We start from the raw sequence: 57671 nt of genomic DNA, 5'->3' as shown, positions 1-57671 counted from the left end.
GGTGTTCACCGACGACCTGCTGTCACGATGCGAATACATCATGATCAAGGTCGCCGCCTCCTGTGGCGGCGCCCGCCGAGACGGCAGACTCAGTCGGCTGCCGCTGTCGATCATCAGGGAGTACATCGAGAACCAGAAACGCCCGGACCAGCGTCCTGGTGGGGAGAGGGAAGCGATTCCTCCCGGGCGTGAACGCCCGGGGTTCCTCGCTATACCGCTGAACCAAGCCGAGTGCGAGGAAGCTGGCCCAAAGCACCAGACCGTTGTCGATTGACGCCCATAACAACGAGCCAGCCCAGGGGCACCCCTAGCACGAGGGGCCAGAGCACGACGCCGTCCTTCCCGGAGAGCAACGCGACAAGAACGGCAACGGCCACGGCGAGGAGGACAAAAGCGTAGATGAGCGTGACCAAGGCAGCTCTGCGCCCGAACAGGTATGACCTGATCACACTTCCCTCCGGTTAGCAGGATCGCCTTACCGTTTACCAAAGCGTGTTAGCAAGATCGGGATTTTGTCGTACCAAGCAAAAGACCCCCGACCGAGTTCTGCCAGGTCAGGGGTCTTACTTGATGGAGCCGCCTTGGGGAATCGAACCCCAGACCTACGCATTACGAGGAGTAATCGGGCTGTCCACAACCATCCACGACTGTTCTCCACGCTTTGATCGAAGCCGTCGTAGCTCCCTATGCAGTTCACGGCCGTCCACACTCGTCCGGGATCGTTGTTAGCAGAATCGTTAGCAAGATCCCGTAGAGCGAGGGGCAGAGGAGCTCAAGCGGACAGCAGCAGTTCGGCTCGATCGTCCTCGGATAGCCCCGCCTCGCACAGTCGAGCCCGCAACTCCCGGTGTGCCTGCCACACCTCGGCCGAGACACCGGGAAGATCATAGACATACTCGACGGTAATCGCCGTGTCCTCAGGAACGCCCAGAACAAAGTGCTTGACCGACTCGACCGCCGCCCGTAGCTCCGCAAGGGTCTCAGCAGACACCCCCGAGCGGATTGGAGCATCCACCGGGCCGGCGTACCAGACTTCGGTATCGAGATCGAGGGTGCGTTCCCGACTGACCCGGAAGGTCAGGCGGTGGACGATGGAGGTCACTGCAACCAGTCCTTCCCGAAGACATGCTCAAGATCGGCCTGCAGGTCGTTCAGCGCGCGAACGCTGATGCCCTTCACCGGTACGCTCGCACGAGCCACGACAACCTGACGATGGTCGTAGAGCAAGAGTAGGCGAAACAGCGGCGTCGTCTCGGCCCAATCGATCCGCAGGTCTCGTTCATAGGCCAGCGTGTAGATCCGACCCCGGACCTCCTGATACGTGGTCAACACACGGTAACGGTAGAGATACGGAAACGCTCTGGGATGGGGAATCCCGGAAGCGGAAGGTCTCGTTGGCCATCTCGGTTCCGACCACTACGACCTGTGAGTTCTCTTCGGCCGTCCGGGGGAGACGCTCAGCCGGGCATGATCAGCGGACCAAGCTGTGAAAGTGTTGCCACTATCGCACCCAGAAACGATCACAGGGCGCTCTCCTGAGGGAGAACGCCCTGATCATTGATGGAGCCGCCTTGGGGAATCGAACCCCAGACCTACGCATTACGAGTCCTCGAACCTCGTGCTGCGAGGTGTCCGCGCGTGTCCGACCATGACCGCCGGGGCGGTGATGACGTTTCGCCCTACGCAGCGCCGGCTCGTGCCACCGACCTGTCCGCCCTCCCACCGGCCTTCATGGACGTCGGCTCGGTGGAGTCCCTCCGCGACGAGGCTGTGCCGTTCGCCCTGGAGATGTGGCGGGTCGGCGGATCCGCCGAGCTGCACGTCTGGTCGGGCGCCTTCCACAGCTTCGACCAGTGGGTGCCGAACGCGATCGTCTCCCGGTCGGCCGCGGCGGCCCGGCTGGCCTGGGTGCGCCGGCTTCTCAAGAACGCCTGATCACTCTTGACCACCGGATGAGCACCAGGAGCAGACGGCCCACCCGGTAGTCGTTGAGGGCATCCGGCTCGATGCCCAGCACCTCGGGCACCGCCCAGCACCGCGCCCAGTTCTCCAGCCGCACCACCGACGCCGGGCTGGTGAGCCGGTTGGCGATCAATGCCTCCACGACCTGGCCGTGGCTGACCCGTGCCACCTCACGGATCGGCCACAACCCATCCACCACGCCGGCGATCCCCAGCCGGCCGCAGAAGTCCGCGATCATCGGCAGCGACCCCAACGCCTTCTCCACGCTCGGCGGCCCGTACATCACCCGCGTTTTCACCACGCACAACACCATCACGCATCACAGAATGTGACCGCACCCTGTTCAGCCAAGGATCCCGATATCACCCGATCAACAGGTGATCACAGAGAGATCCCACGACGTCCCACGACATTTGATCACTCGTCATGTGCGAAGGTCGGGCTAGCCCGCGGTGTACTGACGGTGCTCGGCGAGGATGTCCTCGATCACCTGGATGGCCCCGACACGCCACCCGAACTGCATGCCCGCGTTGTCGACCTGGTCAGGGGTCTCCTCGCGCGCGTCGCGGAGGGTGATGGCGGCCTTCCACAACATCCACCCCCGGGCGCGGGCCCAGGTGTCATCGCCCAGGGCCAACCCGCGCCGAAACTCCTCGCGGCTCTCGCCATGGAAGAACGACCAGGCGATGACTAGGTCACACGCCGGATCTCCGACTCCGCAGGTGCCGAAGTCGATGACCGCGCTCAGCTTCCCGTCTCGCACCAGCAGGTTCCCGGCGCTCATGTCCCCGTGGAACCACACCGGCGACCCATCCCGGCTACTGCTCAGGGCCGTCCTCCACACGGTCATGGCCAACGGCGCGTCAATGACATCGGCCAGCGCGGTGATCGCCGTGCGGGCCGACTCGTCCCAGTGCACCGGAGAGGCGCCCCGGTAGAAACTGTGCAGCCCCGCCTCCGGCCCGCCGGTGGCGTCGATCTGGTACAGGGCGGTGAGGAATCGGCTCAGGTCCCGGGCAAGCTCCGCCAGATCGGACACCCGGTCCACCGTCGCGTGGTGACCGGGCAGCCACTCGTAGACCGACCAGGGACGAGGGAAGCCACATCCCGGCACCCCCTTGCCCAGGGGATTCGGGATCGTCACCGGCAGGTGGTCCCGTAACACCGGCAGCCAGCGGTGCTCCTTCTCGACCTGGGACGCGTACATCTCCGCGCTGGGAAACCGGAGCGACATGGTGTCACCCAGGCGCATGGTCAGGTTGTCCCACCCGTCTCGCTCCACCGGCCGGATCGGCAGCGACGCCCACTGGGGGAACTGCTCCTCCAGAAGCTGCCTGATCAGCACCTGCGTGATCTCACTCTTGTGCATGCGCCTCTTCCTGCCCGTTGGTCTTTATGTCGTCGTGGGAGGGCCAGGGCAAGGTCAGCCCCCGAGGTCCTCGCGGTAGACCCTGTACGCGTCCTCGCGCGTGAGCACGCCCTGGTAGAGCCGGACCGGGCCGATCGAGCCGTGCCAGTTGTCGACCGGGTCGTCACGCCAATAGGCCTGCCCGATGTGGACCGGCGCATCGGCGTGCCAGAACGGCCAGTCATCGACTGGCTTCGCCGAGCCGGAGTCGTCCGTGCCGGGAATGTACAGGCGAATCTCGAAGTTCTCCGCGTCCATGACACCGACCAAGAGCACCCATTCGTCCAACACGGATGAGTCCAGGATCGTCCTGGAGAAGGCGTTCTCCCACACGTACGGCCACGGCGGGCCAGGGGGGTCTCCGTCGACGGGCGTGGCCTCCAGGCACCACTTCACCACGTCCGGAGTCTCCTCGTCGATGGCCCGGGCACCCAGGTAGAAGGGGGAATGCGTCAGCGCGTCAGCCACCGGCCCAGGCTGGCTGACCGCGGTCAGCGCGAACCAGCCCTCCGGCAGCCGGAACTCCTTCCCCAGAACAGCGCTGTCCAGCCGCACCCAGGCGGCCACGCTGAAACTGCGGTCCGTGCGGAGCACAGACTTCTCGGTCGAGAGAAACTGTGTCGCCCCGTCCAATGCGACAGCTCGGGGGTTCCCCCCCGAAACGTGGACACCGACTGTTATGCGGCGAGTAGCACCATATCTAGCTGCTTCTCGTAGTCGATCGGGCTGAGGTATCCACTCCGCAGAAGCGACCGTCGCCGAGGTCTTCGCCCAAGCACTCGAGAAAGCACCCTGAGGAATGCCCCTCAACAGCCCCTTCCACAACCGGAAGGGGCTTTCTGCACCCTTGATCAAGAACGCGCCTAAGGGGGCCGGTGATGATCAACGGCCGCTGTTAGCAAGGGTGTTAGCAAGAAGGCCCCTTCCTTGATTGGAAGAGGCCTCTGAGCTGGAGCCGCCTTGGGGAATCGAACCCCAGACCTACGCATTACGAGTGCGTCGCTCTGGCCGACTGAGCTAAGGCGGCGTTGCCGTACGGCAGCGTACAGAAGTCTACAGGCTCGCGCCCCCTTCTCGCGCCCTCCTCCGCGACGTCATGTGATCTTCGGGCACATGGTGCCGTGCTTGGGCGCCTTGAGTGAGATCAGGTAGTCGTCGACCACCTTGTCCACGCACTCCGAGCCTGTCCGGTAGGCGGTGTGGCCGTCACCGTCGAATCCGAGCAGGACACCCGAGCTGAGCTGCGAGGCCAGCCCCTCCGCCCACTCGTACGGCGTGGCCGGGTCGCGTGAGGTGCCGACGACGACGATCGGCGGGGCGCCCGCGGCGGTGAGCTTCTTGTCGGTCCCCTTGGGCGCCACCGGCCAGTACGCACAGGGCAGCGAGCCCCACATCACGAAATTTCCGAAATGCGGGGCGACCTTCCGCGCCTCGACGGCTCCCTCGGCGTACGCGGCGGCGTCCTTCGGGTAAGGGTGGTCCACACAGTTGATCGCCATGTTCGACTCGGTCTGGTTGGAATACGAGCCGTCGGACTTGCGGTCCAGCATCAGGTCGGCCATCCGCAGCAGGTCGGTGCCGTCGCCGTTGAAGGCGTGCCCGAGAGCCTCCCGCAACGCCGGCCACGAATCCCGGTTGTACAGCGGCGTGACGACGCCGAGGACCGTCCACGACTCGTTGATCTCGCGACCGTCGCCCAGCCCGTTCTTCAGCGGATGTTCGTCAGCCCTCGCGAGCAGGTCCGACAGCTCCTTCATGGCCCCCTCGACCGTACGGCTGGAGAAGGGGCAGGCGCCGTCCTCGAAGCAGTCCTGGAGGAAGGCGGTCATCGCCACCTCGAACCCCTTCGCCTGGGTCTCGTTGGACTTCAGCGCCGGGACCGAGGGGTCCACCGCGCCGTCGAGGACCAGAGCGCGGACCTTCTTCGGGAACAGGTCGGCGTAGACCGCGCCCAGGTAAGTGCCGTACGACTTGCCGAGGTAGCTCAGGCCGGAGTCGCCGAGAACGCCGCGCAGCACGTCCATGTCCCTGGCCGCGTCGGCCGTGCCGACGAAAGGAAGCAGCCGGCCCGCCTTGGCGCCGCAGGCGGTCGCGAACGCCTTGGACCCGTCTTCGAGCGCCTTGACCTCGGCGGGCGTGTCGGGACTGGCGTCCAGGCTCACGTAGGCGTCGAGATCGCCGCCGGACATGCAGCGGACGGGACTGGACTCGCCCACGCCCCTCGGGTCGAAGCCGATGACGTCGAACCGCGACCGGACCTTCTCGCTGAGCACCGAGCGCGCGGCCCGCGCGTACTCGACGCCGGATCCGCCCGGCCCGCCGGGGTTGATCAGCAAGGAGCCGATGCGCTTCCCGGTGGCGGGCAGCCGGATCAGGCTGATCCCGATCTTCTCGCCGGACGGCGCAGAGTAGTCGAGCGGCACTTCGGCGCGGGAGCACTGGAAGCCGTCGCCGCAGTCCTTCCAGTCGAGCGTCTGACTGTAGAACGGCTGGAGCGCCGGCGTCGGTGCCTCGGCCCGGGGCTTCTCCTGCTCGTCGGCGCATCCCGTGGCCACGAGTGCCAGCGCCAGGAAGGCCGCCGCCACCCTGCGGACCCGGCCGGACAACGCCGAAGGCCCTGCAGGCCCCGCTGATCGAACGATCTTCACGCTTGCGGCTCATACCTCTCGTCGTGGGCCTTACGCGGACCGCAGACCGAGGCGCGTGAGCACTGGCACCGGCGCCCGCCGTCGTCGAGCCGCACGGTGACGTAGTCTCCCGGCACGTTCCTGCCGACGACCTGCCCCGGGCCCTCATCCGTCTCCACCCGGGAACCCGTCCTCGGGAAGGTCCGCTGCGCCTCGACGTACAGCGGGTGCTCGTATTTCAGGCAGCACATCAGCCGCCCGCAGGCTCCGGCGATCCGGAGCGGGTTGACCGGAAGGTCCTGATCCTTGGCCATCCGGACCGAGACGGGCTCGAAGTCCTTCAGGAAGGTCGCGCAGCACAGGTCGCGTCCGCACGGCCCGATGCCGCCCTGGAGCCGGGCCTCGTCGCGCGGCCCGATCTGTCGCAGCTCCACCCGGGCCCGGAGGTTGCGGGCGAGGTCCCGCACCAGCGCGCGGAAGTCGACGCGGTGCGGGGCCGAGAAGTACACGGTGAAGACGTTGTCGGCGTCCACATAGTCGACGCCGACGACCTTCATGGGCAGTTCGTGTCGTCTGATCAGGCGCTTGGACACGCTGCGAGCCTCAGCCCTGCGGCGGCGGTTGGTCTCGTCCCTGGCCAGGTGCTCCTCGGTCGCGATGCCCGCGCAGACCGGCAGACCGTCGACGTCCTCGCTGACGTACTGCGGGGCCCAGATGCACTCGGCCACCTCTGGCCCGGATTCGGTCGGCACGAGCACTTTGTCGCCGACCTTCGGGGAGTGCCCTCCGGGATCGAGGTAATAGAGACGCCCGTAGCGGGTGAAGCTCACCGCCATCATCATGCCCAAGCGCCCGGCCTCCTCGATCTCGTGCGGCTGCCGCCCGCCCCCACCCTACGCGGCATCGGCCGTACATCGTCAGGCGTTCGCCGTATGGACGATCTGGGCGCTCTCGAAGGACCTCGCCCGACTCCGCCGGGGGACGCCGGCCGAGCGAGCGCCGGTCGGGCTTCGCCGCGACCACCCTCAGAGTGAGCTCGAACCTGGGCGTCTCATCAGCGAAAACGCACCCATGACGGGTATCCACGCCGGATGAACGCCGAACCGCTGCTGCTGCTCGCGCTGGACCTGACGGGCACCTTCGCGTTCGGGCTCAACGGCGCGTTGACTGCGGTGCGCGCCGCCCGGCTCGACATCCCGCCGGGCGGCCGCGGCGACGTCCCCGGTTCCGGGGACCGGCGGTGAGTCAGCGGCCGAGCCACGCGAGAGCGGCGACGACCAGGGCCTGGGAACCGGTGTCCAAGGTGGGCTGCGGGACCGGGGCGAACGCGGCGGAATGGTTCACCGGGATGTCCTGCGCCACCCGGCCGGTGGCCTCGGCCCTGCGGTAGGTCTCGGGGTCGATGCCGCCGATGCCCCAGTAGGTGTACGGGACTCCCAGGGCGTTCGGGATGTCACTGAAGTCCTCGCTGGCGGTCTGCCGGCCCATCGGCCCGGCCCGGTCGCCGAAGAACTCACCGAACGCGGCGGCCACCCGACCGGTGGTCACGGGATCGTTGTCGGTCAGCGGGAAGCGGTCGAACAGCTCGATCTCCGGAGCCTTCGGACACCGCGACGCCTGGCACTCGGCGAGGACGATGCGGCGCACCGCGTCCAGGATCGCGCTTCTGGTCCGCTCGTCGTAGGTGCGGATGTTGAACTCCAGCACGGCGTGATCGGGGATGATGTTGCTCTTCGTGCCGGCCTGGACGCTGCCGACCGTGACCACCGCGGTCTCCCCCGGCGAGGTCTCACGGGACACGATGGTCTGCAGCCGGATCACGATCATCGCCGCGAGGACCACAGGGTCGACGGCCGCCTGCGGCATCGAGCCGTGGGCTCCGCGTCCGTACACGGTGACGCGCCCGCTGTCGGCGGCGGAGAGCACCGGACCGGCATGAGTGCCGACGTGCCCGGCCGGCGCCGGCAGCACGTGCTGCGCGAGCGCCACATCCGGGGCCGGAATCAGCTCGGCGAGGCCGTCGTCGAGCATGGCCCGCGCGCCGTCGCCGGTCTCCTCGGCCGGCTGGAACAGCGCCACCACCGTGCCCCGCCACCGGCCGGTCCCCTCGGCGAGCAACTGGGCCGCGCCGAGCAGACAGGTGACGTGTACATCGTGTCCGCAGGCGTGCGCGATCGGTATCTCGCGCCCGCCGGGGTCCGTGACCGTGTCGGTGCTGGCGTACGGCAGGCCGGTCGCCTCACGCACCGGCAGCGCGTCCATGTCCGCCCGGAGCAGCACCGTCGGACCGTCGCCGTTACGCAGCACCCCGACCACACCGGTGCCGCCGACCCCCTGGTGCACCTGGCAGCCGATCCGGCCGAGGCGCTCGGCGATCTTCGCGGCGGTACGCCGCTCATGGTGGGACAGCTCAGGGTGCCGATGCAGGTCCCGGTAGAGATCCTCCTGCCATCCCCGCACGGACCCCAGACGGGCCGCCACAGATGACGCGGGTGACATGGCGGCCATGACGCCCTCCTCGGGGCGGCGACACACGTGCCCTCCTTCGAGGCTAGGCCCTCCGGTTCGACCGGGCGGGAGCGCGTACGGCGTCAGGGCCTCAGCACTTCGACCGGTCCCTTATGCACACCGTGTCGACGACGTTCGAGATTCCGGGCATGTGCTCGACGCCCCTCACCACCCCCTTGTGATCGGCCCCCTGCTTCAGCTTCCCCCGGAAGGACTCCGGCATATCTGTCGGTTTGATCACATCGACAAGCCGGGAATTGTCGCTGTTGGCGGCGCGGAATTTCTCGTAGGCCTCCATCTGCGACTCGAACTTGACGGACTCGACCCCGGGCAGCGACTCCAGAACCTTCCGGATCCGCTGCCGATCGTCCTCGGTCGCCGCACGCTTCTTGCACACCGGGAAGGCATCGTTCTTGCCGCAAAGGAACACCGCGACCTCGTCCTGCCAGGAATCCGCCCCCACCAGGCTGAGCTGGACCATGCTGTACGCCACAGGATTGGCCGCCGTCGTGGCCGGAGGTGCGGGCCGTACCAGCAGGAACACCCCGAGAGAGACGGCGGCGACCAGCACGGCGGGAACGACCACGAACCGGGAGATCTGGGCGCGGGAGCGCCTCGACGGCGCGGTCAGCGGGCGGACGGACCGGAGGTCGGCGGTCGCCGCCGCCTCCGACAGGGCTTCACGAAGACGCTCTTCGATCATGATTCCTCCCCAAGATTCCGGGCGAGGGCGGCGAGCCCCCGTGTGATGGTGGAGCGCGCCGTGCTCCCGGCGACGCCCATGGTGTCGGCGATCTCCTCGTACGAGAGGTCGAGGTAGAACCGCAGCACGAGCGCCTCGCGCTGCCTGCGCGGCAGGCCGCTCAAAGCGATCAGGACCTCGCGCCGCTCCTCGCCGATCAACGCGACGCTCTCCGCCGACCAGACCGGCGGCTCGTACGGCACGGCCCGCCGGAAGGCGACGCTCCTGCGCCGCAGCACGGACCGGCAGCCGTTGAGCACCGCCGACCGCACGTACGCGAGGGCACAGCCGGGATCACGCAACCGGCGTCGTCCGGCATGGGTGCGCGCGAACGCCTCCTGGACGACGTCCTCGGCCGTGGCGACGTCGCCCACCATGAGCAACGCCAGCCGTACCAGGCCGAGATGATGGTCGGCGAACAGCGCCGCGACGTCGACGCGTTCCCGGATCAAGGGCTCTCCACGGGAGAGCAGTTCCACTTTCACACAACAGAGACGCACCAACGCGCCTCGTGCTGCTTCTGATGCGCGAGAAACAGGAACGGCCGGTCTCCGGGGCACAACCCCGGCAGACCGGCCGAACAAGCCGGGCAGAGGTCTACCAGGCGATCCTGGAGCCGAAATTCACGAGGGCGTCACCGGCGTCCACCAGGGTCCGGTAGCCCTTGCCGTCCACGACGCCGATCTCGCCGTCCCGCGTGACAAGCATGTTCTCCCCGGTGCCGTCGATGTCGAGCAGCCGGAGGCCAGGCGTGCCGGCCTCGCGATAGAAGACACCCAGCGGCCCACCGTCGGCCGCACTGAACGCGGCGAGGCCGAAGGGGCCGGACCCCGGCGGCAACTTCCCGCCGTCGAGCCCGACGCCGACAGCGCCCAGAGCGGCCACGATACGGGTGCCGTCCGGGCTGATCTTGGCGCCGAGGACGCCGCTGGCCACCTCGCTGCCTGGCTTCCAGAGCGAGAAGGTCGCCGCCTTGTCCAGGCTGTCGCCGGGTGCGCCCGTGTCGAGCAACCTCACCTCGGGTGAGTCCGGACACACCCAGATGGTCTGCTTCAACTCGACCGGCCCGGATCCGGGCTCGACCTTCGCGGCCTCTGTCGTCAGTGCCGCGTCGCCCCGCACGGCGGGGACGGACTCCGCCGAGAAACGGCACCATGACATGGCCTCCACGGTCGGCACAAGGCTCGGCGCGACGGTGGGCACAGCGGTCGGCATATCCGACGGAACCGCGCTGGGCGCGACACTCGGGACTTCCGGCGGCACAGCGCTTGGAACCGGGCTCGGGGCGACGGACTCCGTCGGTTCAGACATGACCGGTTTCGCCGGCTCCGCGGTCATCGTCGGCACCGGTGACGGCGCGCCGGTCGCCATGAGGGTCGCCTCGCTGCTCGGCACGGCCGATCCCTCGACGCTCGGCACGAGCGACGGCTCGACGACCGCAGGCTCCGCGACGGCGGCCACGCCCCCGACAACATCCCGCGTGAAAAGCACGAAGCGTCCGTCGGCCGTCATCGACAGGTTGGTCGCACCGGTGCCGTCCTTCGCGATCCAGGTACGGCTGTCGCCGGTCGCGGTGTCCGCCACCACCAGGCTTCCCGTCCCCGGCTCGCGGCCACACGGCGCGGTGCCGTACGCGAGCTTGGCCCCGTCGCCGCTGACGGCCAGCGACGTCGGCCTGGTGCCCGCGGGCGGCGCGAACGGCAGCGTGTCGAACGAACCGACCTTCCCGGCGTCGTCCAGCAGGAACCGGTACAGGCGTGGCCGGCAGTCGTCCGACGCGGACACCGCGTAGAAGAGGCGGTTGTCCTGGGCCGCCTGGATGCTGACGAACCGCTCCCTGTCCGAAGGCTCCGGAACGCGGGAGGTCTCGCTGCCGCCGTCCACGCTCCTGATCGTGATCCCGTCGTCCCCGGCCTCGGCGAAGAAGTTCGGCACGGCGGCGGGGCCCGCGCCGGCCGCGGCGACCTGGCCGAGGCCGCCGTCCCCGCCCCTGACGACCGCAACGCCGCCCGCGACCGCGACGGTCACGGACGCCGCCGCGGCGACCGGGACCAGCCAGGACCTTCTCGTACGGCTCTCGCCCAGGGAGAGCCCCGGAGGGTGATCGATGGTCTCGCCCACGGCCTGGGTCGCGTCGCGCAGGCGGTTGATGATGTCGTTCATCGTGCGTCTCCAAGCAGTCGGCCGAGCGCGTCCAGGGCTCGGGAGGTGGTCGACTTGACGGTGCCCCTGCTGACGCCCATGACCTGGGCGGTCTCCTCTTCCGACAGGTCGCCGTAGTAGCGCAGCACGAGCGCCTCACGCTGCCGCCGGGGCAGGCGGTGCAGCGCCTCCATGACCTCGCGCCGCTCGGCCCCGAGCAGGGCGGCGGATTCCGCGGACCAGACCGGCGGCTCGTACGTCCCGGCGAACCAGGACGGCAGCCGCCTCCTCCGCAGCACGCTCCGCGCGTTGTTGAGCACCGCGGAACGCAGGTAGACGAGGGCCTTGCTCCGGTCGCGCAGGCCGCCGAACCGGCGATGGAGGCCGAGGAACGCCTCCTGGACCACATCCTCCGCCGTCTCACGGTCTCCGAGCATGACCAGTGCCAGTCTGGCGAGGCCGAGGGCGTGCTCGGCGTAAATTCCCGCGATCGTGTCATCCGCGGCTTCCGAGGAGTTCAACAACCCCCCGGGGGGTTTATGGATATCCAGCGTTTCGGCCTGCATGTACCAGAGACGCCGGATCACCCGTGAGGTTGCTCACGACGCGGCCTCTATCGCGAAAAGCTCTACCCCAGGAGTTGAGGATCCCGGAGGGCGAGGGTCATGGCCTCCACCGCGATCTGGGGGTTCACGTTGGCCGCGAGCCGCTCCCGGCAGACCATGATGGCCTCCGTACGGCGCAGCGTGTCCTCGGGGGTCGAGCCGCCGGCGAGGGCCTCCAGCTCACGCCTGCGATCCTCGTTGGCCAGCTCCATCCCGGCTCCGAGCTGCACCGCCAGCACGTCCCGGTAGTACGCCACCAGATCGAGCAGCGCCGCGTCGATCGAGTCACGCTTGATCCGGGTGGCGCGCGACTTCTGGAGGGTCTCCAGCTCCTTCAGCGCCCCCGCGCCGCCACGGACCAGGCCCTTGCCCAATCCCTTGCCCGACGACCCCTCGCCGTAGACCCTGCGCAGCTCGGTGGTCTCGGCCTCGTTCAGCGTGGCCGTCGCGGCGTCGGCGTCCTCGGTCGAGGTCTTGACCAGCCGCTCGGCCGCCGCGATGCACTCGCCCACACCGGTCAGCGACGCGGGGATGGACAGCACCTCCTCGCGGCGCCGTCGTACCTCCTCGTCGAGGGCCAGTCGCCGCGCGCGGCCGACGTCGCCGTGCGCGGCCCGTGCCGCGAACCACGCCATGTCGTCCGGCACGCCGTCCCTCGTCGCGAGCACGTGCGCGACCGCCTCCGTGGACGGCGTACGGAGCGTCACCACGCGGCAGCGGGACCGGATCGTGATGATCATGTCGTCCGGGGACGGCGCGCAGAGCAGCCAGACCGTCCGTGGCGGCGGCTCCTCGATGGCCTTGAGCAGCGCGTTGGCGGCGGCCTCCGTGGCACGGTCGGCGTCCTCGAACAGCACGATCCGCCAGCGCCCCAGCGTCGGCGCGCCGGCTCCCTTGAGCACGAGGTCACGAGTCTGCCTGGCGCTGTAGGAGAGCCCCTCGGGCCGCACCCAGGTCAGGTCCGGGTGGGAGCCGATCTCGACCTGGTGGCAGGAATCACAGTGGCCGCAGCCCTGATCGGGGCAGAGCAACGCCGCCGCGAAGGCCCGGGCGGCGTCGGAGCGCCCCGAGCCAGGAGGACCGGTGAACAGCCACGCGTGGGTCATCCCAGCGCCGCGGCCGCCCGCGAGGGCATCGGCGGCAGCTGAAGTGGCCTGCCGCAGCACGACCGTGGCCCGATCCTGGCCCACCAGATCCTCGAACACACCCACGCGCCCAACCTACCGTCAGATCGTGGGCGGGCCCGGCCGAGATGCTCCCGCGGACTTCAGTCGCGGATGGCCGGCATGGTGCCCGTGGCGGTCTCGGTCTCGTGCGGTACCGGGTCCGGCAGCACCTCGCGGACCCGGTCCTGGATGAGCCGGGAGATCTCGTCCTGGGGCAGCGTGCCGTCCACGACCAGGTAACGGTCGGGCGCGGCGGCCGCGAGCGCCCGGAACTCCCGCCGGACCCGCTCGTGGAAGTCCATCGGCTCGGACTCGATCCGGTCGGCGGGCGAGGCCATCCGGCGCAGCCCCACCGACGGCGGCACGTCGATGAGCACCGTCAGGTCGGGGATCAGGCCACCGGTCGCCCAGGCGTTGACCCGTGCCACGTCGTCGGGGTCGAGCGCCCGCCCGGCGCCCTGGTAGGCCAGGGACGAGTCGACGTACCGGTCGCAGACCACCGTGGAGCCCCGCTGGAGCGACGGCCGGATGACCCTCTCCACGTGCTCGGCCCGGTCCGCGGCGTACAGCAGGGCTTCGGAGCGCGCCGACAACCCCTGGTGGGCGGCGTCGAGGAGGATGGCACGCAGGCGCATGCCGACCTTGGTCGAGCCCGGCTCGCGGGTCTGCACGACGTCGAAGCCCTGGTCGCGCAGCCAGATGGCGAGCAGCCTCGACTGGGTGGTCTTCCCCGAGCCCTCGCCGCCCTCGAACGCGACGAACAGGCCGGAGCGCTGCTCGTCGTCCTCGTCGAGGAGCTTCTCGCCCCGCAGCGCGGCGAACAGGTCCGCCCCGATGGGGACACCGCGCCGGTCGTCCATGTGCCGCAGCGCGAGCAGGCCGACGATCACCGCGAGCAGCGCGCCCAGGAGCAGGACCACGTTCGAGCCGTCGAAACGGTAGGTCATGCCCGCCACCACGAGGAGGTGCGAGCCGACGAGACCGCCGAGCGCGGAGGCCACCGCGACGACCAGGAGCAGTACCACCCTGGCCAGCGACTGCAGGAAGGAGAAGGTACGGCCGCGCAGGCCGTCCTCGACCTCCAGGCCGATCAGCGTGTACCCGATGATCCAGGCGGTGCCCGCGCAGGCGCCCAGCAGCACGGTGAGCACGACGACGACCACCAGGTCGTGGATGAGCGCGATGGCCGCGAGCGTCAGCCCGGCCATGATGATGGTCAGCCCGAACAGGCGCCGCCGGGACAGCTCCCCGAGGAGCCGGGGGCCGAAGAACATGCCGAACCCCATGCCCAGGAAGACCGCGCAGAAGACAGCGCCGTATCCCGCGTCGCCGCCCTGCAGGGCCGTGACGTACGCCTTGGCCACGCCGACGACCGCGCCTCCGGCGGCGAAGGCGCCCAGCATCCCGATGATCAGCCCGCGCACCACGCGGTTGCCGCCGACGAACCGCCAGCCCTCGACGACCTGCCGCAGCACGGACGGCGTGGACACCCGGCGGGTGTGGTCCTTCGGGATGTCCCGCAGCGTGAAGATCAGGCTCGCGGAGACCAGGTAGGCCAGGGCGTTGACGCCTAGGGCCAGGTCGGTCGGCCGTGCGCCGAACCCGGGGACGGCCGTGGCGATCACACCCATGATCGCCGACAGCACCGCGAAGAGCGCCGCCGCGACCGGGGCCGTGCCGTACGTGACGAGCAGGTTGAGCTGGTTGGCCTCCTCCAGCCGCTCCTTGGGCACGAGGTTGGGCACGGTCGCGTCCTTGGCCGGCACCCAGAACAGGTTCGCGCACTCGACGAGCAGCGTCGCGATGATCACCCACTGGTAGCTCCCGACCAGCGGGATCGAGGCCACCACGGCGAATCTCGCGATGTCCGCGGTCACCATGGTCAACCGGCGGTCGAACCGGTCGGCGACGGCGCCGGCGAGCGGGCCGAGGAGGATCGCGGGCAGCATCTTGGCGACGAAGACACCGCCGATGGCCAGGCTCTGCGCCTGATATCCCGACCCGGCGGTGAGATTCCCCGCCAGAGCGGTCAGCGCGATGATGTTCAGCCAGTCTCCGAGGCTGCAGATCGACATGGCCGTCCACAGCCTGCGGAACGGCGCGTTTGCCAGCACGTTCGGCGGCTTGCGCCGCCCGGCTGCCCGGCCATGGGTGCTCATGATGTCAGCGTATCCAGGTGCTCACTGGGCGGGGGAAGGGCGCGAGGGGGCCGGATTTCCGCCCGCTCGTCGCCTGAGGGTAGTACGTCCCGCCGTGTCCCGCAGGACGGACGCGAGGAACAGTGGCCGGTTTTTCCCGCCCTGCCCGCCTTTTCCCCGCTCTGCCTCGTTTTTCCGCGTCCTGCCTCGCCCTTCCGCGTCCTGCCTCGCCCTTCCGCGTCCTGCCTCGCCTCTCCGCGCCCTTCCGCGTCCGCCGGGCCGTACGAGCCGGGAGTTCAGGACCGGAGCTCGATGAGGGTGATCTCCGGCGGGGCGCCGACCCGGACCGGCGGCCCCCAGTAGCCCGCGCCCCGGGTCACGTAGATCTGCGTGCCGTCCACCTTGTCCAGCCCTGCGACCACCGGCTGCTGCAAAGGCACCGCCAGGTTGAACGGCGCCATCTGCCCGCCGTGGGTGTGCCCGGACAGCTGGAGATCGACGCCGTACCCCGCGGCCTGCCTGACCTGGACCGGCTGATGCGCGAGCAGCACGACCGGCCGCGCGGCGTCCCGCCCGCCGAGGGCCTTCTCCAGGTCGGGGCCGTCCCCGATCGGCGTTCCGTAGAGGTCGTTGATCCCCGCGAGGTCGAGTACGGCTCCCGCGTGCGCGATCTCGACCCGCTCGTTCCGCAGGGAACGTACGCCGAGGGAGTTCAGCTCCTCGATCCACTCCTGGGGCCCGTTGGACGTGTAGTACTCGTGATTACCGGTCACGAAATATGCCCCATAGCGGGACTCAAGGTTGCGCAGCGGAGCGGCCAGCGGGCCGAGCTCGGCCACCGACCCGTCCACCAGGTCGCCGACGATCGTGACCACGTCCGCCTGCAGACTGTTGATCATCCGGACGATGCGCTCGGTGTGGCCCTTCCCCGTCAGCGGTCCGATGTGGATGTCACTCACCACGGCGAAGCGCAGGCCGCTCATCCGCGGATCCAGCCTGGGCAGCCGGACCGGGATCCGCTCGATCACCGGGTCGCCCATCGCCGTGCGCATGCCATACCCCACGGTGGCCAGCGCCCCGACGCCCGCGACCGTGGCGGCCGTACGCGCGATGAACACCCGCCGATCGACCTGGGACGTTCCCGGGCCAGCGGATATCGCCGGGGCTGTGGATGCGACCAGGTCTGCGGATTCTGCCGAGCCGGCGACTGCGACCGGGTCTGTGGATATTGCCGAGGCCCTGGACGTTCCAGATCCGGTGGACGGTCCCGGCGCGAAAGGCGATCCGAGCACAGGATCGCCTGAATCCACAGAACCGGGCGAACCCGCAGGCCCGGCAAAACCGGCAGAATCCACAGGCCGACCGGAATCCACAGGCTCACGAGATTCCACAGGCCCAGGTGAATTTTCGGGACGCCTGGCCATCAGCAGGGCGATCGCCCGGGGAATCTCCAGGGCCACCGTGAACACGACGAGATAGAACATGATCGCCAGCCACATGTAGCCGGGCCACGCGATGACACGCTCGAACGACATCCCGAAGACCTGGCCACCGATGGTCCTCAGTGGCAGCAGGAACACGAGCAGGACGAGCCCCCACGTGAGCACGCGACGCGGCACGCTCCCCGGGCGGGTGGTCGGCCGTACCAGCCGCCGCCACAGGTAGTAGTGCACGACGACCACGACGGCCAGGATCGTGATCAGGAACCCCACGGCGTACTCCCCTCGCTCCGCTGCCGGACGATCCTACGGAGCGATTCCCGGGAACGCGCCGCGCCCCGGCCCGGTGGGAAACCAGACCGGGGCGCGGACCAGAACCGCGTCCTAGCCGCGTCCTAGGACTTCGTCGAGGACTTGGCCGCGGGCTTCTTCGCGGGCGTCTTCTTCGCCCGGGTGGCCGTCGTCCGCTTGGCGGCGGGGGCCCGCTCGCGGCGCTCCGCCAGCAGTTCGGCGGCCCGCTCGATCGTGATGTCCTCGACCGTGTCGCCCTTGCGCAGGGAGGCGTTGGTCTCGCCGTCCGTGACGTACGGACCGAACCGCCCCTCCTTCACCACCACGGGCTTCTTGGAGTTCGGGTCCTCGCCCAGCTCACGCAGCGGCGGAGCGGCCGCGGCCCGGCCCCTGCCCCGGGCCTTGGGCTGCGCGAACAGCTCCTTGGCCTGGTCGATCGTGACCGTCAGCAGGTCCTCTTCGGAGGCCAGCGAGCGCGAGTCGGTGCCCTTCTTGATGTAGGGCCCGAACTTGCCGTTCTGCGCGGTCACCTCCTCGCCGTCGATCTCCCCGACGACCCGGGGGAGCGTCAGCAGCATCAGCGCCTGTTCGAGCGTGATGGTGTCCAGCGACATGGACTTGAAGAGCGAGCCGGCCCGCGGCTTGGGCACGTCGGCCTTCTTGACCCGCTTCTTTCCCTCGGCGGGCGCCGGCTCCTCCGGCAGGATCTCCGTGACGTACGGACCGAACCGTCCGCTCTTGGCCACGATGACGTTGCCGGTGACCGGGTCCTTGCCCAGCTCGCGGTCGGCGCTCGGGCGGGAGAACAGCTCCTCGGCCTTCTCGGCGGTGAGCTCGTCGGGCGTCATGTCCTCGGGCACGTTCACCCGGGCGCCGTCGCGGTCCAGGTACGGGCCGTAGCGCCCGACCCGGATCACGATGTCGCTGCCCCTGATCGGGAAGGAGCTGATCTCCTTGGCGTCGATCTCGCCGAGGTCGGTGACCATCTCCTTCAGGCCCTCGTCGCCGTCCCCGCCGAAGTAGAAGCGGCGCAGCTCGGGCACCCGCTCCGCCCGGTCGTTGGCGATGTCGTCGAGGACCTTCTCCATGTCGGCGGTGAAGTCGTAGTCGACCAGGTTGCCGAAATGCTGCTCCAACAGGTTGACCACGGCGAACGCGAGGAAGGACGGCACCAGCGCGGTGCCCTTCTTGAACACGTATCCCCGGTCGAGGATCGTTCCGATGATCGACGCGTACGTCGACGGGCGGCCGATCTCGCGGTCTTCCAGCTCCTTGACCAGCGACGCCTCGGTGTAACGCGCGGGCGGCTTGGTCGAGTGCGCCAGCGCGTTCAGCTCGGCCGCGGTCAGCCGCTCGCCCTCGGACAGGTTGGGCAGCCGCTTCTCGGCGTCGTCCCTGACGGTCGACGGGTCGTCCGCGCCCTCGACGTACGCCTTGAGGAAGCCGTGGAAGGTGATCGTGCGGCCGGTCGCGCCGAACTCGGCCTTCTCGCCGGCGCTGGAGGTGCCGCCGACCTTGACGGACACCGACTCGCCGACGGCGTCCTTCATCTGGGAGGCGACCGTACGCTGCCAGATCAGCTCGTACAGGCGGAACAGGTCCCCGGACAGCCCGGTCTCGCCCGGTGTGCGGAACTGCTCACCGGACGGGCGGATCGCCTCGTGCGCCTCCTGCGCGTTCTTGACCTTGCTCGTGTAGACGCGCGGCTTGTCCGGCACATACGCGGAGCCGTACAGCTTGATGGCCTGGCCGCGCGCGGCGGCGACGGCGGTCTCCGACAGCGTGATGCTGTCGGTACGCATGTACGTGATGAAGCCGTTCTCGTAGAGCCGCTGGGCGATCTGCATGGTGTACTTCGCCGAGAAGCCGAGCTTGCGGCTCGCCTCCTGCTGCAGCGTCGTCGTCCGGAACGGCGCGTACGGCTTTCGCGTGTACGGCTTGCGCTCCACCGACGTGACGGCGTACGACGCGTTCCCCAGCCGGCCCGCCAGCGCTCCGGCGGCGGCCTCGTCGAGATGGAGCACGTCCGCGGTCTTCAGGGCGCCGGTGGAGGCGAAGTCACGGCCCTGCGCGACCCGCCTGCCGTCCACGGCGGTCAGCGTGGCGCTGAACCGGCGCGGATCCTCGTCCCTGCCGGTGTCGAAGAGGGCCTGCAGATCCCAGTAGCTCGCGGCGGTGAACGCCATGCGCTCGCGCTCGCGCTCGACCACCAGCCGGGTCGCCACGGACTGCACGCGGCCGGCGGACAGCCGGGGCTTGACCTTCTTCCACAGGACCGGGCTGACCTCGTAGCCGTACAGCCGGTCGAGGATGCGCCGGGTCTCCTGCGCGTCGACGAGCCGCAGGTTCAGGTCACGCGGGCTGGAGACGGCGTCCTGGATCGCCTGCGGCGTGATCTCGTGGAAGACCATCCGGTGCACCGGCACCTTGGGCTTGAGCACCTCGCGCAGGTGCCAGGCGATCGCCTCGCCCTCGCGGTCCTCGTCAGTGGCGAGGTAGAGCTCGTCGGCGTCCTTGAGAAGCTGCTTCAGCTTGGAGACCTGGGACTTCTTGTCCGGGTTGACGACGTAGAGCGGCTCGAACTCATGGTCGACGTTCACCCCCAGACGAGCCCATGTCTCACCTTTGTACTTCTCAGGGATGTCGTCGGCCCTCTCCGGAAGATCACGGATGTGGCCGATGCTGGACTCCACGATGTAGCCGCGCCCGAGGTACCCGGCGATGGTCTTCGCCTTGGCAGGCGACTCGACGATCACCAGGCGGGTTGCGCCGGCGTTGCCGTCCTTGGCTGGCACGCTGCTTCCTACCTCGCTGTTCCCTGTCGTTCCCCGTGTTCCCGGTCGGGACAACCGTTCCCACATCAGACTCGGCTGATCCTTTGCCCGGCCAGGCCACGGGACCGTCTCGACGGTAACCCGTCGCCGGAAGTCCTTCCCCCTCGGGCTACCCGGTCCTGTCCCTGTGTGTAACTCACCTGGACCTTCTATCCACGAGGACGCAGAATAGAGCCAGGCGGGTTCCCCTAACACATCTCTCGGAGACTAATCGCTTTGCTGGACTACTCCTACAAGGACCTGTATCTGCCGTGTGGGACCTCACGCGAGGTCGCCAGGCAGGTTCTCACGGAGCATGCCGAGTACGGAAGCTGGGAACTGGACCGGCTGCGACTTTATCCCGACGGAAGCAGGCGTGTCCGACTGCGCCGCAAAATCATACGCGTCGTCCGCACCTTGTGACCACGTTCTCGCGGATCACCGGCGCGGATCAGCGGATGACCGGCGCGGATCACCGGCATGGCATTGCCCGCCCCGGGCCGCGCCCCCGGAGCGGGCAAGCTCCTCGCTGCTTCGCCGTGCCGGCCTGAGGGGATCGGCCCTGGGCCGATCCCGCCAGAGGCGTGACGAAGCCTTTCCGCTTCCCCTCCCCGGGGTCATCTCCCGTGGAGGGACGAAGCGCCTGTGCTCATTCGCCGTGAGCGATGAGCGCTCGTGGTTTTCCCTTACTTCTCGCCTACTTCTCGGCCCTACTTCTCGGAGCGGAGGCGGAAGCGCCGCACGACGCTGAACATGGTCGCCGAGGCGGCGAACATGGCACCCAGCGCCAGCGCGATGAGGGAGCCGGGGTTCATCCCGGTCATGCCGACCGGCTGCTCGGCGCTCATGAGGCCGAGGTTACGGAGCGGGAGCACGTCGCTCGCCCCACCGAGGGAGTTCGCGACGGGCAGCGAACCGACCAGGCCGGTCACCGGAGCGAGCGCCGAACCGGCGCTTCCCTTGCCGGCCACGGGCAGGCTCGGCATCTGCGCGGCGGCGGGGAGCACCCCGCTGTCCGCGACGCCCGGGACCGTCGGCAGGGCGGACAGCATCCCGCTGGTCCGCACCGGCGTGGCCTTGCCTGCGCTCTTGTTCCAGGCGCTGTGCCAGCCCTTGTGGCCGTGCGACTGGCCGCCGCCCACGCTGGCGCCGCCGAGGCACCCGGCCGCGGCGTCGCCGAGGACGGCGACCGCGTTGCCGCAGATGTTGATCGGCGCGGTGATCGGCGCGACGATCTGGTTCCCGCCGAGGATGCTGTGCTCACCGTTGGTGAAGTTGCGGCCCGCACCGCCCGCGCCGCCGGTCACGGACGCGCCGCCCTTGCAGCCGCCCCTGGCGTTGCCGAGCACGGCCACGGCGTTCCCGCAGATGTTGATCGGCGCGGTGATCGGCGCGACGATCTGGTTCCCGCCCAGGATCGAGGAACGACCCGAGGTGACGTTGCGGCCCGCACCGCCCGCACCGCCGGTCACGGACGCGCCGCCCCTGCAGCCGGAGAAGGCGTTACCCAGGATGCCGATCGAGTTGCCGCAGATGTTGATCGGCACCGTGATCGGCGCGACGATCTGGTTCCCGCCCAGGATCGAGGAACGACCTGAGGTGACGTTGCCGCCCGTACCGGCCCCTGAGTTCTTCACGGACGTGCCACCCGCGCAACCGGCGCTGCCGTTGCCCACGGCGTTGCCGCACAGGTTGATCGGCGCGGTGATCGGCGCGACGATCTGGTTGCCGCCGAGGATGCTGTGCTCGCCGCTGGTGACATTGCCACCGGCGCCGCCGACGACGCCGCCGGAACGGCCGTGACCGCGCCCGTGACCGTTCCAGTGGCCGCCGTAGCCGTGCCCACCGCCGTTGCCGGGGCCGCCGCCGTTGCCGGGGCCGCCGACCGACGCGCCGCCCTTGCAGCCGGAGAAGGCGTCGCCCAGCACACCGATCGAGTTGCCGCACAGGTTGATCGGCGCGGTGATCGGCGCGACGATCTGGTTCCCGCCCAGGATCGAGGAGCGGCCGGAGGTCCGGTTGCCACCGGCGCGCGAGCCGGAGTTATTGACGGACGCGCCGCCCTTGCAGCCCGCGGTGGCGTCACCGAAGATCGCGATCGCGTTGCCGCAGGCGTTGATCGGCGCGGTGATCGGCGCGACGATCTGGTTCCCGCCGAGGATGCTGTCCTCACCGCTGGTGACATTGCCACCGGCGCCACCGGCGCCGCCCGAACCGCCCGGGCCGTTGAGAACCGACGCGCCGCCCTGCGACGTCGCGGTCGAGTCCCCGGCGACGGCGACGGCGTTGCCGCTGATGTCGATCGGAAGGGAGATGGGGAGGTTGAGCTGGTTGCCGCCACCGATCGAGCCGCTGCCGGTGGTGTCGGCGAAAGCCGTACCGCTGCCGAGGGACATGACACCGACGGCGAGAAGCGCCACGGAGGTCGAACCCTTCGCCCACGTACGCATGATGGATGCTCCTAGGTTCTCTGGGGGATACCTGACGGCTCGCGACGGAGTCCGGGCCAGGGCATAGCGGAGCCATGGACCGTCACGAGGGATGGGAAAACTCGCGTCACCCGCGCGGAGACGCTCAGCCGACAGTGCTCGCGGGAATCGAGGACGTCGCGGGGCATGCTCCGCCACCGGCCCGGTGTTGATGAGGCGGACCGGCGTGAACGCGGGATCAGTCAGGCGAGATGGATGGGTCGTCCGCCGCTGTGCGCACGACCGGGGGAAGGACTCCCGCGAAGGGCGCGGGCAGCTCCACGAGCCGCACGTCGTAGAAGGAGCGCGCGACATCCCCGAACAGGGTCGATCCACCGCTCCCTTGGGGGACCATGCCCTTGCTCCCAGGGGTGTGGTCAGCGGTGGACGGTGGTGGGAAACCGGGCTTCGACTGGCTGGTCAGCCCGTCGACAGTGCGCCCGGCCATCGCCTCGGCATTGGCCGAGGCGTCGTCACTCGTGGGGAAACCGTCGGTCCTCGTGGAGGCACCGCCATCGATGACCGACCCGGTGACGACAGTCGAAGGGGCCGCATCGGCACTGGCCGAGGCCGTGCCGAAGACGCCGAAGATCACACCGAGCAACCAGGCGACGGCGACGAATCCGCTGATGATCAAAAAGCGGACCAGCCGCGAGCCGGCCACGAGCCGCGCCATCCGGCTCTGCCCGTCGGCCTGGGAAGCAATCGCGGGCACGCACGGGTCGGCGGCGGGCATCTCTGCCCGCGACCGCTCGTCCAGCGTGCGTGCCACGCGACCTCCCCGAGATCAACCAAGTCCGCCTGGCGCGGATCAACCCCTCAACGGAGAGTTACTCTATCGGCACGCCAAGTGAGTGCAACTGGTTTCTCAGCAGTAATCGAGGAAACGGTCAAGAACCCGAACCCCGAATTTGAGCGAATCCACCGGAACCCGCTCATCTACCCCATGGAACATTCCGGAAAAATCGAGATCCGCCGGAAGACGCAGGGGCGCGAACCCGAATCCACGGATGCCCAGCCGGCTGAACGCCTTGAGGTCGGTGCCCCCGCTGAGCGTGTACGGCACGGCCTTGGAGCCGGGGTCCTCCGCCTGGAGCGCGTCGGCCATGGCCTTGACCAGGGACCCCTCGAAGGCCGTCTCCAGGGCGACGTCGTGGTAGACGAACTCCCTGGTGACGTTGGGGCCGAGGAGTTCGTCCACGGTGGCGAGGAACTCGTCCTCGTAGCCGGGCAGGAAACGGCCGTCCACGTGGGCGGAGGCGCTCTGGGGGATGACGTTGGCCTTGTACCCGGCGTCGAGCATGGTGGGGTTGGCCGTGTTCCGCAGGGTCGCGCCGACCATCCGGGCCAGCGGGCCCAGCTTCGCCACGGCCTCCTCCGCGTCCTCGGCCTTCAGCTCGATGTCGAACGCCTCACGGAAGAAGGACTGGACGGTCGGCGTGAGCCGTACGGGCCACTGGTAGCGGCCCAGGCGGCCGATCGCCTCAGCCAGCTCGGTGACGGCGTTCTCGTCGTTGAGCATGGAGCCGTGGCCGGCCCGGCCCGTCGCGGTCAGCTTCATCCAGGCGATGCCCTTCTCGGCCGCCTCGATGAGATAGAGACGGCGGCTGTCCGACAGGCTGACGCTGAAGCCGCCGACCTCGCCGATCGCCTCCGTGCACCCCTCCAGCACCTCCGGGTGCCGCTCGACCAGCCACTGCGCGCCGTAGTTTCCTCCGGCCTCCTCGTCGGCCGTGAAGGCCAGCACCACGTCCCGCGGGGGCTTCCTGTTCCCGCTGAGGCGCTGCCGTACGACGGCGAGGATCATGGCGTCCATGTCCTTCATGTCCACCGCTCCGCGGCCCCAGACGCAGCCGTCGGCGATCTCCCCGCTCATCGGGTGATGCGTCCAGTCGGACGCGTCGAACGGGACGACGTCCAGATGCCCGTGGAGGAGGAGCGCCCCCCGCCCGGAGTCCGCCCCCTCGATGCGGGCGATGACGTTGGCCCGCCCGGTGTCGGATTCGAGGATCTGCGGTTCGAGGCCCACCTCGGCCAGCTTCGCCGCGACGTACTCGGCGGCTCGGCGCTCACCCGGCCCCGCGTTGTCACCGGCGTTCGTGGAGTCGATGCGGATCAGGTCCCGGCACAGGCCGACGACCTCGTCCTCGCCGTTGAGCGGAGTCATGCGCCTCTCCCCGTGTATCCCGTGCTTCGGTCGGTCACAGCGTGGTCCTCCTGTTCACGTACGGCTGGTGCCTCCCATCCTGCCGTCCACCTGTGCACAAGGGGAGCCGGGCATGGGGCGATGGATTCCAGGTATGAACCTCACGCCGGACAGTGCTAATCTGTGTGAGCCGACGCGGGATGACGGTCCCACGTGCAGGCACCAAGTCCGGGTGGCGGAATAGGCAGACGCGCTAGCTTGAGGTGCTAGTGCCCAGTGATGGGCATGGGGGTTCAAGTCCCCCCTCGGACACAAACCTTTTGCACATGTGGAGGTCAGGGACAACCTGAGCCTCCACAAGTCGTTTCTGGGGCTGGTAGGTCAGTCTGAGCCCTATCTGTGAGTAGACGTCGGCCTTGTCGGCCGAGTCTCCCCTATTACGGTCGCATCAGGTCGAGGTCCTCGCCCCATGCGTCCAGCACCGTGCCGTGCCCGGCGCGCCGGGCCGCTGCCTCGACATAAGCGAAGATCCGCCGTTGCAGGGGTACATTGCCCGTTCCTGAGATGCGGTACGCGGCGTCCAGCAGCATGCCGGTGTCCCAACCGGGCAGCGGGTATCGGGCGAGTTCCCATTCCAGGTACTTGTTGTAGGGGCGGGGGCGACGGTCCATTGCGAAAAGCAGCTCCAGCAGAAATCGGATGCTGTCGGCCGCGTCGAGGCGGGCCGCTAGTGAATGCCCGTCACGGTCGTTCTTGACGGAGCGGTAGAGAGAGTTGGCATAGGCGTCGAGCCATTCGCCGCAGTCCCGGAATGCTTCGTCGGCGTCGAGCCGCGCCTTGGCGGCGAGGATCTGGGCGATGCCTCCGTTGAGCCGGTCGAGCACGACCCTGGCGCGGGCAAGGGCGTAGCGCTCGAAGCCCGGCATTCCGGCCGCGCGAAAGTCGGTGAGGGAGATGATGACGAGGTCGAGCTCGGGCGTCCGGTGGCCGGTAAACCGGGTGAGATCCGTTGTCGCGCCGTCGGCAAGGACGACGTACAGGTCGTAGTCCGAGTGCTCGGTGGTCATGTCGTCGTGGGCGTGGGAGCCCTTGAGGACGAGTCCGACGACGGCGGGGTCGGCGGCGGCGAGTTCAACGAACGCGTGGTAGGTCAGGGGCTGCTGAGCGGGCGTCATGTGATCTCCGGTGGATGGTGACGGCTATGCCTGTCGGGGCGGCCCCACCTCTCGGGTCGCCCGCACCGTTTGTGACGGCACTCAACTGCCACCCGGAAGATCAACGCACGTGTGGACTCTATCGCCGAGCCGTCGGAGAGGTAGCGAATTCGGGGCGAGCCATCGCCTGTCCTGATTCCTTGACTGATAGGGGACCATTCAGGTGCCTCCCGGAGGCGCGCGGAGCCGGGGTTGGGGTTGACTGTGGCCCCGTGACTCATGAGGCCATGCAGAATGCCGAGGCGGGACAGCGGTCGACGCCTCGGCGACGATCGCGGCTGGTGACCTGCCTGGCCGTGGCGGCCGTGACTGCCGGGGCGGGGGTGTGCGGTCTGGCCGCGCTTTTCGCGGCCGCCGCAGTCACCGCCGTGCCGATGCTTTTCATGACCGCCGGCATGGTGGTCTTCTTCGCGGTCGGTTACGCCGGTGCGGCGCTCATCACGGCCAGGCGGGTGCCGCCCGAACGCCGGCGCACGGCACGACGGGTGGCGTTCGCGGCCGGTTCGCTGGTGCCCGGTGCGGTGTTCGCCTGGGCCACCCTGGCGCCCGCGCCCCCGTCACCCGCCACCGCCCTACCGGGTGCCACGGCGGTCCAGGTCACCGCGTCCAGGCTCACCGTGATCAAACTGCCCGCACGTGGTACGACGAGCCGCCCGCCGATCATCGTCGTGCACGGCGGCCCGGGCGTGCCAGAACTGCAGGACAACGCCGAGGCGTTCGCCTCCCTCACCGGCCAGGGATTCGACGTCTACCTCTACGCGCAGCTCGGCACCGACGGATCGACGCGGCTGGACGATCCGCGCGGCTACACCCGCGAGCGCGCGGTGGAGAACCTGGAAAGCCTGCGCAGCCGGCTTGGACTGCCTAAGGTCATCCTGATCGGCCACTCCTACGGCGGCGAGATCGCCGCGAGATACCTCGCCACCCATCCCGACCGTGTCGCCGGGCTGGTGCTGACCTCTCCCGGGGCGCTGGACCCGGCCGACACCAGCGGCGACCTCGTCAGCGGTCGACTCGACCCGGCCCGGAAAGCACAGCTCTACGGCACACTGCTCCAGCCGCGCCCGCTGCTCGGCTACCTCCTGTTGCAGGTCAATCCGCCGGCGGCGCACGCCTTCCTGCCCGACGCCGAGGCCGACGCCCGTAACGACAGGGTGCTCAAGCTAACCCAGCCTGCGTTGTACTGCCGGGGTGCGACGCTCACGGAGCGGCCCGTACGGGGCACCGGCTTCTACGCGATGCAGTACCCGCAGTCGGCGACCGCCCCCCGACCGAGTGACCCCCGTCCGGCGCTGGCCGGCCTGCCCACGCCCACACTGATCATCAAGGGCTCCTGCGATTACCTGTCCTGGCGCTCCGCCACGACGTACCGCGATCTGCTGCCGAACTCCCGGCTGATCTACGTGAACGGCGCCGGACACAACGTCTACCACGGTGCGAACAAGATGGTGCTGGCCGCCATCACGGCGTTCCTCACCCGCCAGCCCTTGCCCCTTCCCTCCTACACCGCCGCCGCGCCGCCGGTGGGCTACGAGGGCCCGCCGTGACCGGGCGCAAGGGCCACCGCGCTCACCGTTTCACGTCTTGCGCGCGGGCCCCACGGAGGCGTTGGGGGGATCGCGTCCTCGGTGCCGCCGTCGGCGATGAGGATCTGCGTGGGCGGCGGCCCTTGGGCGCTGTCAGGCTCCGGCCGGTGGGATGTTCTGGTTCAGCGCGAAGACGTTGTCTGGATCCATGCGTGCCTTCAGCCGCGTCAGGCGGCTCCAACTGTCGGGCAGGTACGCCTCGCGGATGCGGCCGCTGCCCTCGTCCCCCAGGTGGTTGACATAGGTGCCGTCGGCCCACGGCCGGGTGGCGTTCCACGTTTCGCCTACCCAGCGGCGGTGCAGGCCGGAATCCTCGGCGGGGTTCTCCCAGGTGGCCGCGATCATCGTCATGTAATCCGCCGACCGGTGTCCGAAGGCCGTCGCGCCGCGGTCCCTGTCGCCGATGGCGCCGCCGAGACGGCGGAGCAGTACCTGATTCAGGGGCGACGACGGACGGGTGCCGTGGTGGAAGAGCGCGGCGATGGCCTCGTCCGGCAGGCCTTGGAGGAAGTCGGAGCGGACGTACTGCTGTCGCCCGGGGACGTTGGCGTCGTCGAACATCCTCTGCAGGTCGGCGTACCCCATAATGCCGAAGGTGTCGATGAGTGGCCGTCCGAGGCTGCGCAGGGGCGCGGTCAGCTCCTGCCCGATGTGGCGCGGGCCGAAGTAGGCGGCCGCGATGCCGACGACGGGCTTGCCTACCGCGTCGGCGGGCACGAAGGGCGCTGGAGGGGCGGACACCAGCGCCGCGACGAGCGACAGCTCGCGCGGCGCCCGCTCGCCGACTTCGTGAAAGGCGTGGAGGGCGTCCTGGGCGAGCGCTCCCGGATACATGACCATGCCGGCCCAGGCGGGTGCGACCGAGTGAAGCCGGAAGGTGAAACGGGTGACGATGCCGAAGTTGCCGCCGCCGCCCCGCAGCCCCCACATCAGTTCGGGATCGGTGCTGTCGTCGGCTGTCACGACGTCCCCGGTCGAGGTGACGAGCTCGACGCCGAGGAGATTGTCCGCGGCGAGGCCGTACAGCCGGGAAAGCCAGCCGATGCCGCCTCCGAGGGTGAGGCCCGCGACTCCAGTGTCGGAGATCTCACCGCCGGGTGTCGCGAGTCCCTCCGCCTGCGCGGCCGTGTCGAACTCCCGCCAGAGGACGCCGGGATCCACATCGGCGCGTTGCACCTCGGGGTGCAGCTCGATCCCCTTCATGGGGCTGCAGTCGATCATGAGCCCGCCCTCGACCACCGAGTAGCCCGGGATGCTGTGGCCGCCGCCGCGCACCGCGATCGGGAGGCCGTGTCGGCGGGCGAAGACCACCGCCGCGGCCACGTCCGCCGTCGACCGGCAACGGGCGATGAAGGCGGGCCGGCGGTCGATCGATCCATTCCAGATCCGCCTGGCCCTGTCGTAGCCGGCGTCGTGTGGGGTGATCAGCTCGCCCTCGAAGCCGTCCAGGGCGGGAACCGAGGCGCGGTAGGCGATGTTCATGCCAGTCCTCCTGTCCGTTGCGTTCATGTGGGCAAGCGTGGGACAAGGCGCCTCGTGGGCGACATCCCTCGGCTGAGGGATGGTGGGGGCGCCGGACCCGCGCCGATACTGGCGACATGAGAAGTGGGAGGGGGCGAGACGTACGGGAGGCCGTGGCCGACCTGTCTCGCCGGGCGCAGTCCCCGCTGGCGCTCGAGCGCGGGGTCGCCGCCCAGCTGGCCCGAGTCGTCCCATTCGATCTGTGGTGCGGATTGACCATGGACCCCGACACGGGAAACCCCACCGGCGGCTTCCACGACGAAGGGCTGCCGTTCCAGCATCTCGGCCGGTTGACCGAGATCGAGCAGCAGGACGCCGACCCGGACGTCCTCACCATGCGCGAGCTGGTCCGTAACGGCGTGACCGCACGGACCCTGTCGCAGGCGACGGGTGGTGATCTCGCACGCAGCCATCGCTTCCGCGACGTGCTGCGCCCTTCCGATATCCGGCACGAGGTCCGCATCGGCTTCCGCGCCGCGGACGGCCGGGTATGGGGAGCGATGGTCTTGATGCGGGGCACCGACATTCCCGACTTCACTGCCCGGGAGCTCGATGCCATGCACGCGATCAGCCAGCTCGTCGCGGATGGGCTGCGCCGGGCCATGGTGCTCTCCGGGCGCCCGCCAGCCGAGGACGACGGGCCCGGGCTGATGCTGTGCAGGGTGGCCGAGACCGTCGTGCTTGATCACGTATCGGCGTCCGCCCGGCGCCTGCTCGACGAGATCGACGACAGCCGCCTCGGCGACCTGCCTTACACGCTCGCATCACTGGTGTACGCAGCCCACCGGCGGGCCGCCTCCGGCACCCCGCATCGTGTCCGCATCCGCACTCGGACGGGACGATGGCTGACCGCTCACGCCGAGCATCTAGGAGACACCTCGGTCTCCGTCATCCTGGAAACCACCCGCCCTCAGGAGATCATGGAGCTGCTCGCCGACGTCTACCGGCTCACCGCCCGGGAACGCCAGATCGCCGCGCTGGCCGGGCGGGGCCTCACGAACAAGGAGATCGGGTCGGTCCTCTTCCTGTCGGCGTTCACCGTGCAGGATCACCTCAAGGCCGTTTTCACCAAGACCGGCACCCGGAGCCGGTCCGAGCTCGCGGCCTTTCTGCACGGATACCTGGTCACCCGGGCGCGCCTCGACGTCGACGCCCCCCTCCCGCCCGTTGACGGTACGGGCCCCGTCGTACAGGCGCAGCAGCGCCACGACGTCGATCACGCTGGCGGGCGGCGCGGTCTCACCGCCTGATCCACATCCCTCACCAACGCCTGTCATCCATCGTTGTCCCGGTTTGATCTGGGCGTGGGGCAGAGAGATCTCGCGGTCTCGAGTCCCTTGATGTGGTTCAACTGAGGCCGGGTCGGTCACATTTATTGCCGGGTCCGAACCGGAGGTTCGGGGCTGCATGTCACCGAGGCCGGTAACCCTTCCCTTTACGGCGGGCCGGCACGGCCCGGCGGCCGGAGTCATTCCGTGCGGGTTTCTGTGCCTGCCGCTGTGCCGGTTTCTCCGCAGGGGAGGCGGGGGTCCGGCCCCGCGAGCTGTTCACTGTCCGGCCGCGGACGATGCCGATGAAATCTTCCACCAGGTCAGTGGTCGCGTCCGTGGGCCAGGCCAGCGCGACCTGAGACTGTGGCGCGTCCGACACCGGCCGGTAAGTGAGATCCCTGCGGTGGTGGAGGCGTGCCAGCGACTGCGGAACCAGGAGAAGCCCAGTGCCGGCCGCTACCAGTTCGACCGCGTCCGCCGTCGTGGCCGGGCGGGTGAACGCGGGCAGCCCGGGTCGGGTCGTCCACTCGATGGTGTCGTCCAGAGGATGGAGCACCTCGTCGTCGCTCAGGTCGGCGATGACCACCTCGTCGGCGGCGGCCACCGCGTGGTCCTTGGGCACCACGACCACCGTGGTCTCCACGTAGAGAGGAATCACGCTGAGCCCGTCCCGGTCGACCGGCAGCCTGACGAATCCGGCGTCGGCACCGCCCTCCCGCAGAAGTCCCACCACCTCGGCGGCGGGAACCGCGACCAGGGTAACCGGCACGCCGGGCATCCTCTCGGTCCAGACGTTGACCCATTTCGCGGGTGTCACCCCGGGCCCGTACGCCAGCCGGAACACCCTGCCGGTCTCCCCATCAGTCACTTCCTCAGGGTACCGATGTCAGGGGAACCCGTTCCGACTGACTACTCTTGGCGCCATGACCTCGCCCAAACCGAAGAGCATCCAGACGATGAAGCCCGCGACCGCGGCCAAGAAGCTGGGTGTCCTCCTCTCGGCCACTCCCGCCGAGTTCCAGGCGGGGGTCGTCTCCAGGGACGAGCTGAACGAGTTGCAGTCGACGCCACCCGCCTGGCTCGCTGACCTGCGCCGCAACGGCCCGCACCCCAAGCAGGTCATCGCCGCGAAGCTCAGGGTCTCCATTTCCGGCCTGACCAGAGGCGGGATCACCGGACCGCTCACCACCGCTGAGATCGATGCGCTGAAAGCGGAGAACCCTGCGTGGCTGGAGCGCGAGCGGTCCATCCAGGCCGAGACCCGCAAAGAAGCACTCCGCCTCAAGCAACGCTAGACAGCTGAGATCCTGCACGTCATACAGCCCGAGGCCGTAGCGGCCGTAGAGGCCGTCGCTCTTCGGGTCCGGCTTGTGCACCCGCGAGGGCTGGTCAGCTGCTCTGCGACGCCCCGCCCGGTGCCGCGGCGGACGCGTACGGCGGCGGCCGCCAGCTGCCGGACGGCTGGCCCCCCGGACGCCGGCGGCGGGTTGGTGTACTGACGCAGGCAGAGGTCCCGGACGGCGATCAGGTCTGATGCGGTGTCGTGTCAGCGGCCGTGTCAGCACCGCAACCGCCCGGTATCAGGGCGGTCGGCGATCGTGGATGCCATGAACGGATCAGCGATCGCGGTCTCGGGGCTGCGAAAGGCATACAAAGACAAGGTCGTGCTCGACGGCATCGACCTTGATGTCCGTACCGGCACGATCTTCGCTCTGCTCGGCCCCAACGGCGCCGGGAAGACCACGACGGTGAACGTGTTGACCACGCTGCTGTCCCCCAACGCCGGGAAGGTGGTCGTCGCCGGGCACGACGTGGTCACGGAAACCAAGGCGGTGCGCGCGGCGATCGGGGTCACCGGGCAGTTCGCGTCGGTGGACGACCTGCTCACCGGCGAGGAGAACCTGTTGCTGATGGCGGATCTCCTGCACCTGCCCAAGGCGGAGGGCAAGCGAGTCGCCGGCCGGTTGCTCGACCGGTTCGATCTGGTTGAAGCGGCGCGCAAACCGGCGGCGTCCTACTCCGGCGGCATGCGCCGCAAGCTGGACCTCGCCATGACGCTGGTCGGCAAGCCGCAGATCATTTTCCTGGACGAGCCCACGACGGGACTCGATCCGCGCAGCCGCCGCACCATGTGGGAGATCATCCGGGAGCTGGTCGCCGGTGGCACGACCATCTTCCTCACCACGCAGTACCTCGAGGAGGCGGACGAACTCGCCGACCGCATCGCCGTACTCGATCAGGGCCGGCTGGTCGCCGAGGGCACCGCCGACGAGCTCAAGCGCCAGGTTTCCGGCAGCCATGTCCGGCTGCGGTTCACCGATCGGCAGGCATTCGACGTCGCGGCACAGGTCCTGCACGCGTCCACAAGGGACGACGAAGAGCTGACCTTGCGGGTACCCGGCGACGGCGGGGTGCGGTCATTGCGCGCGCTGCTCGATCGGCTCGATCAGCATTCCATCGACGTCGAGGAACTGTCGGTGCATACACCGGACCTGGATGACGTCTTCCTCGCCCTCACCGGTCACGGGAACAAGGAGATCAACGCACGATGAACGTCATCTCAGACTCCGCGACCATGCTGCGGCGCAACTTCCGGCACACGATGCGAAATCCGGTGGCGCTGTTCAACGGCATCATCATGCCGATCTTTCTGATGTTCCTGATGGTCTACGTATTCGGCGACGCGTTCAGCGTCGGCGTGAACTACGCCGATTACGCGACACCGGGGCTGATCCTGACGACCATCTGCTACGGCATCGGCTCCACCGCGATCGCGGTGAATTCCGATATGACGAACGGATTCATCAACCGGCTTCGCGTCATGCGGGTGTCCCGGGCCGCGGTGCTGAACGCGCACGTGATCGAGACCGTGCTGCGGAGCCTGGTGGCCATCGCGCTCGTCACCGGGGTCGCGCTGCTGATGGGATTCCGGCCGTCGGCGAGTTTCGCGGAGTGGCTCGGCGTGATCGGCATCGTCGTGTTGACGGTAGTGGCGATCGGCTGGCTGACCGTCGCCTTCGGCCTCGCGGCGAAAACGCCGGAAAGCGCGGGCATGGCCGCTGTCCCACTGATGCTGCTTCCCTTCTTGAGCAGCGCATTCGTGCCGGCCGACAAAATGGGGCCGGGCGTGCGGCAATTCGCGGAGTACCAGCCGTTCACCTCGGTCATCGAAGCCCTGCGCGGGCTGCTGACCGGCGCGCCGTCGGCGGGCTCGGCCATGGCGGCGATCGCCTGGTGCGTGGGGCTCACGCTCATCGCCTACCTGTGGGCGCGCCGGTCGTTCACGAAGCGAGCGTGATCTCGGCCAGCTCGCGCCAGTCCCGCCGCTGCCCGTCACGGATCGCCTCGGTGAACACGGTTTCACCGAGGCGATTCCGCGTCTCCAAGGTGATCCTGGAAGCGTCCGGCTGCGAACGATCCGGCGTGCCACGCACGCCGTCGCTCGCCGCGAGCAACCGCACGGCCTGCTCGTACTGTCCCTGGCGCAGCGCGAGATCCGCGATCCCGATCAACACCTCGGCGATCAGCGGCGGATAGCCCGTGTCCACCACCGCGCGGAACGCCTCGCTCCGATGCGCGCGGGCCTTCTCGAGGTCCTCGGCGAGGTAGCCGTACAGGTCCATGGCCTTGGCGCGGATGAAGCCGATCGTTTCCGCGTTGCCCGGCGTCGCCCGCACCGTGGCCAGGTGCCGGCGTGCCTCGTCCGGCTCGCCGCGCCAGCGCGCCAGCTGCGCCTTCGAGAGCGCCAGCTCGGCGAGCGCGTCCGGCCAGGTGATCCCGCCCGCGCACCGCTGCGCCTCGGCCATGGCGAACGTGCTGGATCGCTCATCGCCGAGCAGCCAGTACAGCTGAGCCTGCCGCACCCGCAGGCTGACCACTTCCTCCCGCACTCCCAGCTCGGTCAGCGCGGTGCCCGCCTCTTCGTAGTGCTCACACGCGCGGGCGAACTCGCCGCACATGGCGAGCCGATCGGCCAGGAACGTCAGCGCCAGCGAGATCCCCATCCGGTCACCCAGCGCGCGGAACTCGGCAAGGGCGATTTCGGCGTCGATGTCCACATTGGTCGCATCGCCGCCGAGCGTGAGCCGGAATCGGCCACGCGTGAGCCTGGCCTGCGCGCGCACCCATGGATCATCGTCTGCGAGGAGCGGCTCCAACGCGGGCAGGAACCCCGTCGGCTCCTGCAGCATCCGCTCCCAAAGCTCGACGAATCCGAGCATGGGGTGGCGAGACCCGCTGCGCCGGGTGACCCGGTACGCCTCGTGGATCCACTCCTGCGCCTGATATTGATCGCGGCCGACCCCGGAGGTCAGGAACACTGTCACGATGGTGTACGCCAGCGCCCGCACCTCATCGGGCACCTCACCGGGCATCGAGGCCGCCGCGACGCTCAACTCGGTGCCCTCGGCCCGGTGCCCGCTGAGGAACCAGTGCCAGCCCGCTGCCCCGACCAGCCGCATCGCCTCCTGGGCCCATCCCTCGGCGATCGCCCCGCGCAGGGCCGCATTGATGTTGTCGTGCTCGGCCTCGAGTGTGGCCAGCCATTCCAGCTGTTCGGCCCGGCGCAGGTGCGGATCGGCCGTCTCGGCCAGCTCGGTGAAGTAGGCCAGGTGCGCCCGGCGCGCCGGCTCGGATTCCTCGGCTTCGGCGAGCCGGTGCGCCGCGTACTCCCTGATGGTGTCGAGCATCCGGTAGCGCGGCGCACCCTCGCCGTCGGCGAGCAGCAGCGACTTCTCGATCAACGCGGTCAGCAGGTCGAGCACCTGCTCCCCGGCGAACGCCTCGTCCCCGCACACCCGCTCGGCCGCTTCCAGGCTCGCCCCGCCGGAGAACACCGAGAGCCGCCGCAGCACGCCACGTTCGGCCTCGGTCAGCAGATCCCAGCTCCAGTCCACGACCGCGCGCAGCGTCTTGTGCCGGGAGAGCGCCGTACGGCTGCCGCTGGTCAACAGGCGGAACCGGTCATCGAGCCGATGTGCCAGCTGATCGACGGTCATGGTGCGCAGCCGTGCCGCGGCCAGTTCGATCGCCAGCGGCATCCCGTCCAGCGCCCGGCAGATCCGCGCCATGGCCGCCAAGGTGGGCGCGTCGGAGCCGATGTCCTTGCGCACCAAACCCGCGCGGTCCCGCAGCAGCCGCACCGCGGGCGAGGACCCGACCTCGGAGGGGCCCGCTCCCTTCGCGGGCAGCGCCAGCGGCTCGACCTGCCACAGCACCTCCCCGGTGATGCCGAGCGGTTCCCTGCTCGTGGCCAGAATCCGCAGCCTCCGGCACTCCCCCAGAAGCCGATCCGCGAAAGCCGCGGCCGCCTCGATCACGTGCTCGCAGTTGTCCAGGATCAGCAAGATCGCGCGCTCACGGACCGCGGCGATGAGCCGATCCATCGGCTCTCCACCCCGCGCGTCACCGAGCAGCGGCTGGTCACGCAGGCCGATCGCGGTGAGGGCGGCCTGCGCCAGGTCACCGCCTGCCCGGACCGAGGCCAGTTCGACCAGCCACGCCCCGTCCGGCAGCTCGGCGAGCATCGTCCGCGCGGTCTCGGTGGCCAGCCTGGTCTTGCCGGAGCCGCCCGGCCCCGTCAAGGTGACCAGCCGGTGCTTGATGGCCAGACCGGCGACCGCGGCGATGTCATCGGCCGTGCCGACGAAACTCGTCAGCTCGGCGCGCAGGTTCGTCCTGCGGTTCTCCGCCCGCTCGCCCAACTCGCCCCGCAGCAACGCGGTGTGCAGCGCGGAGAGCTCGGCCGACGGATCGGCGCCCAACTCCTCGGCGAGCCGCTCGCGCGTCCGCTGGTACACGGTCAACGCCTCGGTCCCACGCCCCGCCTCGGCGAGCGCTCGCATCAAGGCCGCCACGAACCCCTCACGCAGCGGATACGTGGCGACCAGCTCGGTCAGTTCGGAGACCAACTCCGAGCCGCGGCCGAGGCGGATGTCCGCATCCACCCGATCCCCGAGCGCGGCAACGTAGAGCTCGTCCAGACGCGCGACCGCGGCGTCGAACGCATCGCTGCCGTGCAGCGCGATGTCCGCCATGGCCGTACCGCGCCACAACGCCAGGGCCGAGCGGAGCAGATCCGCCCGCGCCGCAGGCTCGGCGGCGCGGCCCTGACCGACTAAATGCTCGAACCGGCCCACGTCCACGGCATCAGAAGCCACGGCCAGCCGGTACCCGCCGGAATCCGCCTCGATCACACCGTTCGGCAACACCCTGCGCAGCCGGGACACCAACGCCTGCAAGGCATTCACTTCGTCCGCGGGCGGCCGTTGCCCCCAGATCCAGTCCACGAGCCTCGCGCGCGTGACGATCCGGCCGGGGTCGAGGGCGAGCGCGGCGAGCAGCGCGCGCAGCCGAATCCCCGGAACCTCCACCACGGCTCCATCGCGGTTCCGGACCTCGAACGGTCCGAGCAATTCGACTCGCACATCAGCATTGTGCCGAATCGTGGCGATGACAGACCACGCCGCCGCCTGCTCGGCCGAGCCTGGCGGCGCCGTGTGCCGGCTTCCCAGACCTCAAGCGCGCGGGCGAAATTCGGCAATCTGAAGAAGGCCGGAGAGACGCTCCAGCACCAGCCCACCGACCGGCGGTATGCGGAGTCAGTTGTAGCTCACACCCGGCCTTCCCACTCCGGCGGGGTGTAGCGAGTGAACATCTCCGTACGCCCCTGGAGAGCGTCATCGACCGCCTCCTCGTAGCCGGGGCGGGCGTAAGCGATCGCACGCAGGCGCCACTGACGCAACAGCGTCTGTACCTGCTTGAAGCGGACCAAGTCGTGGGCGGCTTCCAAAGCCTCGTCGTACTCTGACCGGAACCGGGCACGGTGCGACGGCGGAAGCGCCTCGAAGATCGCAGCCGGGTCCTCCCCGGGATCACGGGGCGCAACGGGTTCCAGAGGCTGAGCGGTCATGACCAATCTATTCTCCCGAGCACAGCGTCGCCGCGAACTGTAAATCGGCACCCAGGTATGGGGGTCCCCCGGTACTCGCCCCACTCCCAGCCGAGCGACTTGCAGTAGCCGGAGCCGTTCACTGTGACGTTCACGGATGCAGCACACCGCGACCTTCGCGCACCTCGAACACCAGTTGCGTCTCCGTCTGCCGCACCACCGGGTAGATGGTCACGTGTTCCAGGATGAGATCTCGGAGTTTCTCCGGGCTCTCCACGGCCACGTGCAGGAGGAAGTCGTCGTCGCCGCCCACGTGGAGAACCGTCAGCGCCCCCGGCACCATGACCAGCTTGTCGTAGAGGTTGCGGACGTGCTCTCGGTTGTGGCTTCCCAGGCGGACCTTGATGATCGCGTGGATCGGGTGGCCGAGCGCGCCGAGGTTGAGCCGCGCGTTGACGCTCGCGATGACACCCGACCGCCTCAGCGCGCGCACCCGGTACGCGCACGTGGACTCGGCGACTCCCACGCGGGCGGCGAGTGCGGCGTTGGTCATCCGGCCGTCCTCCACGAGCGCGGCGAGAATGGCCAGGTCGGTACCGTCGAGGGTCCCCGGAGCGTGTTGCGGTTTCTTCGACGCCAGCTCGGACATCAGTGCTCCTGTTGCTGAATCTGCACTGATCCTGGCGAACAGCGCTAGTTTCCGCAATGAGCATTGAAAGTCGCTGCGGATTCGCTCATGGTTGCCGCATGATCTCGCCTCGGCTGCAGCTCGACTCCATCGCCGTCCACGCGGGCCGCGAGGACCTCGCCGAACTCGGTGTCCACGCGCTTCCCATCGATCTGTCGTCGACCAATCCGCTGCCGGACGTCGAGGTCGGCGGCCTTTCGTACGAGGCCATGGCCGGCGGGGGAACGCCGTACGCGGAGGGCGGAGCCGTCTACGGGCGGCTCTGGAACCCGACCGTGGCCCGATTCGAGTCGGCGCTGGCGCGGATGGAGCACACCGAGGCCGCCGTGGCGTTCTCATCGGGTATGGCGGCGACGACCGCGGCGATCCTCGCGACGACGCGGGAGACCGGCCGCCGCCACATCGTGGCGGTCCGGCCGCTTTACGGCGGGACCGATCACCTGCTGGCTTCGGGCGTACTCGGCGCCGAGGCGACGTTCTGTACGGCGGAGGGCGTCGCCGCGGCGCTTCGGCCGGACACGGCGCTGATCATCCTGGAGACGCCCGCCAACCCGACACTCGACCTGGTCGACATCCGTGCCGTCGTCGAGGCGGCCCGCGGCGTTCCCGTTCTCGTGGACAACACGTTCGCCACCCCGATCCTGCAGAACCCCGTCGATTTCGGCGCCTCGATGGTCCTGCACAGCGCGACCAAGTATCTCGGGGGGCACGGCGACGTCATCGCCGGTGTCATCGCCTGCGACCAGGAGCAGGCGGCCGCGCTGCGACGGGTCCGCGCCATCACGGGCGCCCTTCTCCACCCGCTCGGCGCGTACCTCCTGCACCGGGGGCTCGCCACGCTCCCGATCCGGGTCCGCGCGCAGCAGGCGAACGCCCAGCGCATCGCCGCGTGGCTGAGCACCCACCCGAGCGTCTCCCGTGTGCACTACCCCGGGATCGCGGAGGATCCGCGGGGACTGCTCAACCGGCAGATGAAGGGCACCGGGGCGATGATCTCGATCGACCTCCGCGGAGGTCTGGAGCAGGCCAGGCACCTCACATCGGCGGTCCGCCTGTTCACCCACGCGGTGTCCCTGGGCGGCGTCGACTCGCTGATCCAGCATCCCGCGTCGCTGACGCACCGGCCCGTCACCCCCGACGCCCGCCCGTCCGACGGCCTGGTCCGGCTCTCCATCGGGTTGGAGGACCACGAGGACCTGATGGCCGACCTCGATCAGGCCCTCGCCGCGCACCGCCCGGCTCCCGCGCGTGCGGGCGTGTCGCACGCGTAGACCGCTACCGAGAAGAGCTGGACTCTCCACGCACCATGACACGAGCGGTTCGACACGACGCCTCCGGCCGGCCGGTTCATCAGCCTGATCGGTGACGCCGAGCTGGACGAGGGCGCGATCTGGGAGGCCGTCGCGGACCCGTCGGTCGCCAACTAATCGACACCGGTTCCATCGTCGACGCCGCGCTCGGCCTGACCGGACGCTGACGCGCCGAGGCAGCGGATGGGGCCACCGTGGACGTGCCCTGAGATGCTCGTCCACGGTGGCGCCCGGCGCGGGCCCGGTCATCCGATCGGATGCCCCGCCACGGGGGTACCTCGCGAAAGCGGATGCCGCGCCCGACTGCGGATCAGATCGCGCCGCTCTCGATCGCCTGCTTGAGGTAGGCCTGGTTCTGCTGGTGGGAGGCGACGCCGTTCGTGACGACGAAGTCGATCATCGAGTCGTCCGCGTCGAAGGTGAGGCGCTCGGTCACCCGGGTCTTCCCGCCGCTCAGCTTGGTGAAAACGATCTTCTGGTGCGTGACGACGTTGGGCAGCGACCAGGTGTCCGTCTCGTAGTAGAGGTCCTCCTTGTGGAGGCGCTGCTGCGCGTGCGTCTTGCTGGTGACGATCGTGCCCTCGTACGGGATGTCCTCGATGGCGGTGAGGTTGATGTAGCGCGTGTCACCCCGGCGCCAGTCCTTGTGGGTGACGACACGCTTCAGGAACGGGTTGCCGCCCATGTGGTTGTTGATGTTCGAGTACGAGGTGAAGACCTGCTTGGCGGGGGCGGTGATGTCGATGGAGATGCTGGTCGTGACCCGGCTCCGCCCTGAGCCCGCGGCGGGTGGCTTCGTGTCGGAGAACTTGTAGGTGTCCCACGCGGTCTGCCACTCGGCGGCGATCTGAGCATCGCTTTCGGTCGAGTCGGCATGGGCAGGGCCGGAGAAGGCGGCAAGGAAGAAGAGGGCGGCGAACGTCTGCGCCGTCACAATTCGAAGGAACTTTGTCACGTATACCCCAAGAAGAGACAGTAGGTACGGGTGATCTTCTATCGCATACATGGGGTGTTCCTGAAGAATCTTCGCCACAGTAGTGAAAAACTTCAGCCCGTAGGCGGGCAGGTCGGCCTGCTGGACAAGGCTTAGACGAGGCGCACGGTGACCGTTTGGGAGCTGCCGCCTCGGTCGGCGAGACGCCCGAATACGAGCGTGAGCGCGGCGCCGGTCGCGGCGCTCACGAGGAGAGGGTGCCCGTGGAGCACCTCGGCCACCGGCCGATCCCAGATCACGGTCAGCTCGTTCAGGTCACACCGGGGATCGGACACCGTCAGCGTGGCCGTACCGTCGCCGCCCTCCCTGACGAGGACCGCGCACGGGGCCGAGGCGGCCAGGCCGCCGGCCGCGCCGTCGTTCCAGAAGTTGACGGCGGTGATCCCCAACGAGGGGACCCGGACGCCCTGCTGCCGGGCGGTATTGGCGAGGACGCGGACCCAGCCGGGGTCGGCGGCGCGGGCCCGGGTCTCCGCCAGGCTCGCACCCGGCAGGAGCAGGTAGACGTAACCCGCCGAGCGGGGATCGACGCCGTGATCGAGCCAGAGGGTCACATAGGCGCGGGTCACCGGGTTCGCGCCGCCGGTGCGTTCCTCGCGCAGCGTGTGCAGGCGGGCCCCGCCCGGCAGGACGTAGCCGCCATGCCCCTCAAGGTGCGCCCAGCCCGCCGCGTCGTCCACGGGGTCGTCCACAGGGTCGTCCGCAGTGTCGTTCACAGGGTCGTTCACAGGGTCGTTCACGGTGAGGAGCGCGTCGGTTCTGCGGTTGTCCACGATGGTCTCGACCGGGACGCCGTCCTCACTGGTGATCCCGGCACCCAAGCAGAGCACGGCGTCATCGAGGAAGAACCACGACTTGAAGGCCTCCATCGTGCTTTCGAAGCCGTTCAGGTGCTGGCCGACCGCCGCGTATACGCCGTCGGTGGCGCCGCCCACCCAGCGGCCCGGCGGGCAGGTGTCGCCCCAGCCCTCACCGGCGCCGTCGGCCAGCCGCCGGGTGGAGACCGTCGTGCCCGGCAGGCGGTAGGGATCGACGGTGGGCCAGAAGGAGTCGGAGTACTGGTCGCCGTGGCCCTGGCCCCACCAGTAGAGCATTCCTGAGCCGGTGTGCCAGCCACGCGGGTTCTCGCCGTTGCCGTGCTCGTAGTGGCCGATCCGGTGGGAGGCCATGCTGAGCCCCGCGCACCAGCCAAGCCGGCGATGGACGGCGCGGGCGCTCACCGTCTGGAGCCGGTGCCCGACGGGTTCATCGGCCGCGGGGATCGCGTCGTCACCCGAAATCGCGGCGAGGCGGGCATGGAACCCGAGATCGTCGCCCTCGGCCGCCCTGAACATGGACACACAGGTGTCCCGCAGCGCCCACCCCTTGACCATGGCCTGCCAGCGGGCGCGCTCGGCGGCCGAGGCCGCGTCCCCGAGCAGCAGGATCGAGGAGGCGATCCCGCGTCCCCTCTCGTGGTCGCCGTACGGTCTCCTGTCGATCCCGCGACCGCTGACGAGGTCCATGCAGAAGCCGTCGTGGATGAACGGCGCGAACGACCTCTCGACGGCGTCGAAGACGATCTGCGTGTTCGGGTCGGTGATCTCCCATGGCGACCCGCGCAACACCGCGAACAGTGTCGCCAGGCCGGACAGCAGCACCGCTCCGTACCCGCCCTGATAGGGGACGGTCGCGTGCTGGATGAAGGAGCCGTCCCGGTAGAAGCCGTCGCCCTCGTGGACGTACGGGAAGACCGGGGAGAGCGCCGAGACGGCCAGGGCGGCCTTGTCCGGGTCGGATCTGAGGATGGCGCGCAGCAGGGTCACCGTGCACAGGTCCACCCGGTTGGCCCCGGTGCTGGTGCCGCTGTAGTCGTCCAGACGGCATTCGGGGAGGAAGTGGTCCACCGCGTCCCGCAGCGCCCTGCTCTGCCGGTCCGTCAGGTGCGGACCGATCAGCACGGCCGCGTCGAGGAGCTTCTTGGGGACGCCGATCTCCCAGTTCCACCAGTTGCCGACCGGGTCCGCGTCCGCGGCGTACACCTGCCGCCGGTAGTGGTCGATGCCGGTGGAGACGGCCGCGGCCAGGTTCGCGTCACCGGTCAGGCCGGTCCCCGGCAGCGCGTACGCGCGGGCCATGGCCCGCAGCCGCGCCGGAGTGCCGGTGAAGGAAGGGAACGCCAGATCCGGCCAGAGCGACGCGCCGGTCGGCGCCATCGAGTCCCGGTAACCGGCCGCCGTCGTCCCCAGCTTCGCCAGCCGGGTCCGGTACGGCTCGGCGGCCGGGTCGAACCCCGACCCCGCCGTCACGTCCCGCCACCGGCGGCGCAGCAGGGCGAAGGAAGGATCACCGGGGCGCTCGACGTACGCGTGCTCCGCACACCCCGAGATCAGCGCTCCGGCCACGCCGACACCGCCGAACTGGAGAAATAATCGCCTGGAACATCGCATTCGGGAATACTCCTCCCTCCCCGGCTCACGGTCCCTCACCCCGACTCCCACCCCGAGCGGCCCATCACTCTGAGCGGTCCGTCAGCTCCCGGCCGCACGCGGTCTCGTCGTCGCCGAGGTCAGCGGCCGAAACCGGCGGCGACGGCTCTGATCGCCTCGGCGAGGTCGCGTCCGGTGGGCGCGTGCTCGGGGTCGATCAGCCACTGCGACAGCAGGCCGCTGAGCAGCGTGTGGTAGAGCCGGCCGGTCACGCGGAGCGTCTCGGGGTCGGCGTCCGGGTCGAAGATCTCGGCGAGGCCGTACCGCGCCTCCTCCAGACCGGCGCCGAACACCTCGCGCATCTCCGGCAGGTGGTCGAGCTGGGTGATCACCTCGAACTGGGTGCTCCAGAGCGGTCTGCGCTCGGTGAACGAGCCGACCACCCGCTCCCAGATCGCCTCGAACCGCTCCTGTGAGCCGGGGCGCATGCCGGTGTCCGTGCCGAGCGCCCGCTCCAGCTCGTCGCCCCACTCGCGCATGGTGTCGACGAGCGCCTCGTTGAGCAGGGCCTTCGTGGACCGGAAGTGGTAGCCGATGGAGGCCAGGCTGGTGCCGGACGCCGCCGCGATGTCGCGCGCGGTGGTGCGCGTGTACCCCTTCTCGTAGAGGCAGCGCTTGGCTCCGGCGAGCAGATCTTCCCGATTTCCCATGCCTCGCACCCTAACACTTACGTCTGAGACATTTGTACTAGACACTTTTCTGAGACATTTGTACAGTGGACGGCAGACGGCCAGAACGGCCCGAACCTGAGGAGTCCCCCATGAAGACGGTTTTGATCTCTGGCGCCAGCATCGCCGGCCCCACGCTCGCGTACTGGCTGAGCGAGTACGGCTTCGCCCCGACCATCGTGGAGCGCGCTCCCGCCCCCCGCGACGGTGGCTACAAGATCGACATCCGGGGGATCGCCCTCGACGTCGTGGAGCGCATGGCCCTGCTGCCCAAGGTGCGGGCGCTGCGCACGGACATGAAGGCGGCTCACTTCGTGGACGCCCACGGCAAGGTGATGGCCACCATGGACGCCGAGCTCTTCGGCGGCCGGGAGGACGCCGACGTTGAGATCATGCGCGGCGACCTGGGCCGCCTCCTCTACGAGGCCACCGCGGACCGGGCGGAGTACATCTTCGACGACTCGATCACCTCGATGACCGAGACCGACGACGGCGTGCTGGTCACCTTCGAGCGCGGCCCCTCACGCGTCTTCGACCTGGTCGTCGGGGCCGACGGCCTGCACTCCAACGTCCGCCGGCTGGCCTTCGGCGACGAGGGGCGGTTCGCCCGCGACCTCGGCTGCCACATCTCGATCTTCACCGTGCCCAACCACCTGAACCTGGACCGCACCGAGATGGGCCGGGCGCTCCCCGGCGCGACCGCCCTCATGTACTCCACGGCGCGCGCCACCGACGCCAGGGCGATGTTCCTCTTCTCGTCGGACGGGCAGGCCCACGACCGGCACGACGTCGAGGGGCAGAAGAAGACCGTCGCCGAGCGGTTCGCCGGCCACGGCTGGGAGATCCCCCGGCTGCTCGACGGCATGACCGAGGCCCCGGACTTCTACTACGACTCCCTCAGCCAGATCCACATGGACACCTGGTCCACGGGCCGGGTCGCCCTCGTCGGCGACGCCGCCTACTGCGCCTCCCCCGCCTCGGGGCAGGGCACCAGCCTCTCCCTCGTCGGCGCGTACGTCCTGGCCGGGGAGCTGGCCGCCGCGTCCGGTGACCACACCGCCGCGTTCGCCGCGTACGAGCGGGAGCTGCGGCCCTTCGTGACGGCCAACCAGGACCTCGCCGAGGGCAACCTCAAGGGCATGGTCATGAAGTCCGCCTTCCAGATCAAGTTCCAGATGTTCATGCTCCGGCTGCTGCCCCACATGCCCGGCTCCTCCCGCATGGCCCAGCGCATCACGGAGAACATCCACAAGGCGGCGACCTCCATCTCCCTCAAGTCGTACTGACCGCGGCGGGGGAGCACCCCGCGACGCGTGCTCGAGCCCTGCGCGGGTAGGGGCGATGAATGCGACGAAGGAGGGGTGGTCATGCTCGACCATGCCGCGCTTGAGGAGATGCAGAAGGTCCTGGACGAGGTCTTCCGGGATCGTGAGCGGGCCACCCGCCGCGAGGTGTACGCCTCGGCGTCCGCGCACGTACGCCTGCCGGCCGACATGCTGACGCATCTGAACGAGATGCCCGACCGCAGCTACAGCCGGCAGGAGATGGTGGACGCGATCAACAAGGTCATCGAGAGCCGGGGCGAGCAGGACGCCTTGGGACTGCTGTGACCCGCGGCCCCGTGCGTGCCCGGCTCCGGTGTTCCGGCCGCAGGCGGGGTTCAGTCCTCGGCGACGACGATGACCTGGTCGCGGTCCCCCAGGACCAGCGGCACACACTTGGGCGGGTTGAGCGTCACACCGTACGCCGGGGGTTCGTCACTGTGGCGGGCCCGCCGATATCCGATGGCGACCTCTCCCCTGCGCCGTGCCGACTCGATGACGGTCGCGAAGTTCGCCTCGACGCCCGGCAGCACGTAGTCCGGCGCGGGCTTGAGATAGATCTCCGACCCCGCCGGGTCGAACAGATCGGCGAAGACCGCGTACAGGTTCCGGTTCTCGGCGAGCTGGGTCAGCAGCAGGCAGATCAGCTTGCTGCTGACGATGAAGTCGTCGGCCTTGGTGACCTGCGCGACCTCGCGGTTGTTGTCGTCGTTCATCTCCGTGACGATCGAGTACGGGTCGCCCAGCCGCACCTCGATGTCACGCAGGTGGAGCAGCGTCACCAGTGTGCGGTCGTCGGCGCGGTCCGGGTCGACACCGTCGTTCGAGAGCACGACGATGTGCTGGTACGTCCCGAGGTCGAGGGCCTCCAACGACCGCCTGCTGGTCGGCTCGCAGACCTTGTACCCGACCAGCAGGTTCTCCCTGGTGCTCTCCACGGCGTACGCGGGCCTGTGGGGCGCGGCGATGTCCACGACCGAACCCGGCGGGGCGAGCCGGTCGAGCAGGTCGATGATCTTCGTGGCGCGGGCGTTCCAGCCGATCAGCAGCGTCCGGTCGGGCACGGGCTCCCGCTCGGGAGCCGTGGTGATCGCCTTCTCCACGATCGGTGGACTCTGGTCGGCCAGGCGGATGAGCAGGTCGTCCTCGGCGACCAGGATCATGCTGTCACCCGCCTCGATCGGGGTGTCCGCCGGAGGGTTGACCAGCACCGGCCCGTCGGCCTTGTGCACCCCGATCGGGACGCCCAGTTCGTACGAGTTGAGCACCTCGCCGTACTTCTGGCCGACGAGGGCGGGCTCGGGCCGGAAGTAGATCTCGTTGCCCGCGAAGTCGAGCAGGTCGGTGCACACGGTGGACAGGCCGGCCTGCCGGTGTGACTGCACCACCATGCGGACGGTGATGTCGTCGGCGTCGATCACGAGCGCCGACTCCCCGGCGGCGAGCCGGGCCGCCGCGAGGTTCTCCGAGTCCTGGACCGCGGCCACGATGTGCGGGCGGCGGTTGCCGCTCCACGTCCGGTTGTTCAGGAGCAGCAGCACCTTGATGACGTCGATGTCGGCGTCCTCGACCTGCGGCGGCATCACCATGATCGCTTTCGCGGTGTCCGGGCTGACGAGTTCGAGGTCGGCCCGCTTGAGCGGGTTGCCTGAGCGGCAGATCACCCGCGTGTGGCCGGTGTCGGGCACCCGCATGCGGATCTGGTCCTCCATCCCGACCTTGTCGCGGTCGGCGAGGATCACCACGCACGAGCGCCGGGCGCTCTGGTTGGCCGTCACCAGCTCGCCGATCACCGTGAAGACCTGTTCCGACCAGCCCAGGATGATGGTGTGTCCGCGCTCGATGAGCTGCGACCGGCCCTTGCGGAGCTGCGCGATCCGTGCTTCCAGGCCGGTCGTGAGCACACCGATGAGGGCGCTGACGATGAAGATGCCGCCGACGGTGACCGTGAGCATCAGGCCGAGGAAGACCGGACTGCCGGTGTCGTCGCCCATGGTGCCGGGATCGAGCGTGCGCAGCAGGCTCATCCAGGCCACGCCGATCCAGCCGTTGTTGAGCTCGGTGTCCTCGTTGGTGAGGAGGACGATCAGGATCGTGACCACCGCGATGAGCGCGATGGAGGCGAGCCCCAGCCAGCCGATCAACGCGGGGGTGCCCCGGTCCATCGTGCCGTCGAACCAGTACCGCAGGCGGGCCCGCAGTCTCAACCGCACCGTCACGCTCCCGCCGTCCGCTCGTCGTCCCCTCCGCCCGAACCGCCCGAAATCATGCGGATCGGATCAGAAGGAACATAGCAAGGTGGCCCGGAGCTCGCTTCTGCTCGGCGGCCAAGCGGCAGGCAAACGTGGGTCGCGGCCCAGCCGTGTCCGGCGTGGGTCGCTTGCGCCGGGTGCCGGTTCCCCGATGCTCGGCCCTATGACCACCACTGTCGGACGGCGCCGCGTACGGAAGGCCGGGCGCCGGTGATCGCGGTGATCCTGGCCGTGCTCGCGGCGGCCTGCAACGCGTACTCCTCGGTGCTGCAGCGCCGGGCGGCGCGGACCGCTCCGCCGAGCGACGCCTTCAAGCTGTCCCTGATGTGGGACATGATGCGCAAGCCGGTCTGGCTGGGCGGCATCGGCGCGCTGATCGGTGGTTTCCTCCTCCAGGCGAGCGCGCTGAACTTCGGGACGCTCGCCTTGGTGCAGCCGCTGCTCATCACGGAGCTGCCGTTCACCATGCTCATCATCTGGTTGATGTACGGGGTGAGGCTGGACCGGAACGCGTGGCTGGCCATCGTCTGTGTGACCGTCGGGCTCGCGACCCTGCTCGCCTCCGCCAGCCCCGGGCAGGGGCACCGCACGCCGGGCCCCGCCGACTGGACGATCGCCACGCTGGTCTGCGGCGGCATCACCGCGTACCTGATCGGGATGGCGCGGATCACCCGCGGCCCGTACCGCGCGGCGCTGCTCGGGATCACGTCCGGCCTGGGATTCGCCTTCACCGCCGCGCTGATGAAGGAGAGCACCCGCCTCTTCGACACGGAGCGGGCCGCCGTGCTGACCACCTGGCCGGTGTGGGCCATGGTGGCCGCGGGGCTGTTCAGCGTGTTCGTGCTGCAGAACGCCCTGCAGAGCGGCAATCTCGTCGTCGTCCAGCCGACGCTCAACGTCAGCGACCCCGTGGCGAGCATCGGGCTCGGCGTCGCGCTCTTCGGCGAGAGCATCCGGCTCGGCCCGTGGATGGTGTTCGAACTGATCGGTGTGGGCCTGATCTTCTACGGCAGCGTCAGGCTGGCCCAGTCCCCGCACGTCCGCCAGGACGACCTGACAGGACAGAAAGATTGAAGAACGACTCGGCGGGCGCGGCGGCGAACAGCCGGGCTCCGGGGGCCGCGTGCCGCGCCCGCCCGCCCTCCTCGCCGATCCGGTCGAGCGCGGCCAGCAGCTCGGCCGCGTCACGGGCGTGGACGCTCAGCCCGGCCCTGGCCATCGCCAGCGCGCCCTCGCGCCCGTGCCCGGGGATCGGCAGATAGGAGATCACCGGCACCCCCGCCGCCATCGCCTCCCTGCATGTCAGTCCCGCCGCGTTGTCGATCAGCGCGTACGCCGCGGCCATCAGGGCGGGCATGTCGTCGCACCAGCCGAGCGCCACCCCGGCACGCCCCAGATGGCGGCGCAGGCGGCGGCGGAGCTCGTCGTTGCGCCCGCACAGGACGACTGGCACGTACCGCCCGGAGCGGGCCAGGATGCGGGCCGTCCGCTCGACGCCGCCCACCCCCCAGGAACCCGCCGAGACCAGGACCGGCCGGTCGCCTCGCCGTTCGTCCGGGCGCGGCCGGGCGGTGGCCCCGTCCATCAGGAACTCCGGGCGGACGAGCGGGGCGTGCCAGGAGGCGGGCCGCCCGGTCGCCGCCCGCACCGCGTCCGCGGTGGCCGGGTCGGGGCACAGGTACCGGTCGTTCCCCGGATGCAGCCACAACCGGTGCGCCGCGAAGTCGGTGAGCAGCACTGTGCTCGGGACCGGCAGCAGGCCACGCGCCCGGAGGTGCCCGGCCGCCTGCGCGGCCAGGTGGAAGGCCGACACCACCTCGTCCGGTCTCCGGCGGAGCAGCAGCCTCCGCAGCCGGGCCGCGACCAGGACCGTCAGCGGCGACACCGACGGCACACTCCCCGACGCGAAGAAGGCGCGATAGATCAGCGCGTACGACCAGGGGGCGGAGCGCATCATCCAGCCGTACCAGCCGCGCAGTGCCGCCCCCAGCCGGAACGGGAGCAGGTCGAGGACGTCGGTCACCTCGGCGTCGACGCCCGCGGCGGCCAGCCGCCTGGCCAGCTCGGCCGCGGCGGCGTCGTGCCCCGCGCCCATGCTCGCGCTGAGGATCAGGACCGTGCGCCGCGTTGGCATCGCCGCACCTCTCCCGCACACTTGACGGAGTGACCTGGGAAACGACCTGGGAAAACAGCGGGACGCGCCGCATCGCGCCCGCGCTGGCCGGCCTCGCCGGGCTGGCCCTGCTGCATGCCGGCCCCGCCGCGACCTGGCTGCCCGCCGTACGCCGCCTGCTGCCCGGCATCGCGGGCGTGGGCGCGGGCGACCATGTCGCGCTGACCTTCGACGACGGCCCCGACCCGCGATCCACACCGCGGTTCCTCGACGAGCTGGACCGGCTCGGCTGCCGGGCGACGTTCTTCATGCTCGGCGAGATGCTCGACCGCCATCCCGCGCTCGGCCGCCGCGTCGCCGCGTGCGGCCACGAGATCGCCGTGCACGGCTGGCACCACGACAACGCGCTCGTCACCCGCCCGGGACGCATGGCGGCCGAGCTGGCTCGGGCCGCCGACCTGGTCACCGCCGTGACCGGGACGGTCCCCCGGTGGTACCGCCCGCCGTACGGCGTGCTCAGCGCCGAGACACTGATCGCCGCCCGGCTCCGCGGGCTGCGGCCGGTGCTGTGGACCGTGTGGGGCCGGGACTGGACCCGCTCGGCGACCCCGGACTCCGTGGTGGCGGCCATGACGCCCGGCCTGCGCGGCGGGGCCACTCTCCTGCTGCACGACTCCGACCACACCTCGGATCCGGGCGCCTGGCGGTCGGCGCTCGGCGCCCTGCCCCGGCTGGTGGACGCCTGCCGCTCGGCGGGCCTGTTGATCGGGCCCCTGCGGGACCACGGCGTCTGCTGAAAACACGGAAGACCGACCTCCGATTTCCGCGATTCCCGGTTTAAACGGCCCGTTCGGCAAATAGCCGCCGATGAATTCTCAGAAATTCGGCGGCACATCCGGATATCAAAATATTCGCCCTGCTCCTGTCCGCTAAACCCCAATGAGCTGGGCGTCCGTGTTTATACCAGCCCACGACGGACAGCCTCAATTTATGTCATCGGGGGGAGACGACGTTCGGGACGTCGCACTCAAAGCGCGCCGGGAAAACTTCCCGGTCGCTTCCCGGCTGCTGCCCCGCGGTTATCGTCATCACCTCCTCGCGGTGTACGGCTTCGCGCGGTTCGTGGACGACATCGGCGACGAACCCGGGAACGGCGACCCGCTGCGCCTGCTCGACACCGTGGAAACCGACCTTCACCGTCTCTACGCCGGTCGGACGCCGTACCTGCCCGCCGTGCGCGAGCTCGAGGAGACGGTCACGGCGTTCTCCATCCCCGCGGAGCCCTTCCACCGGCTGGTCGAGGCGAACCGGCGCGACCAGACGATCACCCGGTACAAGACGTTCGACGAGCTGCTCGGCTACTGCGAGCTGTCCGCCAACCCGGTCGGGCACATCGTGCTGCACGTGTTCGGCCTGGCCGCCCCCGACCGCCTCGACCTGTCCGACCGGGTCTGCACGGCGCTGCAGATCATCGAGCACTGCCAGGACGTCGGCGAGGACTACGCCCGGGGCCGGATCTACCTGCCGAAAGAGGACCTCCGGCGGTTCGGCTGCACCGACGCCGACCTCGCCGCGGCGAGCACCCCCGGCCGGCTGCGCAACGTGGTCGCGCTGCAGACCGAACGGGCCGAACGGCTGCTCAACGAGGGGGCCCCGCTGGTCGCCTCGGTGGGCGGCCTGGCCCGGCTCGCCATCGCGGGCTACCTCGCCGGGGGCCACGCCACGATCGCCGCGCTGCGGCAGGCCGGTTACGACGTTCTCGGCCGCGCCGTACGGCCGCGCGGGACGCGCCTGATGCGGGCGTGGCTGCGCATCCTGGTGAGAAGGGGGGCGAGCCGTGGGCGTTCCTGAGGCGTACCGACACTGCGAACAGATCATGCGCAGGCAGGCGCGGAACTTCTCCTACGGCCTCCGGCTGCTGCCGGCGCCCAAGCGCCGCGCGCTGAGCGCGGTGTACGCCTTCGCCCGGCGGATCGACGACATCGCCGACGGCCACGGGCCGGTCGGGCAGCGGCTGGCCCAGCTGGCCGCGGCCAGAGAGGCGCTGGACGGCCCGCCGGAGCTCCGCGGCGAGCGGGACGGCCGGGACGGCCGGGACGGCCGGGACGACGGCGAGGGCCGTGACAACCGTGACGGCCGTGAGGACCTCGTGCTGATCGCGTTGCACGACGCCGCGCGGCGCTACCCGCTGCCGCTCGCCGCGTTCGGCGAGCTGATCGACGGCTGCGCCGCCGACGTGCGCGGCACGACGTACGCCCGGTTCGACGAGCTGCTGTCGTACTGCCGATGCGTCGCCGGGTCGATCGGGCGGCTCTCGCTCGGCGTCTTCGGCACCGACGACCCCGCGGCGGCCACGCCGCTCGCGGACGCGCTCGGCGTGGCCCTGCAGATCACGAACATCCTCAGAGACGTGCGCGAGGACCGGCTGGCCGGGCGGATCTACCTGCCGATCGAGGATCTCGAGCGGTTCGGCTGCACCCTGACCCTCGACGGCGCCGGGCGGTTCACCGATCCGCCGCACCGGCTCGCCACACTCATCCGCTACGAGGCCGTACGCGCCCGCGAGTGGTTCGCGGACGGCATGCGCCTGCTGCCCCTGCTCGACACCCGCAGCGCGGCGTGCACTGCGGCGATGGCCGGGATCTACCGGTGCCTGCTCGACCGCATCGCGGCAGACCCCGCCGTGGCGCTGTCCGCTCGGTTATCGCTGCCGCCCTGGGCGAAAGCCATGGTCGCGGCGCGGGCGCTCGCGGGGGCGGGCCGATGACGCGGGCTCCGGTGGCGATCGTCGGGGGCGGCCTCGCGGGCATCGCCGCCGCCGTGGCGCTCGGGGAGGCCGGCCACCCGGTGACGCTGTACGAGGCCCGGCCGCGGCTCGGGGGCGCCACGCACTCGTTCGTGCGCAACGGCCTCGTGGTCGACAACGGGCAGCACGTGTTCCTGCGCTGCTGCACGGCCTACCGGGGGCTGCTCGACCGGCTCGGCGGCGCGTCCCGGGTGGACGTGCAGGACCGGTTCGACGTGCGGGTGCTCACCCCGGACGGCCGGACGGCGCGGCTGCGCCGGTCCGCGCTACCCGGGCCGTTCCACCTCCTGCCCGCGCTGGCGCGGTACCCGCTGCTCGCGCCGGCCGACCGGCTGCGCGCGATGCGCGGCTCGCTCGCCCTGCGGCGGCTCGACCCGGCCGACCCCGCGCTCGACCGGGTGGACCTCGCGACCTGGCTGGCCGCACACGGGCAGGGCGACGCCGCGCGGCGCGTCCTGTGGGAGCTGTTCGCGGTGGCCGCGCTGAACGTGTGCGCCGGGGACGCGGCGCTCGGCCCCGCGGCGATGGTGTTCCAGACCGCGCTGTTCGGCCGGGCGGACGCGGCCGACATCGGCGTGCCCACCGTGCCGCTCGGCGAGCTGCACGGCACGGCCGCGCAGGCCGCCATCACCCGGCACGGCGGTGTCGTACGGCTGTCGGCGAAGGTCACGGCGATCGAACCGGGCCCCATGATCGTCGTGGACGGCACGCGGGTGAAGGCGTCGGCGGTGATCGTCGCCACGCCGCACGAGCAGGCCGCGCGGCTCGTCCCGATGGACGCGGCGCCGGACCGGGAGCGCTGGAGCGGCCTGTCCGCCAGCCCGATCGTCAACGTGCACGTCGTCTACGACCGGCGGGTCACCGACCTGCCGTTCGCCGCGGTCGTGGGGTCGCCGGTGCAGTGGGTGTTCGACAAGACGCGGGTGGCCGGGCTGCGCGACGGCCAGTACCTCGCGGTCTCCGTGTCGGCCGCCGACCGCTGGATCGACACGCCCACCGCGCGGGCCCGGGCCGTGTTCGTCCTGGCGCTGGAACAGCTCTTCCCCGGCGCACGACGGGCCCGGGTCACGGACTTCTTCGTCACCAGAGAACGTCGCGCCACCTTCCGCCAGGGTCCTGGCAGCGGCGCGCTCCGCCCCGAGGCCGCCACCCGGTGGCCCGGACTGTTCCTCGCCGGCGCGTGGACCGACACGGGCTGGCCCGACACGATGGAGGCGGCCGTGCGCAGCGGACTCAACGCGGCCAGATTGGCCAGGCGTCATCTGGACGCGGGGATTCCGAACACGGGAACTCGCGACATGGGGACTCGCGACACGGCAACTCGGGACACGGCGACCCGCGACACGGCGACTCGCGACACGGCGACTCTCGACACGGCGACTCTCGACACGGCGACTCTCGACACGGAGGCGGCCCGGTGAGGGAGGTCATCCCGCCGACCGTCGCGGCCGCCCGCGGGCTGGTGGAGCCCGTGCTGCGCGACGCCGTGGCCCGGCTCGACCCGATCACGCGGCGCGTCGCCGCCTACCACCTCGGCTGGGCCGACCCGATGGGCCGGCCCGTCACGCCGGGGGGCAAGGCCCTGCGACCGGCGCTCGCCGTTCTGTCCGCCAGGGCGGCGGGCACGGAGCAGGCGTTGACGGCGGCCGCGGCGGTCGAGCTCGTGCACGCGTTCTCGCTGCTCCACGACGACATCATGGACGGGGACCGGATGCGGCGGCACCGGCCCGCGGCCTGGACCGTCTTCGGCCAGTCGTCGGCCATCCTCGCCGGGGACGCGCTCCTGTCGCTGGCCGGTGAGGTGCTGCTGGAGGACGGCGACCCGGGGCTCGTCGCAGCGGCGCGCTGCCTGGCCGCCGCGACCCGGCGGCTGATCGCCGGGCAGGCGCTGGACCTGGAGTTCGAGCGGCGCTCCGACGTGAGCCTGGACGAATGCCGCGAGATGTCCACCCAGAAGACCGGCGCACTGCTGGCCTGCGCCTGCTCGATCGGTGCTCTGGCGGTGGGCGGCCCCGATCCGCTCGTCGCGGCCCTGGCCGCGTTCGGGGCCGAGGCGGGGCTCGCCTTCCAGCTGGCCGACGACCTGCTCGGCATCTGGGGCAGCCCGGCCGCGACCGGGAAGCCGGTGCTCTCGGACCTGCGGGCCCGCAAGAAGTCCCTGCCGATCGTCGCCGCGCTCACCAGCGGCACCCGGGCGGGCGAGCGGCTCGCCGCCCTGATGGCCGGTACGGAGCCGCTTTCGGAGTCCGATCTGCGCGACGCTGCCGGTCTGGTCGAGGAGGCGGGCGGGCGCGCCTGGGCCGAGACCGAGGCCAAGCACCGGCTCGACGCGGCGGAGCGCCACCTCGCCGACGCCGACATGCCCTCGGCGGTCCGCGCCGAGTTCCTCGACATCGCCCACTTCCTGACGTCCCGAGGACACTGACATGACCACAGTCGCCGCTCCCAGCTCCGCCGCGCTCGCCCTCGACGCGGCCTGCGACCACCTGCTCGGCCTCCAGGTGCCCGAGGGCTGGTGGAAGGCCGAGCTGCAGACGAACGTCACCATGGACGCCGAGGACCTGCTGCTGCGGCAGTTCCTCGGCGTACGCACCGAGGAGGACACGGCGGAGGCGGCCCGCTGGATCCGCTCCCAGCAGCGCGACGACGGCACCTGGGCCAACTTCCACGAGGGCCCCGGCGACCTGTCCACCACGATCGAGGCGTACGCGGCGCTACGGCTGGCCGGGGACCCGGTCGACGCGGCGCACATGCGGACGGCGGCCGCGTTCGTCCGGGACTCCGGCGGGATCGAGGCATCCCGGGTGTTCACCCGCATCTGGCTGGCCCTTTTCGGTCAGTGGCGGTGGCAGGACCTGCCCGTCCTGCCACCGGAGATGATCTTCCTGCCGCCGTGGTTCCCGCTGAACGTCTACGACTTCGCGTGCTGGGCCCGGCAGACGATCGTGCCGCTCACCGTCGTGAGCGCCCGCCGCCCGGTGCGGCCGCTGCCGTTCGGCCTGGCCGAGCTGCGCACCGGACGGCCCGCCCCGCGTGGCCCGCGCACCGGCTGGGACGGCTTCTTCGTCAACCTGGACCGGCTGCTGCACCAGTACGAGCGGCGCCCGATCCCGGGGCTGCGCCGGGCGGCGGTACGGCGGGCGGTCGAATGGATCGTGACCCGGCAGGAGCTGGACGGTTCGTGGGGCGGCATCCAGCCGCCGTGGGTCTACTCCCTGATCGCCCTCGACCTGTGCGGCTACCGCCTGGACCACCCCGTCATGCGCAAGGGCATCGGGGGCCTGGACAGGTTCACCATCAGGGACGAGCAGGGCCGCAGGCTTGAGGCGTGCCAGTCCCCGGTGTGGGACACCGTTCTCGCGGTCAACGCCCTGCTCGACGCCGGCCTGTCCGGCGACCACCCCGCCCTCGTCAACGCCGCCGACTGGGTGCTCGGCGAGGAGATCAAGGGGCCGGGCGACTGGAGCGTGCGGCGGCCGTCGCTCGCGCCCGGCGGGTGGGCGTTCGAGTTCGACAACGACGGTTATCCGGACATCGACGACACGGCCGAGGCGATCCTGGCCCTGCGCCGGGTGAAGCACCCGGACGCCCGTCCCGCCATCGACCGCGCCCTCCGCTGGGTCAACGGCATGGTCTCGCGGGACGGCGGTTTCGGCGCGTTCGACGCGGACAACACGCGCGAGCTGTGCACCCGGCTGCCGTTCTGCGACTTCGGCGCGGTCATCGACCCGCCGTCCGCCGACGTCACCGCGCACGTCGTCGAGGCCCTCGCGGCGGAGGAGCCCGCCTCCGACGTCGTACGGCGGGCCGTCGTCTGGCTGCTGCGCGCCCAGGAGGCGGACGGGTCGTGGTTCGGCCGCTGGGGGGCCAACCACGTGTACGGCACCGGCGCCGTGGTGCCCGCGCTCGTCGCGGCCGGGGTCCGGACCACGGCCCCCTGCGTACGGCGGGCGGTCTCCTGGTTGGAGGCGCACCAGAACGACGACGGCGGCTGGGGCGAGGACCTGCGCTCGTACCGCGACCCCGCGTGGATCGGCCAGGGCCGGTCCACCCCGTCCCAGACCGCGTGGGCGCTCCTGGCCCTGCTCGCCGCCGGGGAGATCCGTTCACCGGCGGTGGAACGCGGCGTGGCATGGCTGGTCGGCGCCCAGCAGCCGGACGGCACATGGGATGAACCGGACTTCACGGGCACCGGGTTCCCCGGCGATTTCTACATCAACTACCACCTGTACCGGCTGGTCTTCCCCATCAGCGCGCTGGGGCGTTACGTGCGGGCCGGAGACGAGGGGGCCTCGCCGTGACCGACCCTGTGACCGACCCTGTGACCGACCCTGTGACGAACGCTGTGACGAACGCTGTGACCCAGCCTTTGACCAGGCCTGCGATCCGCCCCGCGGTGAACACCGTGATCTGCACCGCCCTGGGCATCGAGGCGAGAGCCGTACGCGACGGCATCCCGGACTCGGCCCGCGGTGTGGAGGTGATCAGGATCGGGATGGGGCCGGACTCGGCCGGCCAGGCCGAGAACCGCCTGGCCCGTGCCGGGGCGCTGGCCGTGACCGGCTTCGGCGGCGCCCTCGACGAGAGCCTGCGGCCCGGCGACGTGGTGGTGGCGAGCGAGATCCGGTTCGGCGGCCGGACACTGCCCTGCCCGTCCGCGCCGCTGCTCGCCGGGGAGCTGGCCCGCGCCGGGCTGCCCGTACGCACCGGGCCGCTGGTCACCTCCGACCACATCGTGACGGGGGCGGAACGCCGCCGGCTCGCGGACGAGGGGGCGCTGGCCGTCGACATGGAGTCCGGGCCGGTGGCCGTCGTCGCGGCGGGCCGGCCCTTCGCGGCGGTGCGGGTCATCGTGGACACCCCCGCCGTGCCGCTGCTGCGCCCGGCCACCATCCGCGGCGGGGTCCTGGCTAGCCGTACGTTGCGCCAGGTCGGCCCGGCGCTGGCGCGGTGGGCGGCCGCGTGCGGGCCGCGCCGCGTGCTGCTCGCCGCGCCCCGGTCCTTCTGCGCCGGGGTCGAGCGGGCGATCGAGATCGTCGAGCGCGCGCTGGACCGCTACGGCCCTCCGGTCTACGTGCGCAAGCAGATCGTGCACAACCTGCACGTCGTACGCGAGTTGGAGGGGCGCGGGGCCGTCTTCGTGGACGAGCTCGACGAGGTGCCCGAGGGAGTCGTCACGGTCTTCTCGGCGCACGGCGTGTCGCCCGGCGTCCGGGACGAGGCGGCGCGGCGCGGGCTGCGGGTGATCGACGCGACCTGCCCGCTGGTCACGAAGGTGCACGCCGAGGCGCGTAGGTTCGCCGCCCGCGGCGATCTGGTGGCGCTGATCGGGCACGCCGGGCACGAGGAGGTCGAGGGGATCCTCGGCGAGATCCCGGACTCCGTCGTCCTCGTCCAGAACGTGGACGACGTGGCGGCGCTCCCCGAGGGCCGCCGGGTCTCCTACCTGACGCAGACCACCCTGGCCGTGGACGAGGCGGCCGACATCGCCGCCGCGATCCGGCGGCGGTTCGCCGACGCCGAAGGCCCCCAGAAGGACGACATCTGCTACGCCACCACCAACCGGCAGCACGCCGTGCACACGGTGGCCGAGGACTCCGACCTGGTGCTCGTCGTCGGCTCGGCCAACTCGTCCAACTCCCGTCGGCTGACCGAGGTCGCGAGCCGCGCCTCCCCCGCCCACCTGATCGACGACCCCGGCGACATCGCCCTGGACTGGCTCGTGGGCGCCCGCACGGTGGGGTTGACCGCCGGCGCCTCGGCCCCGCCCGCCCTGGTGGACGCGGTCGTGGCGGCCCTGCGCGGGCTCGGCCGGGTGTCCGTCGAGGAGCGCCGGGTGGCCGAGGAGACGGTCCAGTTCACCCTGCCCAAGGAGGTGCGATCGAGATGACGATGCCGGTTCGGCAAGCGCTGCGCATCGGCGGCTACATCCTCCAGCAGAGGCTGCGCGGGCGGACGAAGTTCCCGCTCCTGGTGGAGCTGGAGCCGCTGTTCGCCTGCAACCTGAAATGCGCCGGCTGCGGCAAGATCCAGCACCCCGCCGACGTACTCAAACGGCGCATGCCGGTCGAGCAGGCCGTCGCCGCCGTCGAGGAGTGCGGGGCCCCCATGGTG

General features: G+C 70.2%; 50 protein-coding genes, 2 tRNA genes and 1 pseudogene (1 of these 53 running past the window's edge). 22 read left to right on the top strand and 31 right to left on the bottom strand.

The features are described from left to right. Position 1: 1 nt before the first annotated feature. The gene (locus QSK17_RS36475; RefSeq protein ID WP_502889316.1) at positions 2-274 is read left to right on the top strand and encodes a hypothetical protein; all 273 of its coding nucleotides are present in this window, start codon (positions 2-4) and stop codon (positions 272-274) included. Between the two features lie 498 nt (positions 275-772). On the opposite strand, the gene QSK17_RS27460 is transcribed toward QSK17_RS36475, so the two are convergent. Then, a complete protein-coding gene (locus QSK17_RS27460) occupies positions 773-1102 on the bottom strand; it encodes a hypothetical protein (RefSeq protein ID WP_285708253.1) in 330 nt (109 codons plus the stop codon). Next, positions 1099-1332 (bottom strand): hypothetical protein, encoded by a 234-nt coding sequence (locus QSK17_RS27455; protein WP_285708252.1) that lies wholly within the window; start codon positions 1330-1332, stop codon positions 1099-1101. The genes QSK17_RS27460 and QSK17_RS27455 overlap by 4 nt, the downstream gene beginning before the upstream one ends. Before the next feature lie 327 nt (positions 1333-1659). Here QSK17_RS27455 and QSK17_RS27450 point away from each other — a divergent pair. Next, positions 1660-1935, top strand: a pseudogene (locus QSK17_RS27450) (alpha/beta hydrolase); the annotation flags it as partial. Here QSK17_RS27450 and QSK17_RS27445 read toward each other — a convergent pair. From QSK17_RS27445 to QSK17_RS27420, 6 genes are all read right to left on the bottom strand, one after another. Beyond that, a complete protein-coding gene (locus QSK17_RS27445) occupies positions 1922-2263 on the bottom strand; it encodes a DUF4277 domain-containing protein (protein ID WP_285708251.1) in 342 nt (113 codons plus the stop codon). The pseudogene QSK17_RS27450 and the gene QSK17_RS27445 sit on opposite strands and share 14 nt — an antisense overlap. Positions 2264-2404: 141 nt before the next feature. Further along, a complete protein-coding gene (locus QSK17_RS27440; protein ID WP_285708250.1) occupies positions 2405-3331 on the bottom strand; it encodes an aminoglycoside phosphotransferase family protein in 927 nt (308 codons plus the stop codon). 54 nt (positions 3332-3385) lie between these two features. Beyond that, entirely contained in the window at positions 3386-3964 is a 579-nt protein-coding gene (locus QSK17_RS27435; RefSeq protein ID WP_285708249.1) for a LamG-like jellyroll fold domain-containing protein, read from the bottom strand. 356 nt (positions 3965-4320) lie between these two features. Beyond that, positions 4321-4397: transfer RNA gene (locus QSK17_RS27430), tRNA-Thr, on the bottom strand. Between the two features lie 67 nt (positions 4398-4464). Beyond that, on the bottom strand, positions 4465-6018 hold the full coding sequence (locus tag QSK17_RS27425) for an alpha/beta hydrolase (protein ID WP_285708247.1): 1554 nt from the start codon (positions 6016-6018) through the stop codon (positions 4465-4467). After that, positions 6015-6839: a PSP1 domain-containing protein gene (locus QSK17_RS27420; RefSeq protein ID WP_285708263.1), complete on the bottom strand. Its 825-nt coding sequence runs from the start codon at positions 6837-6839 to the stop codon at positions 6015-6017. Before QSK17_RS27420 ends, QSK17_RS27425 begins: the two co-directional genes overlap by 4 nt. A 249-nt stretch (positions 6840-7088) precedes the next feature. On the opposite strand from QSK17_RS27420, the gene QSK17_RS27415 reads away from it, so the two are divergent. Further along, positions 7089-7241: a hypothetical protein gene (locus QSK17_RS27415; RefSeq protein WP_285708245.1), complete on the top strand. Its 153-nt coding sequence runs from the start codon at positions 7089-7091 to the stop codon at positions 7239-7241. Between the two features lies 1 nt (position 7242). On the opposite strand, the gene QSK17_RS27410 is transcribed toward QSK17_RS27415, so the two are convergent. From QSK17_RS27410 to topA, 9 genes are all read right to left on the bottom strand, one after another. After that, complete coding sequence (locus tag QSK17_RS27410) at positions 7243-8505, bottom strand: amidohydrolase (RefSeq protein ID WP_285708244.1); 1263 nt, start codon at positions 8503-8505, stop codon at positions 7243-7245. 91 nt (positions 8506-8596) lie between these two features. After that, positions 8597-9208, bottom strand: a complete 612-nt coding sequence (locus QSK17_RS27405; RefSeq protein WP_285708243.1) for a permease-like cell division protein FtsX — start codon at positions 9206-9208, stop codon at positions 8597-8599. After that, positions 9205-9699 carry a SigE family RNA polymerase sigma factor gene (locus QSK17_RS27400; protein WP_285708241.1) on the bottom strand — a complete coding sequence of 165 codons (495 nt, stop codon included), beginning with the start codon at positions 9697-9699 and terminating at the stop codon, positions 9205-9207. The genes QSK17_RS27405 and QSK17_RS27400 overlap by 4 nt, the downstream gene beginning before the upstream one ends. A gap of 145 nt (positions 9700-9844) precedes the next feature. After that, positions 9845-11410: a hypothetical protein gene (locus tag QSK17_RS27395; protein WP_285708240.1), complete on the bottom strand. Its 1566-nt coding sequence runs from the start codon at positions 11408-11410 to the stop codon at positions 9845-9847. Next, positions 11407-11910 (bottom strand): SigE family RNA polymerase sigma factor, encoded by a 504-nt coding sequence (locus QSK17_RS27390; protein WP_285708239.1) that lies wholly within the window; start codon positions 11908-11910, stop codon positions 11407-11409. The genes QSK17_RS27395 and QSK17_RS27390 overlap by 4 nt, the downstream gene beginning before the upstream one ends. 107 nt (positions 11911-12017) lie before the next feature. Then, positions 12018-13205, bottom strand: a complete 1188-nt coding sequence (locus QSK17_RS27385) for a DNA polymerase III subunit delta' (RefSeq protein WP_285708238.1) — start codon at positions 13203-13205, stop codon at positions 12018-12020. A 56-nt stretch (positions 13206-13261) separates the two neighbouring features. Next, positions 13262-15319, bottom strand: a complete 2058-nt coding sequence (gene tmk, locus QSK17_RS27380; protein ID WP_285708237.1) for a dTMP kinase — start codon at positions 15317-15319, stop codon at positions 13262-13264. Between the two features lie 275 nt (positions 15320-15594). Then, positions 15595-17010: a metallophosphoesterase gene (locus tag QSK17_RS27375; protein ID WP_285708236.1), complete on the bottom strand. Its 1416-nt coding sequence runs from the start codon at positions 17008-17010 to the stop codon at positions 15595-15597. A gap of 122 nt (positions 17011-17132) precedes the next feature. After that, complete coding sequence (gene topA / locus QSK17_RS27370) at positions 17133-19889, bottom strand: type I DNA topoisomerase (RefSeq protein WP_502889315.1); 2757 nt, start codon at positions 19887-19889, stop codon at positions 17133-17135. A gap of 189 nt (positions 19890-20078) precedes the next feature. On the opposite strand from topA, the gene QSK17_RS27365 reads away from it, so the two are divergent. Continuing rightward, entirely contained in the window at positions 20079-20264 is a 186-nt protein-coding gene (locus tag QSK17_RS27365; RefSeq protein WP_285708233.1) for a DUF5703 family protein, read from the top strand. Positions 20265-20551: 287 nt separating this feature from the next. Here the strand turns inward: QSK17_RS27365 and QSK17_RS27360 are convergent, their stop codons facing one another. The 3 genes from QSK17_RS27360 to QSK17_RS27350 all read right to left on the bottom strand — a co-directional run bounded on the left by QSK17_RS27360 (position 20552) and on the right by QSK17_RS27350 (position 24476). Continuing rightward, entirely contained in the window at positions 20552-22291 is a 1740-nt protein-coding gene (locus QSK17_RS27360) for a chaplin family protein (RefSeq protein WP_285708231.1), read from the bottom strand. A 217-nt stretch (positions 22292-22508) separates the two neighbouring features. Beyond that, positions 22509-23081 (bottom strand): hypothetical protein, encoded by a 573-nt coding sequence (locus QSK17_RS27355; RefSeq protein WP_285708230.1) that lies wholly within the window; start codon positions 23079-23081, stop codon positions 22509-22511. 96 nt (positions 23082-23177) lie between these two features. Beyond that, the gene (locus QSK17_RS27350; RefSeq protein WP_285708229.1) at positions 23178-24476 is read right to left on the bottom strand and encodes a M20/M25/M40 family metallo-hydrolase; all 1299 of its coding nucleotides are present in this window, start codon (positions 24474-24476) and stop codon (positions 23178-23180) included. A 205-nt stretch (positions 24477-24681) separates the two neighbouring features. Between QSK17_RS27350 and QSK17_RS27345 the strand changes: the two genes are divergently transcribed. Continuing rightward, positions 24682-24767 (top strand) — tRNA-Leu (locus QSK17_RS27345). Between the two features lie 125 nt (positions 24768-24892). Here QSK17_RS27345 and QSK17_RS27340 read toward each other — a convergent pair. Next, a complete protein-coding gene (locus QSK17_RS27340) occupies positions 24893-25630 on the bottom strand; it encodes a nucleotidyltransferase domain-containing protein (protein ID WP_285708228.1) in 738 nt (245 codons plus the stop codon). 251 nt (positions 25631-25881) lie between these two features. Between QSK17_RS27340 and QSK17_RS27335 the strand changes: the two genes are divergently transcribed. Continuing rightward, entirely contained in the window at positions 25882-27216 is a 1335-nt protein-coding gene (locus QSK17_RS27335) for an alpha/beta hydrolase (protein WP_285708227.1), read from the top strand. A 132-nt stretch (positions 27217-27348) separates the two neighbouring features. Here the strand turns inward: QSK17_RS27335 and QSK17_RS27330 are convergent, their stop codons facing one another. Beyond that, positions 27349-28737: an FAD-binding oxidoreductase gene (locus QSK17_RS27330; protein WP_285708226.1), complete on the bottom strand. Its 1389-nt coding sequence runs from the start codon at positions 28735-28737 to the stop codon at positions 27349-27351. 116 nt (positions 28738-28853) lie between these two features. Between QSK17_RS27330 and QSK17_RS27325 the strand changes: the two genes are divergently transcribed. Further along, a complete protein-coding gene (locus QSK17_RS27325) occupies positions 28854-30026 on the top strand; it encodes a helix-turn-helix transcriptional regulator (protein ID WP_285708224.1) in 1173 nt (390 codons plus the stop codon). A 160-nt stretch (positions 30027-30186) separates the two neighbouring features. Here QSK17_RS27325 and QSK17_RS27320 read toward each other — a convergent pair whose 3' ends face one another. Continuing rightward, on the bottom strand, positions 30187-30915 hold the full coding sequence (locus QSK17_RS27320; protein ID WP_285708223.1) for a LysR family substrate-binding domain-containing protein: 729 nt from the start codon (positions 30913-30915) through the stop codon (positions 30187-30189). A gap of 55 nt (positions 30916-30970) precedes the next feature. On the opposite strand from QSK17_RS27320, the gene QSK17_RS27315 reads away from it, so the two are divergent. From QSK17_RS27315 to QSK17_RS27305, 3 genes are all read left to right on the top strand, one after another. Further along, positions 30971-31342: a DUF5997 family protein gene (locus QSK17_RS27315; RefSeq protein WP_285708222.1), complete on the top strand. Its 372-nt coding sequence runs from the start codon at positions 30971-30973 to the stop codon at positions 31340-31342. Between the two features lie 312 nt (positions 31343-31654). Beyond that, positions 31655-32599 (top strand): ATP-binding cassette domain-containing protein, encoded by a 945-nt coding sequence (locus QSK17_RS27310; protein WP_285708221.1) that lies wholly within the window; start codon positions 31655-31657, stop codon positions 32597-32599. Between the two features lie 23 nt (positions 32600-32622). Then, positions 32623-33345 (top strand): ABC transporter permease, encoded by a 723-nt coding sequence (locus tag QSK17_RS27305; protein ID WP_285708220.1) that lies wholly within the window; start codon positions 32623-32625, stop codon positions 33343-33345. Here QSK17_RS27305 and QSK17_RS27300 read toward each other — a convergent pair. From QSK17_RS27300 to QSK17_RS27290, 3 genes are all read right to left on the bottom strand, one after another. Continuing rightward, a complete protein-coding gene (locus tag QSK17_RS27300; RefSeq protein WP_285708219.1) occupies positions 33329-36472 on the bottom strand; it encodes an AfsR/SARP family transcriptional regulator in 3144 nt (1047 codons plus the stop codon). The genes QSK17_RS27305 and QSK17_RS27300 overlap by 17 nt on opposite strands. 185 nt (positions 36473-36657) lie before the next feature. After that, a complete protein-coding gene (locus QSK17_RS27295; RefSeq protein ID WP_285708218.1) occupies positions 36658-36957 on the bottom strand; it encodes a DUF6247 family protein in 300 nt (99 codons plus the stop codon). Between the two features lie 130 nt (positions 36958-37087). Beyond that, on the bottom strand, positions 37088-37585 hold the full coding sequence (locus QSK17_RS27290) for an Lrp/AsnC family transcriptional regulator (RefSeq protein ID WP_285708217.1): 498 nt from the start codon (positions 37583-37585) through the stop codon (positions 37088-37090). 98 nt (positions 37586-37683) lie between these two features. Here QSK17_RS27290 and QSK17_RS27285 point away from each other — a divergent pair, with 98 nt between their 5' ends. Beyond that, positions 37684-38895 (top strand): trans-sulfuration enzyme family protein, encoded by a 1212-nt coding sequence (locus tag QSK17_RS27285; RefSeq protein WP_285708216.1) that lies wholly within the window; start codon positions 37684-37686, stop codon positions 38893-38895. Between the two features lie 349 nt (positions 38896-39244). On the opposite strand, the gene QSK17_RS27280 is transcribed toward QSK17_RS27285, so the two are convergent. The 3 genes from QSK17_RS27280 to QSK17_RS27270 form a co-directional block, all read right to left on the bottom strand. Continuing rightward, a complete protein-coding gene (locus tag QSK17_RS27280; RefSeq protein ID WP_285708215.1) occupies positions 39245-39868 on the bottom strand; it encodes an SRPBCC family protein in 624 nt (207 codons plus the stop codon). A gap of 152 nt (positions 39869-40020) precedes the next feature. Next, positions 40021-42357, bottom strand: coding sequence for a polysaccharide lyase 8 family protein (locus QSK17_RS27275; RefSeq protein ID WP_285708214.1), 2337 nt, complete (start codon positions 42355-42357; stop codon positions 40021-40023). A 119-nt stretch (positions 42358-42476) separates the two neighbouring features. Then, complete coding sequence (locus tag QSK17_RS27270; protein WP_285708213.1) at positions 42477-43046, bottom strand: TetR/AcrR family transcriptional regulator; 570 nt, start codon at positions 43044-43046, stop codon at positions 42477-42479. 110 nt (positions 43047-43156) lie between these two features. Between QSK17_RS27270 and QSK17_RS27265 the strand changes: the two genes are divergently transcribed. Both QSK17_RS27265 and QSK17_RS27260 read left to right on the top strand, forming a co-directional pair. Next, complete coding sequence (locus tag QSK17_RS27265; RefSeq protein ID WP_285708212.1) at positions 43157-44350, top strand: FAD-dependent monooxygenase; 1194 nt, start codon at positions 43157-43159, stop codon at positions 44348-44350. 81 nt (positions 44351-44431) lie between these two features. Then, complete coding sequence (locus tag QSK17_RS27260) at positions 44432-44674, top strand: hypothetical protein (RefSeq protein WP_285708211.1); 243 nt, start codon at positions 44432-44434, stop codon at positions 44672-44674. Between the two features lie 50 nt (positions 44675-44724). On the opposite strand, the gene QSK17_RS27255 is transcribed toward QSK17_RS27260, so the two are convergent. Then, positions 44725-46599 carry a CASTOR/POLLUX-related putative ion channel gene (locus tag QSK17_RS27255; RefSeq protein ID WP_352231852.1) on the bottom strand — a complete coding sequence of 625 codons (1875 nt, stop codon included), beginning with the start codon at positions 46597-46599 and terminating at the stop codon, positions 44725-44727. 249 nt (positions 46600-46848) lie between these two features. On the opposite strand from QSK17_RS27255, the gene QSK17_RS27250 reads away from it, so the two are divergent. Next, entirely contained in the window at positions 46849-47712 is an 864-nt protein-coding gene (locus tag QSK17_RS27250; protein ID WP_285708210.1) for a DMT family transporter, read from the top strand. Here the strand turns inward: QSK17_RS27250 and QSK17_RS27245 are convergent. Next, on the bottom strand, positions 47654-48772 hold the full coding sequence (locus QSK17_RS27245) for an MGDG synthase family glycosyltransferase (RefSeq protein WP_285708209.1): 1119 nt from the start codon (positions 48770-48772) through the stop codon (positions 47654-47656). The two genes, QSK17_RS27250 and QSK17_RS27245, sit on opposite strands and share 59 nt — an antisense overlap. 29 nt (positions 48773-48801) lie before the next feature. Between QSK17_RS27245 and QSK17_RS27240 the strand changes: the two genes are divergently transcribed. The 8 genes from QSK17_RS27240 to hpnH form a co-directional block, all read left to right on the top strand. Continuing rightward, positions 48802-49548 (top strand): polysaccharide deacetylase family protein, encoded by a 747-nt coding sequence (locus QSK17_RS27240; protein WP_285708208.1) that lies wholly within the window; start codon positions 48802-48804, stop codon positions 49546-49548. A gap of 193 nt (positions 49549-49741) precedes the next feature. Continuing rightward, positions 49742-50602, top strand: a complete 861-nt coding sequence (gene hpnC / locus QSK17_RS27235) for a squalene synthase HpnC (RefSeq protein WP_285708207.1) — start codon at positions 49742-49744, stop codon at positions 50600-50602. Next, positions 50589-51518: a phytoene/squalene synthase family protein gene (locus QSK17_RS27230; protein ID WP_285708206.1), complete on the top strand. Its 930-nt coding sequence runs from the start codon at positions 50589-50591 to the stop codon at positions 51516-51518. The genes hpnC and QSK17_RS27230 overlap by 14 nt, the downstream gene beginning before the upstream one ends. After that, entirely contained in the window at positions 51515-52978 is a 1464-nt protein-coding gene (gene hpnE / locus QSK17_RS27225; protein WP_285708205.1) for a hydroxysqualene dehydroxylase HpnE, read from the top strand. The genes QSK17_RS27230 and hpnE overlap by 4 nt, the downstream gene beginning before the upstream one ends. Beyond that, a complete protein-coding gene (locus tag QSK17_RS27220) occupies positions 52975-53982 on the top strand; it encodes a polyprenyl synthetase family protein (RefSeq protein WP_285708204.1) in 1008 nt (335 codons plus the stop codon). Before hpnE ends, QSK17_RS27220 begins: the two co-directional genes overlap by 4 nt. 1 nt (position 53983) lies before the next feature. After that, a complete protein-coding gene (gene shc, locus QSK17_RS27215; RefSeq protein WP_285708203.1) occupies positions 53984-55858 on the top strand; it encodes a squalene--hopene cyclase in 1875 nt (624 codons plus the stop codon). Positions 55859-55953: 95 nt separating this feature from the next. Next, positions 55954-57447 (top strand): 4-hydroxy-3-methylbut-2-enyl diphosphate reductase, encoded by a 1494-nt coding sequence (gene ispH, locus QSK17_RS27210; RefSeq protein WP_285708202.1) that lies wholly within the window; start codon positions 55954-55956, stop codon positions 57445-57447. Further along, positions 57444-57671 carry the beginning of an adenosyl-hopene transferase HpnH gene (gene hpnH / locus QSK17_RS27205; protein ID WP_285708201.1) on the top strand. 777 nt of this gene lie beyond the right edge of the window, so the window shows 228 of its 1005 coding nt (coding positions 1-228); the start codon lies at positions 57444-57446; its stop codon lies beyond the right edge, outside the window. The genes ispH and hpnH overlap by 4 nt, the downstream gene beginning before the upstream one ends.

Source organism: Microtetraspora sp. NBRC 16547, assembly GCF_030268965.1.
Classification (GTDB): Bacteria; Actinomycetota; Actinomycetes; order Streptosporangiales; family Streptosporangiaceae; genus Microtetraspora.
The sequence above is the reverse complement of the archived record's forward strand: the minus strand, read 5'-3'. Positions and strand labels throughout refer to the sequence as shown.

What these genes read in the sequence shown, in the direction of transcription:
- QSK17_RS27405 (WP_285708243.1), bottom strand. Translation starts at nt 9,208, where the DNA reads ATGATCGAAGAGCGTCTTCGTGAAGCCCTGTCGGAGGCGGCGGCGACC.
- tmk (WP_285708237.1), bottom strand. Translation starts at nt 15,319, where the DNA reads ATGAGCACCCATGGCCGGGCAGCCGGGCGGCGCAAGCCGCCGAACGTG.
- QSK17_RS27360 (WP_285708231.1), bottom strand. Translation starts at nt 22,291, where the DNA reads ATGCGTACGTGGGCGAAGGGTTCGACCTCCGTGGCGCTTCTCGCCGTC.
- QSK17_RS27415 (WP_285708245.1), top strand. Translation starts at nt 7,089, where the DNA reads ATGAACGCCGAACCGCTGCTGCTGCTCGCGCTGGACCTGACGGGCACC.
- QSK17_RS27315 (WP_285708222.1), top strand. Translation starts at nt 30,971, where the DNA reads ATGACCTCGCCCAAACCGAAGAGCATCCAGACGATGAAGCCCGCGACC.
- QSK17_RS27290 (WP_285708217.1), bottom strand. Translation starts at nt 37,585, where the DNA reads ATGTCCGAGCTGGCGTCGAAGAAACCGCAACACGCTCCGGGGACCCTC.
- QSK17_RS27310 (WP_285708221.1), top strand. Translation starts at nt 31,655, where the DNA reads ATGAACGGATCAGCGATCGCGGTCTCGGGGCTGCGAAAGGCATACAAA.
- QSK17_RS27245 (WP_285708209.1), bottom strand. Translation starts at nt 48,772, where the DNA reads ATGCCAACGCGGCGCACGGTCCTGATCCTCAGCGCGAGCATGGGCGCG.
- topA (WP_502889315.1), bottom strand. Translation starts at nt 19,889, where the DNA reads ATGTGGGAACGGTTGTCCCGACCGGGAACACGGGGAACGACAGGGAAC.
- QSK17_RS27275 (WP_285708214.1), bottom strand. Translation starts at nt 42,357, where the DNA reads ATGCGATGTTCCAGGCGATTATTTCTCCAGTTCGGCGGTGTCGGCGTG.
- QSK17_RS27440 (WP_285708250.1), bottom strand. Translation starts at nt 3,331, where the DNA reads ATGCACAAGAGTGAGATCACGCAGGTGCTGATCAGGCAGCTTCTGGAG.
- shc (WP_285708203.1), top strand. Translation starts at nt 53,984, where the DNA reads ATGACCACAGTCGCCGCTCCCAGCTCCGCCGCGCTCGCCCTCGACGCG.
- QSK17_RS27265 (WP_285708212.1), top strand. Translation starts at nt 43,157, where the DNA reads ATGAAGACGGTTTTGATCTCTGGCGCCAGCATCGCCGGCCCCACGCTC.
- QSK17_RS27325 (WP_285708224.1), top strand. Translation starts at nt 28,854, where the DNA reads ATGAGAAGTGGGAGGGGGCGAGACGTACGGGAGGCCGTGGCCGACCTG.
- QSK17_RS27340 (WP_285708228.1), bottom strand. Translation starts at nt 25,630, where the DNA reads ATGACGCCCGCTCAGCAGCCCCTGACCTACCACGCGTTCGTTGAACTC.
- QSK17_RS27270 (WP_285708213.1), bottom strand. Translation starts at nt 43,046, where the DNA reads ATGGGAAATCGGGAAGATCTGCTCGCCGGAGCCAAGCGCTGCCTCTAC.
- hpnC (WP_285708207.1), top strand. Translation starts at nt 49,742, where the DNA reads ATGTCATCGGGGGGAGACGACGTTCGGGACGTCGCACTCAAAGCGCGC.
- QSK17_RS27285 (WP_285708216.1), top strand. Translation starts at nt 37,684, where the DNA reads ATGATCTCGCCTCGGCTGCAGCTCGACTCCATCGCCGTCCACGCGGGC.
- QSK17_RS27260 (WP_285708211.1), top strand. Translation starts at nt 44,432, where the DNA reads ATGCTCGACCATGCCGCGCTTGAGGAGATGCAGAAGGTCCTGGACGAG.
- QSK17_RS27420 (WP_285708263.1), bottom strand. Translation starts at nt 6,839, where the DNA reads ATGATGATGGCGGTGAGCTTCACCCGCTACGGGCGTCTCTATTACCTC.
- QSK17_RS27395 (WP_285708240.1), bottom strand. Translation starts at nt 11,410, where the DNA reads ATGAACGACATCATCAACCGCCTGCGCGACGCGACCCAGGCCGTGGGC.
- hpnE (WP_285708205.1), top strand. Translation starts at nt 51,515, where the DNA reads ATGACGCGGGCTCCGGTGGCGATCGTCGGGGGCGGCCTCGCGGGCATC.
- QSK17_RS27330 (WP_285708226.1), bottom strand. Translation starts at nt 28,737, where the DNA reads ATGAACATCGCCTACCGCGCCTCGGTTCCCGCCCTGGACGGCTTCGAG.
- QSK17_RS27305 (WP_285708220.1), top strand. Translation starts at nt 32,623, where the DNA reads ATGCTGCGGCGCAACTTCCGGCACACGATGCGAAATCCGGTGGCGCTG.
- QSK17_RS27350 (WP_285708229.1), bottom strand. Translation starts at nt 24,476, where the DNA reads ATGACTCCGCTCAACGGCGAGGACGAGGTCGTCGGCCTGTGCCGGGAC.
- QSK17_RS27410 (WP_285708244.1), bottom strand. Translation starts at nt 8,505, where the DNA reads ATGGCCGCCATGTCACCCGCGTCATCTGTGGCGGCCCGTCTGGGGTCC.
- QSK17_RS27295 (WP_285708218.1), bottom strand. Translation starts at nt 36,957, where the DNA reads ATGACCGCTCAGCCTCTGGAACCCGTTGCGCCCCGTGATCCCGGGGAG.